The organism is Pelagimonas sp. (assembly GCF_058892305.1).
The window spans coordinates 1-56,595 of record NZ_JBZXVN010000045.1; the positions used below are offsets into that span (position 1 = coordinate 1).

Annotated in this window: 51 protein-coding genes and 2 pseudogenes; 28 read left to right on the plus strand and 25 right to left on the minus strand. The window is 55.9% G+C overall.

Annotated elements, in window-relative coordinates:
* Positions 1–44 precede the first annotated feature (44 nt).
* A complete protein-coding gene (gene bmt, locus AC5EFR_RS18250) occupies positions 45–1,058 on the plus strand; it encodes a betaine--homocysteine S-methyltransferase (RefSeq protein WP_493577181.1) in 1,014 nt (337 codons plus the stop codon).
* A gap of 369 nt (positions 1,059–1,427) precedes the next feature.
* Here bmt and AC5EFR_RS18255 read toward each other — a convergent pair whose 3' ends face one another.
* The gene (locus AC5EFR_RS18255; RefSeq protein ID WP_493577224.1) at positions 1,428–2,513 is read right to left on the minus strand and encodes a PA0069 family radical SAM protein; all 1,086 of its coding nucleotides are present in this window, start codon (positions 2,511–2,513) and stop codon (positions 1,428–1,430) included.
* Positions 2,514–2,696: 183 nt separating this feature from the next.
* Between AC5EFR_RS18255 and AC5EFR_RS18260 the strand changes: the two genes are divergently transcribed.
* The 5 genes from AC5EFR_RS18260 to AC5EFR_RS18280 all read left to right on the plus strand — a co-directional run bounded on the left by AC5EFR_RS18260 (position 2,697) and on the right by AC5EFR_RS18280 (position 4,930).
* Entirely contained in the window at positions 2,697–3,401 is a 705-nt protein-coding gene (locus AC5EFR_RS18260; protein WP_299924728.1) for a corrinoid protein, read from the plus strand.
* Positions 3,402–3,504: 103 nt separating this feature from the next.
* Positions 3,505–3,720 (plus strand): hypothetical protein, encoded by a 216-nt coding sequence (locus AC5EFR_RS18265; protein WP_299924731.1) that lies wholly within the window; start codon positions 3,505–3,507, stop codon positions 3,718–3,720.
* Positions 3,721–3,722: 2 nt separating this feature from the next.
* Positions 3,723–4,055, plus strand: a complete 333-nt coding sequence (locus AC5EFR_RS18270; RefSeq protein ID WP_299924735.1) for a YbjQ family protein — start codon at positions 3,723–3,725, stop codon at positions 4,053–4,055.
* Positions 4,056–4,128: 73 nt separating this feature from the next.
* On the plus strand, positions 4,129–4,305 hold the full coding sequence (locus tag AC5EFR_RS18275; RefSeq protein WP_299924737.1) for a hypothetical protein: 177 nt from the start codon (positions 4,129–4,131) through the stop codon (positions 4,303–4,305).
* Positions 4,283–4,930, plus strand: a complete 648-nt coding sequence (locus AC5EFR_RS18280) for a DUF1638 domain-containing protein (protein WP_493577182.1) — start codon at positions 4,283–4,285, stop codon at positions 4,928–4,930. Before AC5EFR_RS18275 ends, AC5EFR_RS18280 begins: the two co-directional genes overlap by 23 nt.
* Positions 4,931–5,254: 324 nt before the next feature.
* Here AC5EFR_RS18280 and AC5EFR_RS18285 read toward each other — a convergent pair whose 3' ends face one another.
* A complete protein-coding gene (locus AC5EFR_RS18285) occupies positions 5,255–6,889 on the minus strand; it encodes a methyl-accepting chemotaxis protein (protein WP_493577183.1) in 1,635 nt (544 codons plus the stop codon).
* 3 nt (positions 6,890–6,892) lie between these two features.
* Here AC5EFR_RS18285 and AC5EFR_RS18290 point away from each other — a divergent pair, with 3 nt between their 5' ends.
* The gene (locus tag AC5EFR_RS18290; RefSeq protein ID WP_493577184.1) at positions 6,893–7,411 is read left to right on the plus strand and encodes a hypothetical protein; all 519 of its coding nucleotides are present in this window, start codon (positions 6,893–6,895) and stop codon (positions 7,409–7,411) included.
* On the opposite strand, the gene AC5EFR_RS18295 is transcribed toward AC5EFR_RS18290, so the two are convergent.
* Positions 7,388–9,088, minus strand: coding sequence for a divergent polysaccharide deacetylase family protein (locus tag AC5EFR_RS18295; protein WP_493577185.1), 1,701 nt, complete (start codon positions 9,086–9,088; stop codon positions 7,388–7,390). The genes AC5EFR_RS18290 and AC5EFR_RS18295 overlap by 24 nt on opposite strands.
* Before the next feature lie 144 nt (positions 9,089–9,232).
* On the opposite strand from AC5EFR_RS18295, the gene AC5EFR_RS18300 reads away from it, so the two are divergent.
* The 8 genes from AC5EFR_RS18300 to lexA all read left to right on the plus strand — a co-directional run bounded on the left by AC5EFR_RS18300 (position 9,233) and on the right by lexA (position 15,679).
* Positions 9,233–9,814, plus strand: coding sequence for an anthranilate synthase component II (locus AC5EFR_RS18300; protein WP_493577186.1), 582 nt, complete (start codon positions 9,233–9,235; stop codon positions 9,812–9,814).
* Positions 9,811–10,830: an anthranilate phosphoribosyltransferase gene (trpD, locus tag AC5EFR_RS18305; protein ID WP_493577187.1), complete on the plus strand. Its 1,020-nt coding sequence runs from the start codon at positions 9,811–9,813 to the stop codon at positions 10,828–10,830. Before AC5EFR_RS18300 ends, trpD begins: the two co-directional genes overlap by 4 nt.
* 66 nt (positions 10,831–10,896) lie before the next feature.
* Complete coding sequence (locus AC5EFR_RS18310; protein ID WP_493577188.1) at positions 10,897–11,544, plus strand: uracil-DNA glycosylase; 648 nt, start codon at positions 10,897–10,899, stop codon at positions 11,542–11,544.
* Positions 11,541–12,344 (plus strand): indole-3-glycerol phosphate synthase TrpC, encoded by an 804-nt coding sequence (trpC, locus tag AC5EFR_RS18315; RefSeq protein WP_493577189.1) that lies wholly within the window; start codon positions 11,541–11,543, stop codon positions 12,342–12,344. Before AC5EFR_RS18310 ends, trpC begins: the two co-directional genes overlap by 4 nt.
* 13 nt (positions 12,345–12,357) lie before the next feature.
* Positions 12,358–12,834, plus strand: coding sequence for a cyclic pyranopterin monophosphate synthase MoaC (moaC, locus tag AC5EFR_RS18320; RefSeq protein WP_299924761.1), 477 nt, complete (start codon positions 12,358–12,360; stop codon positions 12,832–12,834).
* Positions 12,831–13,733: a GIY-YIG nuclease family protein gene (locus AC5EFR_RS18325; protein WP_493577190.1), complete on the plus strand. Its 903-nt coding sequence runs from the start codon at positions 12,831–12,833 to the stop codon at positions 13,731–13,733. Before moaC ends, AC5EFR_RS18325 begins: the two co-directional genes overlap by 4 nt.
* Positions 13,730–14,893 (plus strand): molybdopterin molybdotransferase MoeA, encoded by a 1,164-nt coding sequence (locus tag AC5EFR_RS18330; protein WP_493577191.1) that lies wholly within the window; start codon positions 13,730–13,732, stop codon positions 14,891–14,893. Before AC5EFR_RS18325 ends, AC5EFR_RS18330 begins: the two co-directional genes overlap by 4 nt.
* A gap of 90 nt (positions 14,894–14,983) precedes the next feature.
* Entirely contained in the window at positions 14,984–15,679 is a 696-nt protein-coding gene (lexA, locus tag AC5EFR_RS18335) for a transcriptional repressor LexA (RefSeq protein ID WP_493577192.1), read from the plus strand.
* On the opposite strand, the gene AC5EFR_RS18340 is transcribed toward lexA, so the two are convergent.
* Complete coding sequence (locus AC5EFR_RS18340; protein WP_493577193.1) at positions 15,673–17,745, minus strand: ComEC/Rec2 family competence protein; 2,073 nt, start codon at positions 17,743–17,745, stop codon at positions 15,673–15,675. The genes lexA and AC5EFR_RS18340 overlap by 7 nt on opposite strands.
* 121 nt (positions 17,746–17,866) lie before the next feature.
* On the opposite strand from AC5EFR_RS18340, the gene gltX reads away from it, so the two are divergent.
* The 3 genes from gltX (at position 17,867) to AC5EFR_RS18355 (ending at position 23,095) form a co-directional block, all read left to right on the plus strand.
* A complete protein-coding gene (gene gltX / locus AC5EFR_RS18345; protein ID WP_493577194.1) occupies positions 17,867–19,276 on the plus strand; it encodes a glutamate--tRNA ligase in 1,410 nt (469 codons plus the stop codon).
* Positions 19,277–19,366: 90 nt separating this feature from the next.
* On the plus strand, positions 19,367–20,662 hold the full coding sequence (gltA, locus tag AC5EFR_RS18350) for a citrate synthase (RefSeq protein ID WP_493577195.1): 1,296 nt from the start codon (positions 19,367–19,369) through the stop codon (positions 20,660–20,662).
* A gap of 255 nt (positions 20,663–20,917) precedes the next feature.
* The gene (locus tag AC5EFR_RS18355; RefSeq protein ID WP_493577196.1) at positions 20,918–23,095 is read left to right on the plus strand and encodes a hypothetical protein; all 2,178 of its coding nucleotides are present in this window, start codon (positions 20,918–20,920) and stop codon (positions 23,093–23,095) included.
* Between the two features lie 76 nt (positions 23,096–23,171).
* On the opposite strand, the gene AC5EFR_RS18360 is transcribed toward AC5EFR_RS18355, so the two are convergent.
* The 6 genes from AC5EFR_RS18360 to AC5EFR_RS18385 form a co-directional block, all read right to left on the minus strand.
* Positions 23,172–23,948, minus strand: coding sequence for an enoyl-CoA hydratase-related protein (locus AC5EFR_RS18360; RefSeq protein ID WP_299924781.1), 777 nt, complete (start codon positions 23,946–23,948; stop codon positions 23,172–23,174).
* A 69-nt stretch (positions 23,949–24,017) separates the two neighbouring features.
* Positions 24,018–24,512, minus strand: a complete 495-nt coding sequence (locus tag AC5EFR_RS18365; RefSeq protein ID WP_493577197.1) for a DUF2087 domain-containing protein — start codon at positions 24,510–24,512, stop codon at positions 24,018–24,020.
* 250 nt (positions 24,513–24,762) lie between these two features.
* Positions 24,763–25,230 carry a cytochrome c-type biogenesis protein gene (locus AC5EFR_RS18370; RefSeq protein WP_493577198.1) on the minus strand — a complete coding sequence of 156 codons (468 nt, stop codon included), beginning with the start codon at positions 25,228–25,230 and terminating at the stop codon, positions 24,763–24,765.
* A complete protein-coding gene (locus AC5EFR_RS18375; RefSeq protein ID WP_493577199.1) occupies positions 25,227–27,197 on the minus strand; it encodes a heme lyase CcmF/NrfE family subunit in 1,971 nt (656 codons plus the stop codon). The genes AC5EFR_RS18370 and AC5EFR_RS18375 overlap by 4 nt, the downstream gene beginning before the upstream one ends.
* A 79-nt stretch (positions 27,198–27,276) precedes the next feature.
* Positions 27,277–27,828, minus strand: coding sequence for a holin family protein (locus tag AC5EFR_RS18380; protein WP_493577200.1), 552 nt, complete (start codon positions 27,826–27,828; stop codon positions 27,277–27,279).
* Positions 27,819–28,442: a holin-associated N-acetylmuramidase gene (locus tag AC5EFR_RS18385; protein WP_299924791.1), complete on the minus strand. Its 624-nt coding sequence runs from the start codon at positions 28,440–28,442 to the stop codon at positions 27,819–27,821. The genes AC5EFR_RS18380 and AC5EFR_RS18385 overlap by 10 nt, the downstream gene beginning before the upstream one ends.
* Before the next feature lie 82 nt (positions 28,443–28,524).
* On the opposite strand from AC5EFR_RS18385, the gene AC5EFR_RS18390 reads away from it, so the two are divergent.
* The gene (locus AC5EFR_RS18390; protein ID WP_493577201.1) at positions 28,525–28,947 is read left to right on the plus strand and encodes a cupin domain-containing protein; all 423 of its coding nucleotides are present in this window, start codon (positions 28,525–28,527) and stop codon (positions 28,945–28,947) included.
* Positions 28,948–29,034: 87 nt separating this feature from the next.
* On the opposite strand, the gene pgi is transcribed toward AC5EFR_RS18390, so the two are convergent.
* From pgi to AC5EFR_RS18410, 4 genes and pseudogenes are all read right to left on the minus strand, one after another.
* The gene (gene pgi, locus AC5EFR_RS18395; protein WP_493577202.1) at positions 29,035–30,615 is read right to left on the minus strand and encodes a glucose-6-phosphate isomerase; all 1,581 of its coding nucleotides are present in this window, start codon (positions 30,613–30,615) and stop codon (positions 29,035–29,037) included.
* Between the two features lie 4 nt (positions 30,616–30,619).
* Complete coding sequence (gene pgl, locus AC5EFR_RS18400; RefSeq protein WP_493577203.1) at positions 30,620–31,297, minus strand: 6-phosphogluconolactonase; 678 nt, start codon at positions 31,295–31,297, stop codon at positions 30,620–30,622.
* Positions 31,298–31,388: 91 nt separating this feature from the next.
* Positions 31,389–32,243: glucose-6-phosphate dehydrogenase (NADP(+)) (locus AC5EFR_RS18405; protein WP_493577204.1), on the minus strand; the 855-nt coding region annotated here is incomplete at its 5' end.
* A gap of 2 nt (positions 32,244–32,245) precedes the next feature.
* A pseudogene (locus AC5EFR_RS18410) lies at positions 32,246–32,844 on the minus strand (glucose-6-phosphate dehydrogenase (NADP(+))); the annotation flags it as partial.
* A 181-nt stretch (positions 32,845–33,025) separates the two neighbouring features.
* Between AC5EFR_RS18410 and AC5EFR_RS18415 the strand changes: the two are divergent.
* From AC5EFR_RS18415 to AC5EFR_RS18440, 6 genes are all read left to right on the plus strand, one after another.
* On the plus strand, positions 33,026–33,973 hold the full coding sequence (locus tag AC5EFR_RS18415) for a radical SAM protein (RefSeq protein ID WP_493577205.1): 948 nt from the start codon (positions 33,026–33,028) through the stop codon (positions 33,971–33,973).
* 745 nt (positions 33,974–34,718) lie between these two features.
* Positions 34,719–35,669 carry a nucleoside hydrolase gene (locus AC5EFR_RS18420; protein ID WP_493577206.1) on the plus strand — a complete coding sequence of 317 codons (951 nt, stop codon included), beginning with the start codon at positions 34,719–34,721 and terminating at the stop codon, positions 35,667–35,669.
* Complete coding sequence (locus tag AC5EFR_RS18425; RefSeq protein ID WP_493577207.1) at positions 35,666–36,112, plus strand: GNAT family N-acetyltransferase; 447 nt, start codon at positions 35,666–35,668, stop codon at positions 36,110–36,112. Before AC5EFR_RS18420 ends, AC5EFR_RS18425 begins: the two co-directional genes overlap by 4 nt.
* Before the next feature lie 58 nt (positions 36,113–36,170).
* The gene (locus AC5EFR_RS18430) at positions 36,171–37,601 is read left to right on the plus strand and encodes a protein adenylyltransferase SelO (RefSeq protein ID WP_493577208.1); all 1,431 of its coding nucleotides are present in this window, start codon (positions 36,171–36,173) and stop codon (positions 37,599–37,601) included.
* A 92-nt stretch (positions 37,602–37,693) separates the two neighbouring features.
* Positions 37,694–38,524: a DUF533 domain-containing protein gene (locus tag AC5EFR_RS18435; RefSeq protein ID WP_493577209.1), complete on the plus strand. Its 831-nt coding sequence runs from the start codon at positions 37,694–37,696 to the stop codon at positions 38,522–38,524.
* A 94-nt stretch (positions 38,525–38,618) separates the two neighbouring features.
* Positions 38,619–39,032, plus strand: a complete 414-nt coding sequence (locus tag AC5EFR_RS18440) for a Fur family transcriptional regulator (protein ID WP_493577210.1) — start codon at positions 38,619–38,621, stop codon at positions 39,030–39,032.
* A gap of 594 nt (positions 39,033–39,626) precedes the next feature.
* Here the strand turns inward: AC5EFR_RS18440 and AC5EFR_RS18445 are convergent.
* The 7 genes from AC5EFR_RS18445 to AC5EFR_RS18475 form a co-directional block, all read right to left on the minus strand.
* Positions 39,627–40,343 carry an alanyl-tRNA editing protein gene (locus AC5EFR_RS18445; RefSeq protein ID WP_493577211.1) on the minus strand — a complete coding sequence of 239 codons (717 nt, stop codon included), beginning with the start codon at positions 40,341–40,343 and terminating at the stop codon, positions 39,627–39,629.
* Positions 40,340–42,676, minus strand: coding sequence for a DUF3772 domain-containing protein (locus AC5EFR_RS18450; protein WP_493577212.1), 2,337 nt, complete (start codon positions 42,674–42,676; stop codon positions 40,340–40,342). The genes AC5EFR_RS18445 and AC5EFR_RS18450 overlap by 4 nt, the downstream gene beginning before the upstream one ends.
* Positions 42,673–43,701 (minus strand): cysteine synthase A, encoded by a 1,029-nt coding sequence (locus AC5EFR_RS18455; protein WP_493577213.1) that lies wholly within the window; start codon positions 43,699–43,701, stop codon positions 42,673–42,675. The genes AC5EFR_RS18450 and AC5EFR_RS18455 overlap by 4 nt, the downstream gene beginning before the upstream one ends.
* Before the next feature lie 69 nt (positions 43,702–43,770).
* Entirely contained in the window at positions 43,771–44,889 is a 1,119-nt protein-coding gene (locus AC5EFR_RS18460; RefSeq protein WP_493577214.1) for a gamma-glutamylcyclotransferase, read from the minus strand.
* 11 nt (positions 44,890–44,900) lie between these two features.
* Positions 44,901–45,341, minus strand: a complete 441-nt coding sequence (locus AC5EFR_RS18465; RefSeq protein WP_493577215.1) for a TrgA family protein — start codon at positions 45,339–45,341, stop codon at positions 44,901–44,903.
* A gap of 120 nt (positions 45,342–45,461) precedes the next feature.
* Positions 45,462–46,895, minus strand: coding sequence for a cryptochrome/photolyase family protein (locus AC5EFR_RS18470; RefSeq protein WP_493577216.1), 1,434 nt, complete (start codon positions 46,893–46,895; stop codon positions 45,462–45,464).
* Positions 46,896–46,939: 44 nt separating this feature from the next.
* The gene (locus AC5EFR_RS18475; RefSeq protein WP_493577217.1) at positions 46,940–48,139 is read right to left on the minus strand and encodes an aminotransferase class V-fold PLP-dependent enzyme; all 1,200 of its coding nucleotides are present in this window, start codon (positions 48,137–48,139) and stop codon (positions 46,940–46,942) included.
* Positions 48,140–48,279: 140 nt separating this feature from the next.
* On the opposite strand from AC5EFR_RS18475, the gene AC5EFR_RS18480 reads away from it, so the two are divergent.
* Positions 48,280–48,657, plus strand: coding sequence for a VOC family protein (locus tag AC5EFR_RS18480; RefSeq protein WP_493577218.1), 378 nt, complete (start codon positions 48,280–48,282; stop codon positions 48,655–48,657).
* 31 nt (positions 48,658–48,688) lie between these two features.
* Here AC5EFR_RS18480 and AC5EFR_RS18485 read toward each other — a convergent pair whose 3' ends face one another.
* The 3 genes from AC5EFR_RS18485 to AC5EFR_RS18495 all read right to left on the minus strand — a co-directional run bounded on the left by AC5EFR_RS18485 (position 48,689) and on the right by AC5EFR_RS18495 (position 51,000).
* Positions 48,689–49,345 (minus strand): site-2 protease family protein, encoded by a 657-nt coding sequence (locus tag AC5EFR_RS18485; protein ID WP_493577219.1) that lies wholly within the window; start codon positions 49,343–49,345, stop codon positions 48,689–48,691.
* Between the two features lie 97 nt (positions 49,346–49,442).
* The gene (gene acuI / locus AC5EFR_RS18490; protein WP_493577220.1) at positions 49,443–50,435 is read right to left on the minus strand and encodes an acryloyl-CoA reductase; all 993 of its coding nucleotides are present in this window, start codon (positions 50,433–50,435) and stop codon (positions 49,443–49,445) included.
* 49 nt (positions 50,436–50,484) lie between these two features.
* A complete protein-coding gene (locus tag AC5EFR_RS18495; protein ID WP_493577221.1) occupies positions 50,485–51,000 on the minus strand; it encodes a DinB family protein in 516 nt (171 codons plus the stop codon).
* A 516-nt stretch (positions 51,001–51,516) separates the two neighbouring features.
* On the opposite strand from AC5EFR_RS18495, the gene AC5EFR_RS18500 reads away from it, so the two are divergent.
* Together AC5EFR_RS18500 and AC5EFR_RS18505 are read left to right on the plus strand one after the other, a co-directional pair.
* On the plus strand, positions 51,517–52,677 hold the full coding sequence (locus AC5EFR_RS18500; protein ID WP_493577222.1) for an ABC transporter substrate-binding protein: 1,161 nt from the start codon (positions 51,517–51,519) through the stop codon (positions 52,675–52,677).
* A gap of 82 nt (positions 52,678–52,759) precedes the next feature.
* Positions 52,760–55,393: a methyl-accepting chemotaxis protein gene (locus tag AC5EFR_RS18505; RefSeq protein ID WP_493577223.1), complete on the plus strand. Its 2,634-nt coding sequence runs from the start codon at positions 52,760–52,762 to the stop codon at positions 55,391–55,393.
* Between the two features lie 179 nt (positions 55,394–55,572).
* Here AC5EFR_RS18505 and AC5EFR_RS18510 read toward each other — a convergent pair.
* Positions 55,573–56,356: pseudogene (locus AC5EFR_RS18510) on the minus strand (ATP-binding protein).
* Positions 56,357–56,595: the final 239 nt, after the last annotated feature.

The window sequence follows — 56,595 nt, forward strand, 5'->3', positions numbered from 1 at the left end:
GCAGGATGTGAAAAACCGCGCCCAAACCTATAAAGGCAGACCCCATGACCAATGCATTGACTCGCGCCCTCGAAACCCGTGATTGGCTTTTGGCCGATGGGGCTACGGGCACCAATCTGTTCAATATGGGCCTGCAATCCGGCGACGCGCCTGAGTTTTGGAACGAGATTGAACAGGATAAAATCCGTGCATTGTATCGGGGTGCTGTTGATGCCGGGTCTGATCTGTTTTTGACCAACTCCTTTGGGGCAAATGCGTCGCGTCTCAAGCTGCATGACGCCGGTCATCGCGCTTATGAGCTTTCCAAACTGGCCGCTGAGCTCGGCCGCGAAATCGCCGACGCCTGCCCGCGTGACATCATTGTTGCCGGGTCCGTTGGCCCAACTGGCGAAATCATGGGTGAAGCGGGTTCGCTTAGCCATGAAAGCGCGGTTGAGATGTTCGAAGAAACCGCCAAGGGGTTGATCGATGGCGGGGCCGATGTGCTCTGGGTCGAGACGATCTCGGCCCCCGAAGAGTTCCGCGCCGCCGCCGAAGCCTTTGCCAATATCGACGCGCCTTGGTGTGGTACCATGAGTTTTGACACCGCTGGGCGCACCATGATGGGTGTGACCTCGGCCGATATGGTCAAACTGGTCGACAGCCTGCCCAACAAGCCGATTGCCTTTGGCGCGAACTGTGGGGTTGGGGCCTCTGACCTGTTGCGCACCATCAAAGGGTTTGTTGCCCAAGGCACCGAAACACCAATCATTTCCAAGGGGAATGCCGGTATTCCGAAATACCACGACGGGCATATCCACTATGATGGCACGCCTGAACTGATGGGTGAATACGCTGTGCTCGCGCGCGATACAGGAGCCCGGATCATCGGTGGCTGCTGTGGCACCATGCCAAACCACCTCAAGGCCATGCGCGCCGCGCTTGAAAACACGCCCAAGGGTGAGATGCCAACGCTGGAGTTGATTGCGGAAAAAATGGGTGGGTTCAGCTCTGAAAGCGATGGGACCGGCGAAGGTGGGACTGCTCCGGCACGTCGTAACCGTCGTCGCCGTAGTTAAGAGTTAAGTTAAAGCGTTTTTAACCATGGCATGGGCAGGCTTTGGCCATGACCCATGTGTCGAACAAGCAGATTGTACCGATCAACCAAAGACCTGAGGACTGGATGCGGTCCGTCTTCTCTGCGCGTGCTGCGTCAGAGGGCGGGATCGTGCGCCTCCAGACGAAGGACATCGACAGGATTGTAGGACGTGACAGGTTTTTGGCAGAATTGGACAGACGCGGGTACCGCGCCGTGGAAAATGCCGGGCAAACCGTCATCTTTTGCAATCGTAAACCGGTCACAAGGCTGCGCTAGATCTTGGTACGCGGTATCCAAATTCCATCCATGGAATTTGCAAATTCCGTCGACGGAATTTGGTGCGCGCCGCTCAAAACAGGCTCATCTGATCACCGGCTCGCAAGGGTGGCTGAAACAAGTCACATCGCAAAGCCGGCGTCTTGATCGCCAATCCCAGACGTCGTACCGCCGTGTGAAACCGCTGAGCGATCAACTCTGCGTAAACGCCCTGCCCGCGCATCCTCTTGTTCCATTGCGCCGAATACAGCTCTCCACCGTGCATATCGCGCAGATGGTTGAGTATGCGGTTGGCCCGATCCGGATAGTGTTCGGCCAACCACTCTTGCCAAAGCGGGGCAACCTCAAGCGGCAGGCGCAGCATGATCCAGCTCGCCGCATCCGCCCCCGCATCGCGCCCGGCCGTCAGGATTGCCTCAAGCTCAGGATCGCTCAGCGCAGGCACCAGCGGGGCCGCCATCACCCGCACGGGCACCCCTGCCCCCGTCAGGCGTTCAATCATCTGCAAGCGACGCTTAGGGCTTGGGGCACGCGGTTCCATCTTGCGGCTCAGATCCGCATCCAAACTGGTCACCGACACGCCGACCCGTACCAAACCGCGCTCGGCCATACCCGCCAAGATATCCAAATCCCGTTCAATCAACGCGCCCTTGGTGACAATGGCGACGGGATGGTTAAAGGCCTGCAAAACCTCCAAACAGCGCCGCATAATCCCGCGGTCGCGTTCAATCGGTTGATACGGGTCGGTGTTCGTTCCAATGGCAAGCGGGGCAACACGGTATTTACCCGCGCGCAATTCACGCGCCAAAACCTCGGGCGCGTCGGGGCGCGCTATCAGTTTGGTTTCAAAATCCAGCCCCGGCGACAAGCCCAGATAGGCATGAGTCGGGCGCGCAAAGCAATAGATGCACCCATGTTCACAGCCCCTATACGGATTCAACGTTCGATCAAACGGCAGGTCGGGCGAACACACATAGTTGATCACACTGCGCGGGGTTTCGTCGCGCACCTCGGTCCGAATGGCTGGCACCTCCTCGGGGATGTCCCAACCATCCGGCTCATCCACTTTGGAAAACCGTTCAAATCGTCCGCAATCACGGCTCAGCGCGGCGCGACCTTTGCGGCGATCGGGGTCAACAGGGCGAAGCGAGTCAGTCATCGCCACATAAGAACACAACAGGAACACATCGCGCAACCCAACACACAATTGCGCCAACACCGCCCTCAGGTCGCTGCCAGATTGCCCAATGTCGCAATTTGCCATTTGTCCTTTGGAAAAAATGAAGAATAGTCGCCTAAGATCACGTGCAGCCGCGACCTGCCAGCCTAAAGGAAACGCCCCATGTCCGACGAAGAAGACGACATCATCCTCTCCGAACTGAATGATGAAGAGCTGGTCCAACAGATGTTCGACGACCTCTATGACGGTCTCAAAGAAGAGATCGAAGAGGCCGTAAACATCCTATTGGAACGCAAATGGGAGCCCTACCGCATCCTGACCGAAGCCTTGGTCGGCGGCATGACCATTGTTGGCGCAGACTTCCGTGATGGTATTTTGTTTGTCCCTGAGGTTCTCTTGGCAGCCAATGCAATGAAGGGCGGCATGGCTATCCTGAAACCGCTATTGGCGGAAACAGGCGCGCCACGCATGGGCAAAATGGTGATCGGCACGGTCAAAGGCGACATTCACGACATCGGCAAGAACCTTGTGTCGATGATGATGGAAGGTGCGGGTTTTGAGGTTGTCGATCTAGGCATCAACAACGCCGTCGACGCCTATATCGACGCGATTAAAGCCGAAGAGGCCGACATTTTGGGCATGTCCGCCCTGCTGACAACAACCATGCCCTACATGAAGGTCGTCATCGACACGATGGTCGAAATGGGCATCCGCGACGACTATGTCGTTTTGGTCGGCGGCGCACCGCTGAACGAAGAATTCGGCAAAGCCATTGGGGCAGATTCCTATTGCCGCGATGCGGCCGTCGCCGTGGAAACCGCCAAAGAGTTCATGGCCCGCAAGCACAACCAATTGGCCGCCGGGTAACACCGCGCCCATCCTTGCGATTCTGTTTTGAGACCCCGGCCTTAGCTGGGGTCTTTTAATACCGGGGCACGACATTATATCTTGTAGAGAGTAGGAGATTTTGATGCCCTTAGATAAATTCGTTTTGATTGTATTTTGTTGTTTGGCTGGCACTGCGGCGACCTTCTGGCTGACCTCTCTGATTTTTGCCGCAATTGCTGTGCCTTATGGCTGGCTTGCGCTTATTCCCGCCGGTTTGGTGGGGTATATCATTTACAAAGTGATCCAAGAACGTCTTCGCAATGCGGATGACGATCACTATGACAAAGTGGAGTATTGAGTGTGTTGATCATTACATCGGAAAATGTGGCTGGCCACAAAACGGTGGCGACTTTGGGCATGGTGCGCGGAGCCACCGTGCGCGCCAAACATGTGGGAACGGACATCGTTGCCGGTCTCAAATCCATCGTCGGAGGTGAGCTGGGCGGGTATTCTTCGCTGATGGCCGGTGCCCGTGAACAAGCCTTGGATCGCATGGTCGAAGATGCGGAGCGTTTGGGCGCAAACGCCATTGTGTCTATGCGGTTGCAAACCTCGGCGATCGCCAAAGGGGCCTCTGAAATCGTCGCTTATGGCACCGCTGTCAAAACCGTGCCGATGGACGACAACCAATAATAATACCCTCTGAAAAATTGGCCTTTTTCTTTACGGTTTCATGCGACATACTGACAAGGAAGAGGAGAGTCGTATGCCAGTAACATCCTTTGCGCTTTTGTTAGTTACGGTGATTGCCGCTGCTGCTGTAACCGTCATGGCGATGTCGACTTGGGGTGCTCTGAACGTTTTGCCTGTTCTTCTCGTATTCGCGCTATTGGCCCGTTGGGGACTGGCGCATGTATCCCATGACGACACCCACCGCCCCTAACGATACCACCCTAACCGCCGACGGTTTGGCCCCATCCGGCGATGGGCAAGTGTTGCTTTTGGCCTGCGGGGCCTTGGCGCGTGAAATCCTTGATCTCAAAAAACGCAATGGCTGGGATCACCTCGATCTCACCTGCCTTCCGGCGATTTTGCATGTCCACCCCGACCGCATCACCGACGCGGTGCGCGAGGCCGTTGCAAAACATCGCGACAGCTATTCGAGAATTTACGTGGTCTATGCCGATTGCGGCACCGGGGGTGTGTTGCAACATGCCTGCCAAGAGCTTGGCGTCGAGATGGTGCAAGGCCCACATTGCTATGCGTTTTTTGACGGGGTTCAAGCCTTTGAGGATCGTGGTGAAGTCACCTCGTTCTTTCTAACCGATTTTCTAGTGCGCCAGTTTGATAGTTTTGTGTGGAAACCATTGGGTCTTGATCGCCACCCCGAGCTCTTGCCAATGTATTTTGGCAATTACGAAAAACTGGTTTATCTGGCACAAACCGACGACTTAGCCCTTTACGATCTGGCTCAGAAACACGCCGAACGTATGGGGTTACAATTCGAGTGCCGCCAAACCGGATATGGCGACCTTGAAACGACCCTCAAGAATTGGGCAAAGACGTAGCAACGTAACACCGGTTCAAAGGGCCTGTGGCGCGCATACGAACAAATGTCATGAGAATGATGCCGGTTCCGAACCAAAAGGGTAGAACCGTATGTGCAGCCCGCTTTTGCAGCGTCTTGGTTGCGGGATGATCGATCATCCCGTTTCACAAGACGACGCAACTCTGATCACGTCATCCGGCCTATCGAACACGTCGTTGCAGCCGCGTTTCCCAAAACACCACCACGTCGGATTCGCCTTGGTATTCCACGTTAAGCGTTTTCAAGCTCCGCGCGGCCCAAGACCTTGAATCGGATCCAGCAATTTGCAGGGAATATCGTCGCCCTACCCCGCCATTGCCCTGTCTTCAGCCATGCCGTCGGTTTGTTCCAGCATGAATTGCCCCATCAGAATGTTCATTTCTTCAGATTCCCGGCTCAACGATTTTGTGACGATCGTTGCTTGTTGGGCCATTGCTGCGTTTTGTTGAGTTACGCTATCCAGCTGAGACATTCCAACATTGATCTCCTGCACCCCCGATGATTGTTCTGCGGCACCCTTGGAGATTTCCGAAACATGAGTTGAGACACTGGCAATTCGAGTGCCGATGTTTTGCAAGGCTTCTCCGGTATTGTTGACCAAGCCAACGCCACGTTCAATGTGTTGCGAGCTTTCTTCAATCAGCTGTCGGATTTGAGTTGCAGCGCCAGCGGAATGTTGTGCAAGGCTTTGTACTTCGGTGGCCACCACAGCGAACCCTTTGCCGGCATGACCGGCCCGTGCGGCTTCTACCCCTGCGTTAAGCGCCAACAAATTGGTCTGGAACGCAATATCATCAATGACCTTGATGATTTGAACAATATCCGTCGACGACTTCTTGATTTGATCCATCGCCTTCACCGCGTCGGCAACGATTTCCACGTTGTCCTCGGCGACCTGTTTGGTTTCCGCCGTCAAGGTTTCGACATTGCGCACACTGTTTGCTCCTGCAGACACTGATGAAGCAAGTTGTTCCATCGCGGCCACGGTCTCTTCCAATGTAGCGGCCTGATTTTCTGTGCGCTGTGACAATTCGGCTGTGGATTGGTCAATTTCTTCGGACTGAGAACGCACCCGCAAGGTTGCAGCAACGACAGCGCCAATTGCGTCATTCATCCGCGCAATGGTCGCGTTGAAGTCAGTGCGAAGCTGTTCGTATTCCGTTGGAAAAGCCTGATCAATGCCGGATGAAAAATCACCTTTAGACATTTGAGCAAGTCCGTCACTTAACTGCTGAACGACCTCTGTCTGTTCCTGCGCCTGTTCAGCCGCTTTTTCACGTTCTTGTTGTTTAACGGTAACAATCGAATTCCTGAACACGTCAAGCGCGCGTGCCATTTCGCCGATTTCATCCTTGCGGTTAAGCCCCTTTATCTTGATCTGGGTGTCACCGCCTGCCAACCGGCCCATGGCCTGATTGATTTGCTGAACGCCTCTGGCAATGTCGCCTCCTATCAAGATGGCACAGACTGCACCAATCAAAATGGCAATACCCGTTACGGCAATCACGATTGTTCTTGTGAAATCTGATGTGGCTTCTTTTGCGGCGGATCGCTCCATCATCAACGCCGCCTCAATGCTTGTGAACTCAGCCATAATTGCCCGAAACGAGTCAAAATAAACTTTGCCTTCGCCTTTTCGAACCTGATTTGCCACGTCATCCATCGACAACGACGCCCCGACTTTTTTACGCATCTCGAGGGAAGGTTGAACAATGTGCTTTTGCCAATCGCGCAACGTTTTTTCCGCTTCTGCCAAGCGCTCGACCTGCGGAGGATTGTCGCTCACCGTCTCTTGCAATCCTGATAGTGTTTCAAACGCAGTTTGTTCACCGGACACATATGGTTCAAGAAAGGCCTCCTCTCCTGCAAGGAGATAGCCCCGAAGCCCCGTTTCCATGTCAACAGCGGAAGCAACGATACTGTTCGCCTCGGCAATCACATTATGGGTATGTTCGACCCAATGCGTGCTTTCGGACATGCGATCAAGGTTAACAACTGTCACGATCCCGGCGCAAACAGTCAGAACCAATGGAACCCCGGCAATCGCAAGAGCTTTGGCGCGGGTTTTTATTCTCAAACTAGGACGGCGAAAAAAGCTGCGGTTCTTTGTCATTTATGCCCCAAGGTATTGCCTAAACATGGTCTTGGGTCTTGGGTACCACGCGATGCCTCAATGTTCGGTGCCACGACGCAAGGCTCAGACCAGATTTCGCATAGAATTTTATTTGTAGCTGAGGGATCGCTGGCGGCACCTCGGCTTTCAGTTCAGCAGTCCCCCACAAGAGCACATTTGCTTCCCTTCACGGCTGACACAATGAAGCATTTGGTGGGGCAATTTCGCAGCGATCAAACAAAACTTGGTGACTTCGCGCCAAGACAGAAACCTAGGGTTGGACCATCACCGTTCATTTTGGACAAATTCTTTTATTTCAGCGCCTTATGGCTCCACGCTCTCTTTTAAAACTGTCGAGACCGGTACGATTGAAATGGCCGCGTTTTTGTCTTGGAGGCCCCATTGGATCAGCCCCGAAATGGTATTGGCGTGCAAACGGCCCAGCATGATGACCGAGCCTTCTTGTTTGGCGCGGAACACCGCCTGGTCCAAGGCGCGGCGCACGGCGGCGGCGTCTTGTTTGTCGCGATCCATGTCGCGGAATAGGCTGGCCGAGGGCACACCGGCTTTGGCCGCCAATTGCTGGGCGGTGTTCAATCCTTTGGGCATCATGACCAAGCCATGACCGCTTTCAGCGAGAAAAGCAGTGGTTTGATCCGACACGGCGCGGCTGGATTGAACGCCACCGTTCGGGTCTTCGAGAACGGCAATTGCCTCAGGAATGGCCTGCAAAGTGCCGCTCAGCGTCACTTCGACATCAGAGGGTTGCGCGCCCACGGGAATATCGGCCATCGCCAGAACTTCAAAGCCCAGCTTGCGGTAATCTGCGGCGGTTTTTGCGGCCTCTGGGTGAGAGGGCGGGATTGCGATGCTCACCTGAAGCGGCAACGTTTTTAGTGCCTCTGGCCCCCAAGTATCGACCTTATCGTCAATCAAAATCACCGAAATCCGCGGTTGGCCTTCGGCTGGGGCGGTTTTGGGTGTCGCTGCAAATTGGATCAAAGGAGAGGTTTGCGCCAACGGCGTATCGGCCTCAGGTGCCTCATCCCCCCCCAAACGAGGCAACCGTGACGTTGTTATACCGCTATCACGGTTCAACAAAGACCCGGCAGGTTTGCCAATCGACGGACGGCTGGCGGCCGCTTCGGGCTCAGGTTCAACCACCGCAACCTGTGCCGGTTCTGGCGCGGGTTCGGGCTCAGGGTCTGGCGTGTCCGCCACAGGTTCAGGGATCGGCTCTGGCTCTGGCTCCGGTTCCACCTCTGCAACGGTTTCGGGGGCCTCTTGGGGGTCGTCCACAACCGCGTCCTCTGCAACCTCTGCTTCAATCGCAGGGACAAGATCGCCCTCTCCCCCCTCTGGCAACAAAGCGGTTTCTTCGGTTGGAACGGCGGGGACCGGTGGCTGGGCTGGGTCAGTAGAAATATCCAACGAGGTTTCTGGCTTGGGTGCACCGGGAATATCGGCCTGCGCAATGGCCTGAACCGGGCCATCCGTCGCGACGCTCACTTGGGCGGCCTCTGAACTTGGTTCGGCCCCGGATAGCGCGGCGGGGGCATCGCCAATTACCGGCTGTTCAGGCGAGGCCGTGTCGGCCCCAACCGAAAACGGGGCTTCGGGGGCATCCAAGGCTCCACCCGGTGCCTGAGGCGTCTCAAACGCGGTTTCCGGAGTTGGGCGGCGCCCCGGTTTTGCGGGGTCAACGGTTTCGGGTGCTGCGGCGGCCTCTGTTGGCTCTGCCTTCTCGGCATCTAAGGCTGATGGCTCTGGCGCATCTGTTGCAACGTCGGCTGTATCAGGTGTTTGCGCGGGCTCTGGCTTGGCTGGCATAGCTTCTGGCGCCTGTGGCACAGGATCAGCAGGCGCAGCTTCGCTCATCTCTGGGGCCGAAACCGGGGCAACAGGCGCATCATTGGCCGGTTTTAAACCGTCCTTGAGCGGCCCGGTCGCCACCGAAAGCGCCCCAACAGCCGCACCACAAATCACCACACCCCAGATTGATCCGCTCAAAAAGCCCCGTGCCATGTGCCGTTCCTCACCCGTTCTTTGCCCATTGCGTGCCATATCGCACTTGTCCTGAGAGACCCGCGCCCCTTGACGCCGGTCTGACTGCCTGTGCATGTATACCGCGACCAAGCGGCCCGCCGCCACCCATAACAGCGTAGACCCATGCTTCTTCTGATAGATAACTATGACAGCTTTACCTACAACCTTGTTCACTACTTGGGCGAATTGGGCGCTGATGTCGTTGTTCACCGCAATGACGCGCTAAACGTGCAAGAGGCGATGGCGCTGAAACCGTCGTCCATTCTTCTGTCGCCCGGCCCCTGTGATCCCGATCAGGCGGGCATTTGTCTTGCCCTGACCGAGGCCGCCGCCGAAACCCGGACCCCGTTGATGGGCGTGTGTTTGGGGCATCAAACCATTGGTCAGGCCTTTGGCGGCACGGTTGTGCGCCACGACGAAATCGTTCACGGCAAAATGGGTGAGATCAAGCACGAAGGCAAAGGCGTCTTCCAAGGCCTGCCCTCGCCGCTTCTTGGCACACGCTATCATTCCTTAGTGGTGCGCCGCGATGATTTGCCCGCCTGCCTTCAGGTCACAGCCGAGCTGGAAGATGGCACCATCATGGGGCTGCAACACGAAAGCCTGCCGATCCAAGGTGTGCAATTCCACCCGGAATCGATCCGCTCGGAACATGGGCACGCGATGCTGCAAAACTTTCTTGATCTGACAAAGGAACCAGCATGAGCGATCTGCTGAAACCGCTGATTGGCGCCGCCGCTGATCGCCCGTTGACCCGTGATGAAGCCGAACAAGCCTTTACCGTTTTGTTCGAAGGTGACGCCACCCCGGCCCAGATTGCCGGCCTGTTGATGGCGTTGCGCACCCGTGGCGAAACCGTTGATGAATATTCCGCCGCCGCCGCCGTCATGCGCGCAAAATGCAACGCGGTTAAGGCCCCCAGTGGCGCGATGGACATTGTCGGCACCGGCGGGGACGGCAAAGGCACGTTGAACATTTCCACCGCCACCGCCTTTGTTGTGGCGGGTGCCGGTCAGGTTGTCGCCAAACACGGAAATCGCAACCTGTCATCGAAATCCGGGGCCGCCGATGCGCTTGGTCAGATGGGCATCAACGTCATGATCGGCGCGGATGTTGTTGAAAAGGCGCTGGCCGATGTCGGCATCTGTTTCATGATGGCCCCGATGCACCACCCGGCGATGAAGCATGTCATGCCGGTGCGTATGGAGCTTGGCACCCGCACGATTTTCAACATCCTCGGGCCGTTGACCAACCCGGCGGGCGCGAAACGTCAATTGACCGGGGCCTTTACCCGCGATTTGATCCGCCCGATGGCCCAAACTCTGGGTCAGCTTGGCTCGGAACGCGCGTGGTTGGTGCACGGCTCCGATGGTACGGATGAGCTGGCGATCTCCGGGATCAGCTGGGTCGCCGCCCTCGAAGAGGATGGCAGTATTCACGAAGCTGAACTGCACCCCGAAGACGCGGGCCTGCCGCTCCATCCGTTCGAAGACATCCTTGGCGGCACACCAGAAGACAACGCCGTTGCCTTCCGTGCCTTGTTGGACGGGGAACATTCGGCTTACCGCGATGCGGTTTTGCTCAATTCGGCGGCGGCACTGACCGTGGCAGGCAAGGCGGCTGACTTGCGGGTTGGCGTCGAAATGGCGCGCGAAAGCATCGACAGCGGCGCGGCCAAAGCCAAGATCGAAGCCCTGGCCAAAGCGACCCAAGCCGCCTAAACCCTTCATGTCTTGTCACCCGCCCCGATCACCTGCCGGGGCGGTTTTGAGCAACAGGAATTTGACATGGCTTTAACACCTCCTGCGGCTTGGGCGCATCTGCCCTTCTTTTCCGATGACTTGCCCGGCATTGCCGAAAAGCTGGCGCAAGACGGGCGTGACATCCTCCCACCCAGCCATCAAATTTTTGCCGCCTTTGACGCCTGCCCCCCTGAGCAGGTCAAAGTGGTGATCCTTGGCCAAGACCCCTACCCGACACCCGGCCATGCCCATGGGTTGGCTTTTTCGGTCGAACCCGGTGTGAAACTGCCGCGGTCCTTGAGCAACATCTACAAAGAGATGGTCGAGGATTTGGGCAGCGCGCCCCTCACCGGTGACCTACGGGGATGGGCCAGCCAAGGGGTTTTGTTGCTTAACACCGCGCTGACGGTTCCTGCGGGCGAGGCCAACGGCCACAAGAAACTCGGCTGGTCGCCCCTCACGCAGCAGGTGTTGAGCGACCTGTCTAAATCGCCGCGCGCCTTTGTGCTTTGGGGCGGCCACGCCCAAGGCTTTGCGCCGCATATCACCGGCGATCAACACCTGATATTGAAAACCGCGCACCCCTCGCCGCTTTCGGCCCGGCGCGGCTTTTTCGGCTCCCGCCCCTTTTCCAAGGTGAATGACTGGCTTAAAGCCAATGGTAACACTGAGATTAACTGGACATCCTCATGAGCACGACCATTCTTGACAAGATCAAAGCCTACAAGCTTGAAGAAGTGGCCGCCGACAAAGCGTCCCGCCCCTTGGCCGAGGTTGAGGCCGCCGCGCGTGAGGCATCGCCCGTGCGTGGCTTTGCCGACCGTCTATTTGCCGCCGAAAAAACCGGCTATGGGTTGATCTCCGAGGTCAAGAAAGCCTCCCCCTCCAAAGGGTTGATCCGCGCCGATTTCGAACCGGCCAAACTTGCCAAAGCCTATGAGGACGGCGGCGCGACCTGTCTCTCGGTGCTGACCGACACGCCGAGCTTTCAAGGCGCCAAAGAGTTTTTGGTCGCTGCACGCGAGGCCACCAACATGCCCGCCCTGCGCAAAGATTTCATGTATGACACCTATCAAGTCGCCGAGGCGCGCGCGCTTGGGGCCGATTGCATTCTCATCATCATGGCAAGCGTGTCGGACGCCCAGGCCCAAGAGCTTGAGGACGCTGCCTTTTCATGGGGCATGGATGCCTTGATCGAAACCCATGATGCACCGGAAATGGACCGTGCTCTGCGGTTGAAATCCAAGTTGATCGGGGTGAACAACCGCAACCTCAAAACCTTTGAGACCACCTTGGACACCACCCGCGATTTGGCCAAAATGGTGCCATCGGATCGCATGTTGATTTCGGAATCCGGGCTAAACACCCCCAAGGACCTTGCCGATATGGCCGCCCATGGCGCGCGGACCTTCCTCATCGGTGAAAGCCTGATGCGCAAGGACGACGTGCGCGCCGCCACCCAATCCCTGCTGGCCAATCCGGTTCCTGCGTAACTAAGGACAAGACATGAGCGACCTGACCCATTTCAACGAAGACGGCCATGCCCATATGGTCGACGTGTCCGACAAAGCCGTCACATCTCGTGTTGCGACGGCTGAGGGCTGGGTCAAGATGGCCCCAGAGACCTTTGCGCTCATCACAGAAGGGCGCGCCAAAAAGGGCGACGTGATCGGCGTGGCGCGTTTGGCGGGCATCATGGGGGCCAAAAAAACCCCCGACTTGATCCCGCTTTGCCACCCTCTGCCGGTCACCAAAGTCTCGGTCGATCTGACCCAAGACCCCGACCTTCCCGGATTGCGGATTGAGGCGACGGTCAAGACCACCGGCCAAACCGGCGTCGAAATGGAAGCGTTGACGGCCGTCTCGGTCGCCGCGCTAACGGTCTATGACATGGTCAAAGCGGTGGACAAAGCCATGGAGATCGGCGGCACCCGCGTTATCTTGAAAGATGGCGGAAAATCAGGCCGTTACGAGGCATCATGAACAAAGGTCGGTCCCTTGAGTTGTATTTCGTAGACGGTCGTCCCGATGGGATGTTGACCGCCGAAGTCTTCAACTGGACCGGCCATGTTCTGCGCATTCCGAAAATCCGTTTGCCGGATGGATTGCGTCGCCCAGAAGCCAAGCAGACCGGCGTTTATGTGTTGCTTGGACAAGATGAGACAGGCGCGCTTGCCTATATCGGCGAGGCTGAGAATATGGCCGACCGTCTACGCCAGCATGCCAGCCAAAAAGAGTGGTGGGACGAGGCCGTTTTGGTGACAACGGCCGGTGATGGGCTTCACAAGGCGCATGTCAAATACCTCGAAAGCCGCTTGGTCGAGATCGCCAAAAATGCAGGTGTGATGCGGTTGGAAAACGGCAACATCCCCCCCAAGGCAAGCCTGAACGAAGCGGCGACGGCCAACATGGAAAGCTTTCTGGATACGCTCCACATGGTGCTTCCGGCCATTAGGGTGGATATGTTTCAGACGAGAACCCGTCAGAACCTGATACTCGACGCCTCCAAGGCCATCGGACAAAATGACAATCCCACAACGTTCTATTTCACTGTAAAAAGAAACGATCTTTCAGCAAGCGCTGTGGTAGCCGATGACGAGTTCATACTCCAAAAAGGGTCTAGAGTTCGTTCACAGTGGGCTGGTGATCGCAAACAGAATACGCACTACTGGAAACTTCACGATGAATTGTTAGCCAAAGGCACAATTCGATTGACCAACGGACAAGCGATACTGGCTGAGAATGTCGCTTTCTCCAGCCCTTCCGCTGCTGCGGCTATTGTAGCGGGCCGTTCCTCCAACGGTCGGACATCTTGGAAAACCCAAGGCGGCAAAACCTACGCCGAATGGGAAGAAGAACAACTTGAAAAGGTCGATGAATGATCTCCGTATCCCAAGCACTTGACCATCTTTTTGCCCTCGCCACCCCCTTGGCTTCTGAAGAGGTGCCATTGATAGACGCCGCCGGGCGGGTGATGATCAAACCGGTTCAGGCGCGGCGTGATCAGCCGCCTTTTGCCGCTTCGGCCATGGACGGATACGGCACGATAAATCCTGAGGTGGGTCAAAAGCTCAAGGTCGTAGGGGAGGCCGCGGCCGGACACCGGTTTGACGGCGATATCCCCGCTGGGTCCTGCATTCGTATCTTTACCGGCGCGCCGGTGCCCGACGCCGTCACGCATGTCACCATTCAAGAAAACGTCACCCGCGAAGGCGATCACATCGTTGTTAACGAATTGGGCTCGGGTGACAACATCCGCCCCGCCGGCGGCGACTTTCGCGATGGTCAAACCGTGAGCGCGCCGCGGCGTTTGACCGCCAATGACGTCGCACTTTTGGCGGCGATGAACGTTCCGACCATCACCGTAGCCAAGCAACCCAAGGTCGCGCTGATTTCCACCGGTGACGAACTTGTCATGCCCGGTGAAAACCCCGGCCCGGATCAGATCATTGCCTCCAACACTTTTGGCCTTCATGCCATGTTGCGCGAACTTGGGGCCCTGCCCCGTTTGTTGCCCATTGCCCGCGATACCGAAGCCTCCCTGCGCACCGTATTTGATCTTGTGGATGATGCCGATCTGGTGATCACCATTGGCGGCGCGTCGGTTGGTGATCATGATCTTGTCGCCAAAGTCGCCGGTGATCTTGGCATGGAGCGTGCGTTCTACAAAGTTGCCATGCGCCCCGGAAAACCGTTGATGTCCGGACGCTTAGGCGATGCAATGATGATGGGGCTTCCGGGCAATCCGGTTTCGGCGATGGTCTGTGGGCACATATTTGTCGCCCCGGTCATTCGCGCCATGATGGGTCTTGCCCGCTCCGCCGCGCCGCGTTTTCAAACCACCCTCGCCGCCCCTATCGCCGAAAATGGCCCGCGTGAACACTATATGCGCGCCGAGGTGACACCGGATGGTTTGACCGCCTTTGAGAAACAGGATTCGAGCCTGCTCAGTGTTTTGGGGGCCTCCAACGCATTGCTTGTGCGCGCGCCCAATGACCCCGCTCGCGCACCAGGTGAAAAAGTGGACTACATCCCGCTCTAAATGAACCTCTGGTTGATTTACCCACAGATCCGTTGACACAAAACGAGAACAGGGGTAGAACAAAACCTGACACGAGGTTGGGAGCAAACCATGCTGACAAAAAAGCAATTGGACCTTTTGGACTTTATTAACAAGCGCATGACCCGAGATGGTGTGCCGCCTAGTTTTGATGAAATGAAAGACGCGCTGGACCTGCGGTCCAAGTCCGGGATTCACCGTTTGATCACCGCCTTGGAAGAACGCGGATTCATTCGCCGGTTGGCCCATCGCGCCCGCGCAATTGAAATTGTCAAACTCCCCGAAAGCCTTGGGGGTGCCCCCGCCGGGTTCCGCCCGCAGGTGATTGATGGTGATCGCCCTGATAGCACGCCAAGCGCCGCGCAAAACATCGCCAACGGTTCGATTGCGGAGCTTCCTTTGATGGGCCGCATTGCGGCGGGTCAACCGATTGAGGCGATCAATGACGTTCCACCCGGTGTGATGGTGCCGGGACAGATGGTGCAGGGCGCCGGAAAACACTACGCCCTTGAAGTCAAAGGCGATTCCATGATCGACGCCGGTATCAACGATGGTGATGTTGTTGTGATCCGCGAAAGCAATGATGCCGCCGAAGGGGATATCGTTGTCGCTCAGGTCGAAGGCTATGAGGCGACTTTGAAACGCTTTCGCCGCCGCGGTGGTATGATCGTGCTAGAGGCTGCGAACCCAGCGTATGAATCGCGCGTTCTCCCTGAAGGTGCGGTAAGCGTGCAGGGCCGTTTGGTGGGTTTGATCCGCACCTACTGAGCCTTTTTGGCAAGGCGAAGGGGTTCCTGCTTGGCCCCATGCCACAGCCGAATGCCCGAGGTTTGACGGTCCGTCACCATGCGCAATTCGTCATCCTCGGCCCAAAAGGCCACCGAACCGGTATAGCGCAAGCGCGCCGGATCGAAGACGTCGCAGGCCCCATTTGGTTGCGCATTGGCGCTTGCCACCACAATTTGGCCCGCGGAACAAAGCTCTAGCGTTGCAACGGCACGCTTGCCCTGCAAATGAATGACCTCCTTGGCGCCGATTTGCGCCCGTGCCACTCGGGCTTCTATAGACCCCGGCCATCGACCTGCTGCGTCCCGTTGAGACCCGGCAAACCCATCATTTTCCAACCAATTCTCGGCGACGAAGCCCGACCCTTTGGGCCGGGAAAGTGCCCGCCCGTGATCGGTCATGACGCCGACCAAGGTGCCGGTGTCCGAAATCAACAAGGCGGGACGTTCCGTTCCCATCCAAAGGACAACGGCCAAGGCGGCGGGCGCAAGCCCAACCAACCGCCCCGTGCCGCGCCACAAACACAAGATCAAGCCGCCAATCGCCAGCAACGGCAAGACCCGACCATCCGGGGCAATGACGGCGCGTGTCACTCCGTCCCAGCTGGCCACCCAGTGAGCGACGCCCAAAATCCAATCCAAGCCCAAGGCCATCAGGTTCAGCGCGATCCAATCAAGCCCGAAAGGCATCAACAAAGCGGCCAGAACGGCCATCGGCACAACAACCAAGCCCATCACCGGAACAGACAACAAATTTGCGACCAAACCGTATTGCGACAGCATATTGAAATGCGCCATGCCCACGGGCGCGGTTGCCGCCCCCGCCACCCCAGAAGACACAACCAACCCCATGACGGGGGCAAACCATCGCGGCATTTGGCGCCCCTGTTGCCAGAGCGTTATTTGTTCAAACACGGTGATCAAAGCCGTGGTTGCAGCAAAGGACATTTGAAATCCGGGTGACACCAAGGCTTCGGGGCGCAGCATCAGGACGACGAGCGCCGCCATAGCCACGCTACGAAGTGACAAAGCGCGCCGATCAAGCATAGTCGCGGTGAGGGCCGCCGCCGCCATGATAAAGGCGCGTTGGGTTGCGACGCTCCCCCCCGACAATGACAAATAGCCAAGTGCCGCCAGCAAGGCCCCCGCCGCCGCCAGCTTTTTCACCGGCCAGTTGTGGCGCGCAGCCGGAATGAGCAAAAGCCCAACGCGCAGCGCCGCAAAGACGAACCCGGCCAACAACCCCATGTGTAGACCTGAAATCGCCAGCAAATGCGCAAGGTTGGTTTCACGCAGAGTGCGCAGCGTGTCCTGCCCCATGCCCGAACGATCCCCGGTCATCAGCGCCGCCGCAAAGGCCCCGGTTTCGCCCGGCAATAGGTTTTGCACCCGTTTCGATAGCCACATTCGCGCTTTGAACAGAACCTGCCCTTGCCCCGGTGGATCTAACAAGAGCACCGGGCTGCGGGTGTATCCAACGCCGCCAAGTTTGAGAAACCAAGCGTGGCGACGAAAATCAAATCCGCCGGGTTCAACAGCCCCTCCGGGGGGCGACAAGTGACCGGTTAAAATGATCGTGGCACCGGGTTCGGGATCAATAAACCCCTGTTTTCCATGCAAAGACACGCGAACGCGTTTGGGGATTTCGTCGGGGTCCATGCGCTGAAGAACCACGCGATCCAGTGTCAGACGCACTGCGTCAGAGCCAGAGCGATCAATGCCAACAATGCGCCCTTCAATCGGGCCATAGTACCGAAAATCCAACACCGGCCCAGAGACCATATGCGCGCGCGCACCGGCCAGCGAAAACCCCAAAGCCACCAAGCCAACCGCCGCCATAAGGGGCCCGAAAACCGGGCCTGCGCGGCCCTGAAGCGTGATGATCGCAGTACCACTTAGCCCAAGCGCTATCAAAATCCACACATCCGGTTCGGCGCGCAGGGTAAAATACGCCCCAATCCCCACGGCCAACAGGACCGGGGACCACGGGAACAAATACCCGCGTTGCCGCAATAAAATCGCAGCAACAATGTGATAGGCCTGTGCCATGCTTGCCTTGTAACGGCTCTGGGTAACGGCTCTGGCCTGCGCTTTGCTTGCCCTAGGCCGGGCCTGAGTTTAAGGAACAGCCCAAGCTACTCCATTCCCTGTTAGCAAAAGGTTAACCAAGATGACTGCTGTCGTAACCCGTTTTGCCCCCTCGCCCACTGGCTATCTGCATATCGGCGGCGCGCGCACAGCGCTGTTCAACTGGCTCTATGCCCGCGGCCGTGGCGGCAAATTCCTGCTGCGGATCGAAGACACTGACCGCGCGCGCTCGACCCCAGAAGCCACCGATGCCATTCTGAAAGGCATGCAGTGGCTTGGCCTCGACTTTGATGGCGAGGTGATCAGCCAGTTTGAGCGCGCCGATCGTCACGCAGAAGTTGCCAATGAGCTTTTGGCCAAAGGCGCGGCTTACAAGTGTTTTGCGACCCAAGAGGAAATCGAAGCCTTTCGCGAAGAGGCCCGTGCCGCGGGCAAATCGACGCATTTCCAAAGCCCCTGGCGCAACGCCGATGCCGCCACGCACCCAGACGCGCCATATGTTGTGCGCCTGAAATCCGCGCAAGATGGCGAAACCGTCATCAACGACGAGGTTCAGGGCACCGTTCGGATCAAAAACGAAAACCTCGATGACATGGTTTTGTTACGTTCCGATGGCACGCCGGTCTATATGTTGGCTGTGGTTGTAGATGATTACGATATGGGCGTGACCCATGTTATTCGCGGGGATGATCACCTGAACAATGCCGCACGTCAGATGGGCATCTACACCGCTATGGGTTGGGATCTGCCCACCTATGCCCATATTCCATTGATCCACGGCCCCGATGGCAAAAAGCTTTCCAAGCGCCACGGTGCCCTTGGTGTCGAGGAATATCAGGCCATGGGCTATCCCTCAGCAGGCATGCGCAACTACCTTGCGCGCTTGGGCTGGAGCCACGGTGATGACGAATTCTTTACGGATGATCAGGCAAAGGAGTGGTTCGGGACCGATGGAATCGGCAAATCGCCCGCTCGGTTTGATTTTAAGAAGTTGGAGAATATCTGTGGTCAACACATTGCCATCACTGACGATGCTGCGTTGCTGCATGAAATCGTGATGTATCGTGAGGCGGCGAACCTGCCTGCCTTAACGGACGTTCAGTCACAGCGGCTGAACGCCGCGCTGTATTGTCTCAAGGACCGGGCCAAGACACTACCGGAACTCCTTGAAAAGGCTCACTTTGCATTGATCGAAGGCGAGATTGAGGTCGAGCCCAAAGCGGCCAAGAACCTTGATACGGTATCCCGTGGTATACTGGGCGCGTTGACGCCGCAGCTGCAAAATGTTAGCTGGACCCGGGATGATCTTGAGGCGGTCTTAAACCGCTTTGCAGAAGATAATGGCATGAAATTCGGCAAGCTGGCTGGTCCGCTTCGGGCGGCTTTGGCGGGCCGAGCTGCCACACCGAGCGTCTTTGACATGATGCTCGTGCTTGGTCAGGAGATCAGCCTTGAGAGGTTGACCCAGGCCGCCAATGGGGGAGACAGCTGACCGTATAACGTGTCGGCCTTTCCCAATGACAACAAAGACTGCGGGCCGCAGAAGTGGCCCGCCTACGTTCGAGAACAAGGGAAAACACGCATGGCTGATACGACCAAAACCGCGACGCTGACAATTGATGGGCAGTCCTACGAATTGCCAATCCACTCGCCGACGGCTGGCCCGGATGTGCTTGATATCCGTAAACTGTATGCCCAAGCGGGCGTTTTCACCTACGATCCCGGCTTCACCTCGACCGCAAGCTGTGACAGCACCATCACCTTTATTGATGGCGGCAAAGGCGAATTGCTGCATCGTGGCTACCCTATCGACCAGCTGGCCGGTAAATCGCATTATCTAGAAGTGTGCTTCCTGCTGCTTTACGGTGAATTGCCTACGGCAGCCGAACTGGAAAAGTTCGAAACCACCATCACCAACCACACCATGATCCACGAGCAGATGCACAATTTCTTCCGTGGTTTCCGCCGCGATGCGCATCCGATGGCAACCATGGTGGGTGTGGTCGGCGCGATGTCGGCCTTCTACCACGACAGCACCGATATTGCCGACCCGCGCCAGCGTGAGATCGCGTCGCATCGTTTGATCGCCAAAATGCCGACAATCGCGGCCATGGCGTACAAATACTCGATCGGTCAGCCATTTGTGTATCCACGCAATGACCTCGATTACGCGGCCAACTTCTTGCACATGTGTTTCGCGGTTCCCGCCGAAGAGTATAACGTTAATCCGATCCTGGCCCGTGCCATGGACCGTATCTTTACTCTGCACGCCGATCACGAACAAAACGCCTCGACCTCAACCGTACGTTTGGCTTCGTCTTCTGGTGCCAACCCATTTGCATGTATTGCCGCTGGTATTGCCTGTCTCTGGGGCCCTTCTCATGGTGGCGCAAACCAAGCTTGCCTTGAAATGCTCAAGGAAATCGGGTCACCCGAGAATATTCCGGAATACATCGCCCGCGCCAAAGACAAGAACGATCCGTTCCGTCTGATGGGCTTTGGACACCGCGTTTACAAAAACTTTGACCCGCGCGCGACCGTGATGAAACAGTCCGCCGACGAAGTTCTTGATCTGCTCGGCGTCGAAAACAACCCAATCTTGGCGACCGCCAAAGCATTGGAAGAAGCGGCTCTGGCTGATCCTTACTTTGCTGACAAAAAGCTGTTCCCGAACGTCGACTTCTATTCGGGCATCATCCTCGAAGCGATGGGCTTCCCAACCTCGATGTTCACACCGATCTTTGCGCTGTCGCGCACCGTTGGTTGGATTTCGCAGTGGAAAGAGCAGCTGTCTGATCCAGGGCACAAAATTGGTCGCCCACGTCAGCTGTACCTCGGTGACACAGAGCGCGATTATTCGGATATCGAAACCCGCTAATCAGCACCCGAATCAAAAATTTGAGAAACCCGGCCTTTCACAAGCCGGGTTTTTTCGTGCCTTGTTTCTGTCAAATTTTATCGAAACAATTTTTAGACAGGCTGGTCATTGTTCACAGTCTTCGACCCACCTCGACCCAAATGTGGCGGCGGTGAGGCCGAAACGCACTGTTTCCGTCAAAACCCGCGCAATTTCGAACAGATTTCGGCATGAGTTGGTCAAATTTTAAAGTTGCCAATTGTGCAGGAGCTTACCATGGCCACATCCACTCCAACCGAAGTTCTTTTGGGTTGCGACCCTCAGGTCCGGGTCACGATTATCGAAGACGATGGCAACCTCTTCATGCGCGTGGTCGCTGAAAACCCGGACACCACCGACCTTGATGCCTTGTTCTTTAACCTGTCCGATGACGTCGATGCCTCAGCCCTCACGATTTACCCTGACTTCGACGAAAACGTCGGCTCCAACGGTGAAAACGTCACCGGTTATACCGTTGCCAGCGGCACTATGAACCAGTTGGACAATGGTGCGCAGATCCAAGAGCCCTATGACGTGCGTCTGGAATTTGGCACCGTGCCGTGGACCTCGGGTGGTGATGTCGACGAAGCAACTCTGACCTTCTATATTGATGGCGGCGACTCCAACCTGACCGCCGATAGTATCGACCTGAGCAACCTGACGGCTGTGGTCAACAGCGACAATGGCGCAGGCATCGCTCTTACTGGTGGAACAGGCAACAGCGGAGACGATTCCGCCACCGTTTATGAAACCGTCACCGCCATCGACGAAAACATGGATGATCTGTCTTGGGGGCACCATTCAGGCCAAACCAATAACAACATCGTCGAAAATGACTTTAGAAGTGCCCATGGCGAGCTGATGACCAACGGCTATTGGGATGGTGATCTGCAATTGGCCGCCGTCGAGAGCGACGGACCAGTGACGTTCAGCTTTGACGCCCGTGCTCAAAATGTTCATGAATTCGAAAACTCCGGTCGTTATGCAGATAGCCTCGAAGTTCAGGTTCGGCTCGACAATGGCGAGTGGCAGACACTCGATACCTTTATGGTCAACGACTCTGGCACCGCCTTGGTCGGTGACCAATCGGGCCAGACCTTTAGCAGTGACAGCAGCACCCTGACGTATTCCGGCGGCGTGCTCGACACTGTGGATGGTACGGCTGAATTCCGCATCGTCTCCGACATTTCGGCCTGTAACGAACGTATCTATCTGGATGATATCCAGGTCACCACCACAGAGGCGGTCGATGTCCCTGCGACTGGTGAAACCTCAACCATGGTCAGCGCGCTCAGCGAAGATTTCGCTGATGAGCACACCCCCTCGGCCTCGGACGCCATTGTGTCCAGCGGTCGCTGGGATGTGGAGCAAGAGGCACTGTTCACCAATGGTTGCAACGACGGCCGTGTCGAGCTTGCCGAAGTTGCCACCGACGGCCCGGTCGAATTCAGCCTTGACGCTCAGGCCGTGAATATCGGCAATTTTGAGAACAGCGGTTGCTATTCCGACAGCCTCCGCGTCGAAGTTCAGATCGACGGCGGCGATTGGGTTCTGCTCGATGAATATCGCGTCAACGATGCCCGAACCGCCATGGTTGGCGATCAAACAGGTCAGACCTTTGACGGCGATATGACCACGCTGACCTATTCAGGCGGTGTTTTGGATGGCGCTAGCGAAAATGTCCAATTCCGTTTGGTGTCTGACATTTCCGCCAATGACGAGATCCTGCGCATCGACAATCTTGAGGTGCGCGTCACGGAAACCACCGAGGGCGAACCCGCAGACGAGACCTGTGAAGGCTTTGACGGGGCTGCATCGGGGGACACCGCTGCGCTGCAATTTGATGGCTTTAGCGTCACGGCACAACGCGCCGGGGATGATGCCACAAGTGAAAACGATGCGATGATCTTTGACACGGCCAACCCAACCGGTGGTGACAGCGATCTGGCCTATGACGATCAAGGCAATGCGATCATCATTTCCGAAGACAACGATGCTTCGGACGCCGATGACAATGCTGGTGGCGGCACCATCACCTTTGACTTTGACGTGCCAAGCGACGTCGTGAGCCTCAACGTTCTGGATGTCGAAGAAGACGGCGGGTCGATTGATCTCTTTGATGCCGATGGTGAGCTGCTCGATTCGGTAGCCATTCCCGGTGTTGGCGACAACTCCTTGCAAACCATCGACATTGCCGTTGATGGCGTGTCGTCGATGCAGGTTAATCTTGCCGGGTCCGGCGCGGTGGATGACCTTTGCTATGCCACACCCGATGATATGGGCGCGGATTGCGGTCAGTATCTGGTTACCTACGATGATCTGATGAAAGACCCAGACCCGCTTGATCCAAATGATGACGACGACGATGCCGATCCTGCCGGTGATGCGACATCCATGGCGGACGATTTCGTCTGATCGAACGACAACCGTCCTCACGAACAAAAAGGGCGCGGAAAACTCCGCGCCCTTTGCTATGTCATAATCCCGAGGCTTAGCGCCCCTCGTAGTCGGGCTTGCGTTTGTCCAGAAACGCCATGACCCCTTCCATAAAGTCGCGGGACTTGCCGCATTGCCCTTGCAAGCTCGCTTCAAGCGCCAGCTGATCCTCAAGCGTGTTGTCATAAGACGCCCGCATCGCTTGTTTGATCCGCGCATAGGCCAGCGTCGGACCATGGGCCAGATGCGCGGCGCGGGCTTTCCAGATGATCTCAAACTCCCCATCGGGAACCGCTTCCCAGATCATGCCCCACTCATCCGCCTGCCGCGCGCTGATCTTTTCGGCGAAGAGCGCCTTGCCCATCGCTTTGGCCAGCCCGATCTGACGTGGCAAAAACCATGTGCCACCCGCATCCGGGATCAGCCCAATCTTGCTAAAGGCCTGAAGGAAATAGGCGCTTTCGGTGGCGATCACCACATCCGCCGCGAGCGCAAGATTGGCGCCGGCCCCAGCCGCCGCACCGTTGACTGCGGCAATTGTCGGCACCGGGCATTCATAGATCGCGCGCAACATCGGCACGTATTCGTCATTCAAGGTGCGCTGCAAATCAAGCTGGGCGATGTTCTTGCCATCCCCCAAATCCTGACCGGAACAAAACGCCTTGCCGTTGCCGGTCAAAACCACCACACGCGCCTCTTTGCCGCCACGGGTAAAGGCGTCGGCCAATTCCGCGCGCATCTGCGTGTTCAGCGCGTTCATCACATCGGGGCGATTGATCGCGATCGTGGCGATGTCGTCTTCTACCACATAGGTGATCGTGTCGTATTTCATGGGAACTCCGTTAACCTGTTGCACGCATCAAATACCGATGACACCGGAATGGCAAAGCGAAACCCCGCGTCACGGGGCCAGCTTGGCAATGAGGGCCAAGGCTTCGGGCGGTGGCAATTGCTCCACGCGCTCATAGGCTGACCCATCAAGGTTGCGGGTCAGCATGGCGTGTTCAATCATCCCGCGCCTGATCTGGGCGGCATCCCGAAAGAGGGTCATCGCATCAATCAAACCGCTTATGTCGCGTTCCGTCAGCGTCTGACGCGCTGGCAAACGGGCCCACAAGACCCAAAGGCACAGCCCTTGAATGCGGGTTTTCCCCGGCCATCGTTTAAGCTGACCTGCGTCGTCAAAATGCTCAAGCGCCCGCGCCACAAGCTTGTCATCGGCGACCGGCTTGGGGGTGTTTTGCGCCCTAAGATGTTGAAAATTCCGATACCCGGCCGCACGCGCAACAAGGCCCAATGTCTCAACATGGCTCGGGGTGTTAGGAAGTTCGGCGCGCAGCGCCTTGGCAAATTGCTTAAGATCTTTGATCTCAAGTGAAATCGTCTCACGGGTCATCTGTCCCTCCGTTCTGACGATACCGCACCACCAAAGGTGGTTAGGAGGTCCGCCCTTGTCCAGAGGTATCGCCCGAAAAAAGGCAGAACACTGAAAGTCGACAACAGGTTTAGCGCATGGCGGAGCCTGGGGATCCTGTCACCCCTACCGACTGGCTACCGCGCTGACACCTTTGCGTCAACGCCCATGCTTCTTCTTTCCCAAAAAATCCCGAGGAGGCTCGAGCAAAGCTCGAGGCGGGGCAGCGCCCCTACCCCTTCATGATCTCGTCAAGACGGGCCTGTTCCTCGGTGCTTAACCCTTCACTGGCTTTCGCCGGGGCCTGTGAACGGCCCCGCAGGTAAAACGCCGCCACAACCAAGGCGAAGAGCAACCCCAAAGGCCCCGTGGCCCACAAAAGCCAGTTCCAGCCGCCGGTGGTGGGTTGCAGCAACACAAACTCGCCATAACGGGCCACAACATAGTCAACAACTTCGTCGTTATTGTCGCCCGCCATGATCCGTTCGCGCACCAAAAGCCGCAAATCACGCGCCAATGAGGCGTTTGATTCATCAATGCTTTCGTTCTGACACACAAGGCATCGCAGCCCTGCCGAAATGTCGCGTGCCCGTTGCTCTAACGCCGGGTCGGCAAGCATCTCATCCGGTTGCACAGCCGCAGCCGGAAGAGACACAAACGCCAACATCAGCGCCGCAATCAAAGTCTTGAGCAGTTTCATTCCGCCGGAACCCCCTTGATCACCGCCGCCTTTTTGCGCGCACCTGCGGCAACACGATAGCGACGATCAGACAGGCTTAGCAGCCCACCAAGTGACATCAGAATACAACCCGCCCAAATCCAGTTGGCCAGCGGTTTGATATAGATCCGCATGACATAACCGCCGTCGGCCTGTGCATCGCCGATCACAACATAGACGTCGCGCAGGAACCGGTAATCAATCGCCGCCTCGGTGGTTGGCATCTGCTGAACCGGATAGCTGCGCTTTTCTGGATAGACGCGCACAATCTCTTGCCCGCCTTTCAGAACGCTGACTTCGGCCATATCCGACATGTAGTTTGGCCCTTGAACGGTATCGACACCGCGCAAGATGAACTCAAACTGACCAACGGTGAAAGGTTCGTCGATCTGAGCGACCAGAACGCGCTCCTCTTCCCAGGCCATCAAGCCAGCGATGCCCAGCATGGTGATCCCAAGACCACCATGCGCAACCGCTTTGCCCCAATCGGCACGCGGCAGGCGCAACAAGCGTGAAAAGTCGCGGGTTTTGCCGGTCTTGCTCAGCAGGTCAACAATTGCGCCCGACACCAGCCAAGCCCCAAGGAAGACACCAACAGGACCGAACATGGATTTCCCGGTTTGCATCGCCCAAACCAAGCCGCCAAGCGCCAGTGCAAGCACAAAGGCCGGGACAAGTTGCTTGATCACGCGATCCGCACGCCCCCGCTTCCAGCTCAGCATCGCGCCAATCGGCAAAATCAAACCAAGGATGACCATGAACGGTGTGAAGGCCATGTTAAAGAACGGCGCACCAACCGAAAGCTTTCGGTCAAAGGCCATTTCCGCCACCAGCGGCCACATCGTCCCGACAAAGACAACAAGACTTGCCACAGCAAGCAGGATGTTATTGGCGACAAGCGCACTTTCGCGGCTCACCACGCCAAAGATCCCCTTGGCCTGCATCGCATTGGCCCGGCCGGCAAACAGGGTTAGCGCCCCGCCGGTAAAGAACACCAGAATGGCCAAAATGAACACGCCGCGTTCCGGATCGGTGGCAAAAGCGTGGACCGAGGTCAAAACGCCCGACCGCACGATAAACGTCCCGATGAGGGAAAAGCTAAACGCCATGATGGCCAAAAGGATCGTCCAGCTTTTCAGCGCCTCACGCTTTTCGACCACAATGGCCGAGTGCAAGAGAGCCGCCGCAAAGAGCCAAGGCATAAACGAGGCGTTTTCAACCGGATCCCAGAACCAGAAGCCGCCCCAGCCAAGCTCGTAATAAGCCCACCAAGACCCAAGCGCGATACCGATGGTTAGGAAAACCCATGAGATCAACGTCCAAGGCCGCACCCAGCGCCCCCAAGCCGCATCAACACGCCCTTCGATCAGAGCCGCCACAGCAAAGCTGAAACAGATGCTAAGGCCAACATAGCCAAGATACAAAAACGGCGGGTGAAAGGCGAGACCGGGGTCCTGCAACAGCGGGTTCAAATCCTGCCCGTTCATCGGCACCACATTCAGCCGCAAGAACGGGTTCGATGTAAAGAGGATGAAGGCGTAGAACGCCACGCCAACCGCCGCCTGAACACCCAACACGCGAGCGCGCAAGGTCGGTGGCAGGTTGTCGCCAAACCAGGCCGCCATCGCGCCAAACAATGCGAGGATGAAGACCCATAGCAACATGGACCCTTCGTGATTCCCCCAAACGCCGCTGATTTTATACAACATCGGTTTGCTGGAATGGCTGTTGAGATAGACCAATTGCACCGAGAAATCGGAAACAACAAAGGCATATGTCAGGGCTGCAAAGGACGCTGCTACCAACACAAACTGTGTAGTAGCAGCAGGTTCCGCGACGGCCATCCAGCCGGGCAGACGTTTATGAGCGCCGATCAATGGCACCACCGCTTGCACGATGGCGACCATAAAGGCGAGGATCAGGGTGAAGTGGCCAAGCTCTGTAATCATAAGCGTGGTTATACGCGCATCGATTCTGTCGTCCAATGACTTATGTCAGGACCCCCTGTTCACTTTGTCGCGTGTTGGGTCACCGACGCTCGGCATCCCAAGCGGCCAAAGCCGGGTTGTCAGCAAAGTTTTCCCCCTGCTCTTCGGCCTCGTCTGGCGTCACATCGCGCAGCGCATGAACATCACGCACCGTTTTCACAACCTGCGGCACCGCAGCCATGGTTGCGGCCAAATCGCGCTGAAACTCTTGGCCTTTGGCCTGATGGCGGGCACCAAAATAGAAACTGACAATTGCCCCCAAGAGCCACCAAAGCGGCTCGGGCACCAAGGCGATCCCGGCCATACGGGCGGCAAACCACACCGGATCAACCATCGCCGCAACGAACAACCCCATCGTTCCCAAGGCCATCGCCGGACGCGGAACCCGGTTCATCGCGTCCATAAAACGATCAAACCACCCGCGCCGCACAACGGCAAACTCATGCCCAAACTGCGTAAGCGCAGCGCTGCGCAAATCATGATCCCGCGCCGCATCCGCCTCGGCATTGACGCGAAACACTTCTGCGGTTTCGGCAACGACATTGCGCCCGCCGCCAAACACCACACCCAAAATGCGTTCGATCAACCCCATGACGCCACCCGCTGCGCAAATTGCGCATCCGTCAAATGGTAGCGCGCCGAAATGAATTCTTCGGCCCGTTTGATCCACCCCCCTTTGCCACCGGCCCGCGTACGGGCGTATTTGCGGCTGGCGGGGCGTCGATCCGCGATATTGAAATAGTAATTGCGCCGCTCAATGCCATAAGCGTCGGCAAGGTGATCGGGGGCCTTGGCATAGGCGCGTGCGCAGGCCGCAATGGTTTGAGGACCAATCGCGCCATCAACGCTGACCTCCTCGCCCATCTGCCGCAACAAACGCTGCAAAATCTTCACCGCATTGCCGCCCGCATTCACATACATGTCGAACACGGTTTCATGCAAAGCCTGCGGAAGCTCAGCAATGCGTGGACGCAAGAAATAATGCTGCAAAAAGATTTCAACCGCTTTGTTGCGGCTCAACCGTTTCACATCTTCGGCTGTGATTTGACCGTCCTTGTCCATATCAAGACCAAGGCGGCGCATTGTATGGATGGTCACCCCATATTTTGTCGCGCCACCCGGGTCATCGGGATCGTTCACATAGCCACCTTCGCGGGCCACGATTTGTTCGGCCATATGCCGAATGCCGTTCTGAATTGCCGCCATTTGTGCCTCCTGCTCGAAGCGGTTATTGACGACGTCAGGGTGCGCCCGGTTTGTTAACCAACCTTGAGAGGACCGTACGGTCATGACGGCAGACGAAATAATCGCCCAGTTGCAATTGGCCCCCCATCCCGAGGGCGGGCACTACCGCCAGACATGGATTGCCAATGCGGCCGACGGGGAACGCCCCGCCGGAACCTGTATCTATTTCTTGCTGAAATCAGGGGAAAGCAGCCATTGGCACCGCGTTGATGCGGTGGAAATCTGGCACTACTATGCCGGGGCCCCTTTGATCCTATCCATGGCCGACACCGATACCGGCCCCCGCAAGGATCACGTCTTGGGCCCCGATCTATTGACCGGTCAAAACCCACAACTCATTGTTCCCAAAGACCATTGGCAAGCCGCCCGCACAACAGGCGATTGGACTTTGGTGGGCTGCACAGTCAGCCCGGCGTTTCAATTCGCTGGTTTTGACCTTGCCCCACCGGATTTTGACATAAAATAACCCAAGGCCAAAAACCGGCCTCGGGTCTTCTTCTTTCCAAAAATTTCCCGGGGAGGCTCGAGCCTGCCTCGAGACTCCCCCGATGCTTTACGCGCTATGGCGATGAACAAAACTCAACAGCTGTGCCGTTGATCCATCTTTGTCCTCAACCGGCGCGTCACCAGCAACCAAAGGCCCCAAGGCCGTGGCCAGCTCTTTGCCAAGCTCGACGCCCCATTGGTCATAAGAGTTGATGCCCAAAATCACCCCTTCGACAAACACCCGGTGTTCGTATAGCGCGATGATTTTGCCCAAGGTTTCCGGGTCCAGCTTTTCGTAAACCAAAGTGGTCGACGGGCGATTGCCGGGGAACACACGATGGCGCGCTTGGCGCTCAAGCTCATCCCCTTCGAATTTATCCGCGACTTTGGAACGGGCCTCTTCCAAGGACCGGCCGCGCATCAAAGCTTCGGATTGGGCCAAACAATTGGCAACCAACAGTTGATGATGATGTTTTAGATCATCCTCATGCCCTTCGGCAGCCACCAAAAACTCGCAGGGCACAACAGCCGTCCCTTGGTGGATCAATTGATAAAACGCGTGTTGGCCGTTGGTGCCGGGTTCCCCCCACACCACTGGCCCGGATTGCACCGGCAGGTCCGTGCCATCCATGGCGACGCCCTTGCCGTTGCTCTCCATTTCCAACTGTTGAAGATAGGCCGGAAGACGCATCAAACGGTTGTCATACGGAAGGACCGCACGGCTGGCATAGCCCAAGCCTTGATTGTGCCAAATCCCGACCAAAGCCAACAAAACCGGCAGGTTTTCGGACAGATTGGCCTGTTGGAAATGTCGATCCATGGCCTGACCGCCACGCAAAAACGCCCGGAACGCATCCCCGCCGATGGCGATCATCAGCGACAGGCCAATCGGCCCCCACATCGAGTAGCGACCACCAACCCAATCCTCAAATCCAAAGACCCGATCCGCCGGAATGCCAAAGGCCCCGGCCGCCGGAACATTGGTGCTAAGCGCCACAAAGCGCCCGTCGGACGACACACCTTTGTCGGCAAGCCACGCCTTGGCAGTGCGTGCGTTTGTCATGGTCTCGATGGTGGTAAAGGTCTTGGACGCAACGATAAACAGAGTCGTTTGCGGGTCGCACCCACGCAACGTATCGGCAATATCCGCCCCATCAACGTTGGAGACAAAATGACAACGCGGGCCATCGTGATATGGAGCCAGCGCCAGCACACCCATCACCGGACCAAGGTCAGAGCCGCCAATACCGATATTGACGACATCGGTGATCTCGCCTTTGCGAATGTCCTCCGCCAAGACCTCCATCCGGTCCAAGGTTGCCAAAACCTCGGGCATCACATCCGCCCCGTCCACCGTAACGGCACCACCATCAAGGTTGCGCAACGCAGTGTGCAACACGGCCCGGCCTTCGGTTTCGTTGATCTTTTCGCCTGCAAACATCGCGTCGCGCCGGGTTTCCACCTCTGACGCCTTGGCCAAGGCGATCAGCGTGTCCATCACCTCGTTGTCGATCTGGGTTTTGGAGAAATCAAACAGCATGCCCAAGGCCGTCGCGCTAAAGTTTGTCGCCCGGCTTTGGTCTTGGAACAGGTCTTCGATGCGCCGGTCTGCAACGCGTCCGGCGTGGTTTTTCAAATCAATCCACATTCGCTTACTCCGCCCAATGAACCTTGGCACCGTTGAGAACGGCGTTAATCGGGGCCTCAAAAATTGATTTGCCCTTCGCATTCTCAAGAGCGGCACGTTTGGCCGCCCCAAAGATCAACACATGTTTGCGCAGCGCGCCATCAAGAACCCGCGCCGAAAGTGTGATGCGCGGTTCGGGCGCACCGGGGGCACGCATCGGCACAAGAATTGGCGAACCAGGAAGCAGCGCTTCTTCGAGCCGGTCCGCTTCTGGAAACAGCGACGCGGTGTGCATGTCCTCGCCCATGCCCAACAAAACCACCGCCAAGGGCAGTTCGGGCGCGATGATGCTTTCGAGTTCGGGAAGCACCTCTTCGGGGGTCGGTTTGGGGGCATACATCGGTAGAAGCCGGGCTTTTTCAGCGCGGTTCACCAACAAACGTTGCCGCAAAAGCCGGGTATTGGACCGTTCGTGATCTTCGGGCACCCAACGCTCGTCACTTAGCAGAACGTCAACGCGGCTCCAATCAAGGTTCGATCCGCACAGATCATCAAACACCGGCCCCGGTGATGTTCCCCCCGGAACGGCCATAGCGACGCGATCTTCGTGATGCAGCGCCTCTTCCAAATCGTCAGACAACTGGTTGGCCAAATCAATAGCCAGCATATCGCGATCCGGATATTCGATGAATTCGTAGTTCATGCTTTGATCTCCCGCCACTTGCGCCCGTCTCTCGCGGGTTCCCCCGCGTGCGGCAACATAGTCTTCTTTGCAAAACGCAAAATGCCCTGCATCACGCTTTGATCTCCCGCCACTTGCGCCCGTCACGATGCATCAGCATCAGCGCATCTTCCGGCCCCGAGGACCCGGCATCATAGGGTTTAGGCACTTCGCCGCGACGGTTCCAGCCTTCAATGATCGGATCGGTCCACGCCCAAGCCGCCTCGACCTCATCACCACGCATAAACAGGGTTTGGTTGCCACGGATCACATCCATGATCAGGCGCTCATAGGCGTCTGGTACGTCTTCCGCGTCATCGCCCAAGGCTTCTGCGAAACTCATATCCAACGGCACATCCAAAAGCCGCATCCCGCCGGGTCCCGGCTCTTTGATGGTTACGTCTAGGGTCATGCCTTCATCCGGTTGCAGGCGAATGGCCAAAACATTGCTATGACGCCCGGCCTCTTCGCCAAAAATCGAATGCGGCGCGTCTTTGAACACCACGGCGATCTCAGACCCACGACCGCGCAGCTTTTTACCGGTACGCAGATAAAATGGCGTGCCCGCCCATCGCCAGTTGGAGATATGGCATTTCAGCGCCACAAAGCTTTCGGTTTTGGAGCGCGGATCGCCGACATGGGCACGATAGCCCGGCTGATGTTCATCCGCCGAATATTGCCCACGGGCAATGTGGTGATAATCAACCGGGTCTAGCGCACGGATAACTTTGAGCTTTTCGTCACGCACCGAATCCGGTTCAAACCTGGCGGGTGGTTCCATCGCGATCAGGCACAACAGCTGCATCAGGTGGTTTTGCACCATGTCCCGCATCGCGCCAGATTTGTCATAGTAGCCACCACGGCCACCCACATCGACGGTTTCGGCCACGGTGATTTGAATATGATCGACGTATTGCGCGTTCCAGAGNNGGCTCAAACAGCATATTGCCAAAGCGCACCGCCATCAGGTTTTGGACCGTTTCTTTACCAAGATAATGGTCGATCCGGTAAATCTGTTGTTCGTCAAAATGCTGGGCCAGCGTTTTGTTCAACGCCCGCGCGGTTTCCAAATCGTGACCAAAGGGTTTTTCAACCACAACCCGGCTGTCATCATCCGCAAGACCAAACCCACGCAACCGTTCCGCCAAGGCCCCAAACAAGCTTGGCCCAACCGAGAAATAGAACGCCTTGATCACCCCGTCGCGCAAACGCTCTTTGAGTTCAAGCCAACCCTCATCCCCCATGGCGTCGACGCGCACATAGAAGATTCGGTCTAGGAATTTCTCGAGCGTGCCATCCTGGCAATGGCGCCCTCCACCAAATTCGCGGATCGCATCACCGACGATTTGACGAAACCCTTCGTCGCCTTCGTCCGAGCGAGCAGCCCCAATAATTTGTGCATCTTCAGGGATTTGGCCGGAACAATACCGCCGGAATAGCCCCGGAAGGATTTTGCGGCGAGCCAGATCACCGGTGCCTCCAAATATGACTAGGTCAAAATTATCGACCGGAATGACGCGTGATACCATGGCTTGGCCTCTCTTTGGGTCGTTAGCGCTAACGGGTTCATTCACCGGGGCGTGTAACTGATCTTTTCGCCGGAGTCTAACACCCAATTGATCTATCACAATGGCGTCAGTGAAATCTTCATGCTCTGGTCACAGGTTAGCAGAGGCAATAAGTGTGTTTCAAACCGCGCATAGGACGATCATGAAAGACAATGTCGAAGCCAAACTAGGCAAGTTCGAACACCCCGGCGTCACCGCCAAGGGGGACAAACGTGCACGCGTTGCCCTAAGCGACCCGCAAACGCTCTGGTTCAATACCGGCACATTGTGCAACATCACCTGCGCCAATTGCTACATCGAAAGTTCACCCGAAAATGACCGGCTTGTTTATATCACCGCCGATGAGGTCACCGACTATTTAAACCAGTTGGAAGAGCGCAATTGGCAGGTGCGTGAAATCGCTTTTACCGGTGGCGAACCCTTTATGAATCCGCAAATGATCGACATGGCGCGCGTGTCTTTGGAACGCGGATATGAGGTTTTGATCCTCACCAATGCGATGTTGCCGATGATGCGGCGGCGCGTCAAAGACGGGCTAGAGGCATTGAATGCTGACTTCCCCGGCAAATTGACCCTGCGTATTTCGGTTGATCATCACAGCGCCGAATTTCATGACGAAGAACGCGGCAAAGGCACCTTTGAGAAAACCTTGACGGGGATGCGGTGGCTTCGCGATGCTGGCATTCCTATGGCGGTTGCCGGGCGGACCATGTGGAATGAAAGTGATGCGGCTTCGCGCGCGGGTTACTCCGCCCTATTTGCCCAAGAAGGGTTTGACATTGACGCAATGAATCCAGGGGTCACCGTGTTGTTCCCCGAAATGGATGAAACGGTCGATGTCCCTGAAATCACAACAGATTGCTGGGAAATACTCAACAAATCGCCCAATAGCGTCATGTGTGCGTCATCGCGGATGGTGGTCAAACGCAAAGGGGCCCAAAAGCCAACAGTTTTGGCCTGTACGCTTCTCCCCTACGATCCACAGTTTGAAATGGGGAATACTCTAAAAGACGCAGAACGCGCCGTCCCTTTGAATCACCCGCACTGCGCCAAATTTTGCGTTTTGGGTGGGGCCAGCTGTTCGGCCTGACGCAATACGGTCAGCCCGACTTAATACCCCGAATAATTACATGGCTTGACGTTATTCTGAGTCTAACCTTGTTCTTTGGCAGACCTTACAAACGGGGGGATCACTTTTAGGATGTGAGCATCATGTAAATGAGCCATCCGATTCCGAACAGCATTGGAACAAACCAAATTCGGTTCCAAAGGCTGGTTGCTTTGAAACAATAACTACACGTTCCAGCACCAAACCGATTCTTGTGATTGCAGCTTCTGCAAGTGATGAGCCTGATATTCATCGTTTCAGAATAGGTTATTTCTCGATTTGGAAAAAGCATTTAAACGCTGATGGGTTAAGGGGCTGGTGCCATTCATTGTTCAACCTCATTGGCGTAGCACCGTTGTCACCCAAGGAATGTCGCCGCAGGAATAGGTTTTCGATTTCAAGGTGATCTAACGTAGTGAGGTGCCAATTCCACGCCCCCCACAGGCAAAGGGAGTTGCACGACCTCAGCGGCAAGCGTCCCTCACTCTGACACAAGTCGTGACGTTGGAAAGCAAACCGCTGGTCTCGCACAGTTTCCTTTACTGAAGCCGAAAAAGACAGGGCCAAAGAAGTGTGTCCGATTTTTCCCTTTACGCGCCTAGATCAAAGCCGCAAGCGTTGGAAAACAAACATTCGGATTTGCCTCCTGTTGCCAAGATCGCTCGCCATGTGCTTGATCCTAATCGTTTCGCATGTCACCACTTGCGCGCAAACAAGGAGACGCCGAATGGCCACGACAACAGCGAAAAACATCATCATTGATACAGATCCCGGACAGGATGATGCTGTGGCTATTCTGCTGGCTCTGGGCTCCCCTCAGGAGTTGACAGTTATCGGCATCACCACGGTGGCCGGAAATGTGCCGCTTGAGCTTACAACGCGCAATGCCCGCATGGTTTGCGAACTGGCCGGGCGGCCTGATGTCGCGATCTATGCGGGCTGTGATCGCCCCTTGGCTCATACTTTGGTGACGGCCGAACATGTGCACGGCAAGACAGGCCTTGATGGCCCCACCCTGCCCGAGCCAACCATGCCGGTTCAGGACAAACACGCCGTTGACTTCATCATTGAAACGCTGCGTGCGGAACCGGCTGGAACTGTCACGCTTTGCCCGCTTGGCCCTTTGACCAATATCGCCACGGCGCTGCAACGTGCGCCCGATATTGCGGATCGGATTGGGGAAATAGTATTGATGGGTGGGGCCTATTTCGAGGTCGGCAACATCACCCCAGCGGCTGAATTTAACATCTATGTTGATCCCGAAGCCGCCGAGATCGTGTTTAAATGCGGCGCACCCATCACGGTGATGCCGTTGGATGTGACGCACAAAGCCCTTGTAACCAAACCGCGCAACGATGCCTTCCGCGCCCTTGGCACCCCGGTTGGGATCGCAACGGCGCAGATGACCGATTTCTTTGAGCGGTTTGACAAGGAAAAATACGGCTCGGCCGGGGCTCCGTTGCATGACCCTTGCGTCACGGCCTACCTGATCAACCCTGATCTATTTTCGGGCCGTCATATTAACGTCGAGATCGAAACCCAGTCAAAATTGACCCGCGGCATGACAGTTGCCGATTGGTGGAACGTTACGGACCGCGCGCCCAATGCCACGTTTATTGGCGATGTCGATTCTGACGGTTTCTTTGCGCTGATCACCGAAAGGCTGGCCCGCCTATGAAATCCCTTCAGCTCGCGACCGAAGACGACGCGCCCAAACTTTTGCCATTGGTTGCCGCCTTTCATGCCGAAATGGAGTTTGCCACCACGCAAGAACAACAAACCGCGGCGGTGGCCCCTTTGTTATCAGGCTCGCCCCACGGCGCGATCTGGATGATTGGCCCCCGCAAAGCCCCGGTTGGCTATATCGCCATCACCTTTGGCTGGTCGCTGGAATTTGGCGGTATGGATGCCTTTGTTGATGAGCTGTACATCCGCCCGGCTGTGCGCAAACGCGGCATGGGTAGCGAGGCGCTCAGTGGTCTCGCCAAGGCATTGGGAGACGGTGGCGTTCGGGCATTGCATTTGGAAGTGGACCGCGACGACGAGAACACACAGCGGTTTTACACCCGCGCCCGATTTTCAAGACGAGACAAATATGTGTTGATGAGCAAAGAGCTTTGATTGGTCGTTCTGTTGGTTGGCCCCTGACAAAGGCACATCCTTGCCCTATCTATTGGCCATGACCTTACCCAAGACCTTGCACATCCCCTTTGACAATTCCTATGCGCGGCTACCGGACCCGTTCCACAGCCATCAGGCCCCCACCCCGGTCCAAACGCCAAGTCTGATTGCCTTTAATCACGACTTAGCGGCGGAATTGGGGATCACAGGCACCGATGATACCCAACTGGCATCCTATTTTGCTGGGAATATGCTTCCCCAAGGGGCCGAGCCGATTGCCAAGCTTTATGCAGGGCACCAGTTCGGACAATACAATCCGCAGCTTGGCGATGGGCGCGCAATCTTGTTGGGTGAAGTTGTCGATCAAAACGGTACACGTCGCGACATTCAACTCAAAGGGTCGGGCCAAACCCCCTATAGTCGCCGTGGTGATGGGCGGGCTTGGCTTGGTCCGGTTTTGCGCGAATACGTCGTGTCCGAGGCCATGTTTGCGCTTGGCGTGCCCACGACACGTGCGCTTGCCGCCACGCGCACCGGGCAGGACGTCATTCGTGACCGCCCGCTTCCCGGCGCCGTGCTAACCCGCGTCGCCCAAAGCCATATCCGCGTCGGCACCTTTCAGGTGTTCGCCGCCCGTGGCGAGACGGACGCGCTCAAAACCCTTTTTGAATACACCATCGATCGTCATTTTCCACAGGCCCAAGACCCCAGTGACCTCTTGCAAATGGTCATGGATCGACAGGCCGCTTTGATCCCGCATTGGATGTCCTATGGCTTTATCCATGGGGTCATGAACACCGATAATTGCACCCTGTCAGGTGAAACCATTGACTATGGTCCTTGCGCCTTTCTTGACGGGTTTGACGCACATGGGGTGTTTTCCTCGATCGATCGACGCGGGCGCTATGCCTATAGCGCGCAAGCCGATATTATCGCGTGGAACATGGCGCAACTGGCAACGTCGCTTATTCCGCTTATGCCTGACCAAGATCGGGCGGTTGATCAGTTCACCAAGCAAATCAATGCGATGCCTGAGGTGATCCGGGCCAATTGGCTCTCCCGATTTGCTGCCAAGATCGGCATTGCCTCCCCTGCTCCCGACGACGAAACACTGATCACCGACCTGTTGATCTTGATGCACAACGACGAGGCCGATTTCACCAATACCTTCCGCGCCTTGGTCAATGACACAGGACGCGACCATTTCGTAGATCGCGCTACATTCGATAGCTGGCGCGCCCGCTGGCAATCGCGGATCGAGACGGAAACAGCCCCTGACACAATCATGAAACAGGCCAACCCGGCCTTCATTCCGCGCAATCACCGGATCGAACAAATGATCGACGCGGCCGTGGCTGGCGATGATGATCTGTTCCACCGCTTAAACCGCGTGCTGGCGAATCCGTTTGACGATCAACCGGATGAAAGTGACCTCGCTCACCCCCCTCAGCCATCCGAGGTGGTCAAAGCAACGTTTTGCGGAACCTAAGTCATATCCGCGCATTGGCGGTTTTTCCCCCTACCCATTTGCGCCCAAGCTGTCACTCTGGTTTCAAATTCTGAAACCAAGAGGATTGAACAATGGGTCTTATGGGAACGCTGGCCAAGGTCGCCATCGGATATGCCGCTGCGCGCGGAGTTGACAAACTAGCCGGTGGTGGTGGCCTTGGTGGACTGTTGGGCGGTGGTGCCCAAGTCAAAGGTCAAGAACCCGCCTCTGAAATGCAGGCCCAGATGGGTCAGATGCTTTCGGGTCAGATGCCAGAGGGTGCCGGAAACCCAATGCAAGACATGATGGCCAAATTTCAAGAAGGCGGCCTTGGCGCGATGATGGGTGGCCAGGGCAACCCAATGGCCGAGATGATGGAAAAAATGCAGGGCGGTTTTGACATGTCTTCGCTCATGGGTGGCGGCGATGGCGCTCAGGGTGGCTTGTTGTCTGGCTTGGGCGGTGGTGCCGGTTTGGCCGGGATGCTTGCGGCGGCCGGGGCGGCCCAAGGTCAAGGTCTCGGCGGTCTTCTTGACAGCTTTAACACCAAGGAAAGCGCCCCACAGGCCGAAGAAGCCGCTGGATTGATGCTGCGCGCTATGATCCAAGCGGCGAAAAGTGACGGCGATATTGATGAGGCCGAAAAAGCCAAATTGCTCGAAACCATCGGTGATGACGCCGACAAAGACGATATCGCGTTTATTCAAGCGCAATTCTCCGCCGCCGTCGATCCAGATGCCCTAGCCAAGGACACCCCCGAAGCGCAGCGTATGCAGGTCTATTCTGCCTCGCTGATGACAATCCGCGTCGATACCGCCGCCGAAGCGCAGTATTTAGACCGCCTAGCGAAAGCTATGGGACTTGACGAAGGCACAGTAAACACACTGCACATGCAAATGGGCATACAACCGCTCTACAACTGATCCGGTTATCCACAGCCTGCGTCTTTGGTCTTGGCCTGAGACGCAGGTTTGCCTATCAGGGGCGAAAGTTTCGACAAGCCAGGGCCATTCGCCAATGAGTGACACCATAATAGATCGTTGCGCCGCCAAAGGCCTGCGTATGACCGGCCAACGCCGCACCATTGCCGACGTGCTTGAAGAGTCCAAAGACCACCCGGATGTCGAAGAGCTATATGCACGCGCATCGGCCCGTGATTCCGGAATTTCAATCGCCACGGTCTATCGCACGGTGAAGTTGTTTGAAGAGGCCGGAATTCTGGAACGCGTCGATTTTGGCGACGGTCGCGCCCGCTATGAAGACGCGGAACGCGAGCACCACGACCACCTAATCGACATGAATTCCGGCGAAGTCATCGAGTTCGTTGACCCAGAAATCGAAGCCCTTCAGGAAAAGATCGCCCAAAAGCTGGGCTATCAGCTCAAAGGCCACAAGCTGGAACTCTACGGCGTCCCGCTTAAAAAGACCTAAGCGAAAGGCCGTCCTGCCGATCGCGAGTCACGCTATGTGTGGCATCTATCATCGCGTTTCATTGGCGTTGGGCCACCGCGACACTCAACATCCATCTCTTCCCTGTTACACTGATAGTCTGGATGAGCTTGCCAATCGGCATTTTGTCGGCCGCGTCCTACGATCCATCTACCATCACAGGCTCAGGCCACCAGGGGTACACTCTCCTGTTTTGGCTCCTGGCACGCCTGCCAAGCTTCGTCTAAGGGTTCCTTCCAACCCCCAGCTGAGAAACCTAACCCAAGCCTTTGTTTCGGAGCCACCTCTTGCCTGAGCCCGAAAAGGCCTGTCCACGCGGCTAAGGCAAGGAAAATCGCCGAGGGCCCCCTTTAGGGGATACGGCTACTTTTCTTGCCTTAGAAGTGGGGAGAGGTCAGGGCGAAATCAGGCAAGCGGTGGTTCTAAGACAAAGGCCCTTTGTTTTGGTGAACCAAGAAGCCCCAGCAACACCTCCCCGACTCCGTTGCCAAATTCAAATCGACACCTCTCAACGCACCTAAAAAGCATGCGGAAGCATCCCTTTTAACACCCTCACCGTACGCGGAGCATCCGCTTTCACTCCAAAGAGATATTGATCCGCCGGTTCTGTTTGCCCTTGTTCTGTACCTTGGTGATCCGCACAGTTCCGATCTCCCCCGTACGTGCCACATGGGTGCCGCCACAGGGCTGCAGATCGACTTGTTCGGTGCCGGTTCCAATCCGCACAAGACGAATGCGCCCGGCTCCGCGTGGCGGTTGCACCGACATGGTTTTCACCAGCCCAGGATTGGCGCTCAACTCCTCGTCGGAAATCCAACCTTCGGTGACTTCCAAATCCCGATCAATAAGCTTGTTCAAACTATCTTCTAACAACTGCACGTCTTGGGGCGGTTCGGGCATTTTGAAATCGAGCCGCCCGGTCCCGGCCCCAATCGCGCCGCCGGTGACGGGCAAAGGCACAATCACGCTGAGCAAATGCAGCGCCGTATGCACCCGCATATGCTTGTGACGCCTCTCCCAATCCAACACCTGTACTACATGCGCGCCTTTGGGTGGCAGAGCTTCGGGTTCAGCCGGAACCAAAACGCTCTCGCCATTTTCGCCCTTGACCGTGGTCGCAATGGACAAGCGCTTGCCATCCCATTCCAACCAGCCACTATCGCCGGGCTGGCCACCGCCTGTTGGATAAAACAGCTCCGGCTCGACTAGAATCCCGCCTTCATCCGTGTGCCCAATCACAACACCAGAGACATCCCGCGCATAGGCGTCTTGACGGTAAAGGGGGTCACTCATGTCTCATCCTCTTGTGTTGGTGGGGTGTCTCCCCGCAAGACCTCGGGGTTGCGCAACCAAATATCGCGCTGTGCAAAGGGAATTTCGATCCCCTCTTCGGTGAAACGCTCAACAATCTGGTGATTGATCTCGGTGCGAACGCCCAGACCTTTGTTCACGTCCCGCAAGATCACCCGAATTTCAAAATCCATCGAATCCGCCCCAAAGCCGCGGAACACCACATAAGGGGCCGGATTCATAAGAACCATGTCATGGTCACGGGCAATCGTTAGCAAAATCTTCTCAACCCGACGGGTATCGGTGCCATAGGCAACCCCGACCGGCACGATAAGGCGCCCCAACACATTGCCGCGGGTATAGTTTGACACGGTTCCCGACACCAAGTCAGCATTTGGAACAATCATATCGTAGCGGTCAAAGGTCTCGATCCGGGTGGAGCGCACGGAAATGTCACGCACCGTGCCATGCACCCCGTTGACCTCAATCCAATCCCCTTCGGAAATGGGCCGTTCGATCAAGAGTATGATCCCAGACACAAAGTTTGACACGATATTTTGCAGGCCAAAACCGATACCGACCGACAAAGCACCAGCCACAATCGCCAGCGAAGAAAGATCAAGGCCACCCAGCGTAATGGCAATCAAGGCCGATGCGAAAATGCCGATATAACCGATACCCGAAACAATGGCATTTTGACCGCCTTGGTCGATCTTGGTCCGAGGAAGAACCGAGCTCCGCATCGCCCCTTGGATCAAGCGCGTGACCATGTAACCGATCACAAACAGAACGATTACGATCATGAAATCACTGGGTGAAATCCGGGTTTCTCCGATTTGGAACCCTTCTTGGAATCGCGCCCAAAGTTCGGTGAGATCCGACCTGCGTGCGCCCCAGATCAGAGCCAGTGCCGGCAAAGACAACAGGAACAGGGCCAATCCGGCAAGGACAGGAAATAACCCTTCGGTCTCTTCTTCCTCTTTGCCACTGATCAAGGCCGACAAATCGCCGATAAACGACTGCAAGACAAAGATGACGCCGACAAGAGCCAATGTCGCAACGGCCGGGTAGACCAAGCCAACACCCACGTTGATATAACCAATGGCGGCGAGGAGCGGCCCCACAATACCGATGAAAATAGAGGCCCGACCAAACAACCGCGCAAGGCGTAACCGGTAAATGCCCGAATCCGCATTGCGTGCAGCCAAGGTTCCAGCGACGGCGGCTTCGTTGCGCACGCGGCCTAGCTTGAAAAGAAAATACCCTGTCAAAACGATAAGAGGGAACTCAATAACCGACAGGGTTTCGGCTGAATAGTTGTCAAATTCAGTCAGAGTTTTGACAAAGCCGCGCGCGACAAACAAGATCGCTAGAACGTCCGAAATCCAGCGGGCGCGTTGACGGTCTTCTTGGTCAAGCGGCATGACGGCGACATCGACATCGTCATGAAAGGCTTGATCGGCCAACCAATGAATGCCGAGCATCCCCGCCGCCCAAATCGGCACGTTTTCCCAAAACAGCGTCCAACGTGGCCCCGCGAGCCCAAGCGCCAAAAGTGCCTGTGTCAGAATGTAAACACCGATCATCGGAAGAAGGATTTGCCCCAGAGAGACGACAAACCGAACAACTTTTTGGCTGTGTGAACCACGCTCGGTAACCCAGCCAGCCCACCGGCGTGCCCATCCGCGTCCGCGCAACAACAACATACCACCAACAAACGCCAAACTCAGAACCAGAGGAAGGTTGGCCTGAGCACGTTTGCGCAAAATGGGGGATGCCCATTTTCTTTGGGCTTCTTGAATCGATGCCACAACCGAATTGTGCAAATCGGCAATCGCCTGGCCCCAATGGCTTGGGTTCAGAGGCGATGGCCCCAGAGCCAAAAAGGCATCGGCCTGCCGGTTGCGAATTGTCCGATCAATTTCGCTGATGACACCGTTGGACCGCGTATAGGCCTCTTCGGCTTGTTTGATTGGAGCCAAAATCCGGGCCAACTGCTCTTTGAGCTCGGCGCGTCTCTCGCTGATTTCCGGCGCTTCTTCTTCACCTTCGGCGGGAGGGTCCCCCAAGGAATCCAATTGCGATTGGACGGTTTTTATCCGCGTGTCATTGCCGCTTTGTGCCTCAAGAAACTGGTCGCGCCACTGCGCAACCTGAACGCGGATTTGTTCAAGCCGCTCATCCGAGGACTGATCGGCCTCTAGGGCTGTTTCAGCTTGGGATGCGATCCGTTCCCATGTCGCATAGTCCGGTCCACTGGACTGGGCCAAGGCCGGTGACACAATGACAAAAAGGGCGACTAGCCCGGCAATGCAGCCACGCAGCAATCGGGTCATGAATCCTCAAATACACCTGGAATGCTCGCCGGAGCCTTGGTCATCCAAGGCGGTGTCGGCAAGCCTTTTTCCTTTAAAAACTCGGGGTTAAACAATTTCGATTGATAGCGCGTGCCATAATCACACAGCACGGTCACAATGGTGTGGCCGGGCCCCATTTCCTTGGCCATGCGTCGCGCACCGGCCACGTTGACACCAGACGAGCCACCAAGGCAAAGACCTTCGTTCGCCAAAAGGTCAAAGACCACAGGCAGGGATTCCGCATCTGGAATGCGATAGGAAAAGTCCGGTGTAAACCCTTCGAGGTTGGCCGTGACGCGGCCCTGCCCAATGCCTTCGGTGATCGAATTTCCGGGGTTATCGTCGCCGGTATAAATCTTGAACATGCCCGCGCCTTCGGGATCGGCGAGAGCGATTTTGACGCCCTTTGGTTGCAGCGCTTCGGCCACACCTGCCAATGTGCCGCCTGATCCAACCGCACAGACAAAGCCATCAACCTTGCCGGCGAGCTGTTCCCAGATTTCGGGACCGGTTGTTTCAACATGGGCCTGTCGGTTGGCAGTATTATCAAACTGATTGGCCCAAATCGCACCGTTTGGTTCCGTCTTGGCCAATTGCGCTGCCAACCGGCCAGAATAGCGCACATAGTTGTTGGGGTTGGCATAGGGCGCGGCGGGAACCTGAACCAACTCGGCCCCGGCAAGGCGCAACATGTCTTTCTTTTCCTGACTTTGCGTTTCAGGAATAACAATCACGGTTTTGAACCCCATCGACGCCCCAACAAGCGCCAGACCGATGCCGGTATTGCCCGCTGTGCCTTCGACAATGGTTCCGCCGGGTTTCAAAAGACCTTTTTCAACCGCATCCTGAATAATAAACAAAGCGGCGCGATCTTTGACCGATTGACCGGGGTTCATGAACTCGGCCTTGCCCAAGATTTCACAACCCGTCTCTTCGGACGCCTTGTTCAGACGGATAAGAGGGGTGTTTCCGATGGCCTGAGCCAAGTCAGAGGCAATGCGCATTCCGAGTCCTTTCGTCGCGTTTACCAAACAGGTTTAGGACTGCGCGGCGCTGAACTCAAGCCACTGCAATCACAGTTGCGCGCGCAAAGTCCCTCGTTTTCTGCACAGCCACAGCAACATCATCGACAATGGGGCAACATTGACCTCGCCACTGTCGACAAGATCCATGGCGTGATCGAAGGAAATCACATGGTTGCGAATGTCTTCGTTTTCCGACGCAAGGCCGCCCTGCCCTTGCCCGCGCCCGCCAAGGTCACAGATGCCAAGGTAGCAATGAAAGAACTCGGTCGAATACCCCGGCGAGGCATAAACCTTTGGCATGTCGATCAGCTGGCTCAGCTCCAAATTCGCCTCTTCGGCGCTTTCACGGATCGCAGCGTCTCGGGGGGCTTCGCCGGCATCGACCAAACCAGCAATCGGCTCCAACACCCATGGGGCCGGATCGCCCCGGTTCAAGGCGCCAAACCGGACCTGTTCGATCAACAAAACCTGATCGGTGACGGGGTCGTAGGGCAATAACAACGCCACATCAAAAGACATGAAGGTTTCGCGCGACAAAGCCGGGCTATGAGTGCCATCAAATTTCTTATGGCTGACTTTGAACGCCTTGACCCGAAAGAAACCGTCAAAACCGGGGCGATCTTTGACAATTTCCACATCCTGCGAGGACATCGGGTTTCTAAGGGTCTGTGGTGCCGGTGTCTCCGCCAATTCCTGAGCCCAAGCGCGGGCGCGGAAAAACGGCAGGAGATGCACGATCTCTTGTGCCGATACAGCCCCCCGCCGCGCCATGACTTCTTGGGCGGCCCCTAATGTCATCCGCGACCAAGTGTCGACCCAATCCTCAAGTGACCACCGCGCCCCTTTTTCCCATAGGGTTTCATCCGGGAAATAGACTTGCGCCGCAAAGACCTGCCCATCTACAGCCACCTCTACGGGTCGCAATTCATAGGCAAACCCACCTTCGTAAAAGTTCAATCGGTCCAGATCATCTTGACTAAGATCGCAAACCAAGAGCCCCTCGGCCACAGCGTTCTCTTTGGCGTAAATCATTGGGAAAGCTTGGTCTTTGGCCCAATATACCGCATGATTTTTAAGAGTCGCGGGACGCGTGTTGATATGATCGAACCCACGTCCAAGAACGAGTTCAAGCAACGGTACATGGCACAGAGTGCCATAGAAGAACAAATTAGACAGAGTTACCTCCAGTGGCGGGATGCAACTTCACTAACCCAGCCGACCACAATCGCGCCGATCAATAGGCTAAGAAGCACTGGCCCATTCACCAGATGCTCCCCGAGTTTGATGCAGAGTTCAAAAATCGCGGCAAAGGCTTCGACAACGCCATCGTAGCGATGTTTCATCGACTCCTGCACCATCTCATAGACGGCTTGCACGAACAGGCACCAAAACACCATCGCGACCGTTCCGGTAAACCCGTTGGACACCGCCGCCGACATGCCGCGCCCGGCACGATTGCCGACAATGGCCCAGCCACAAACGAACCCGATCACCGCATTCACCTGCGAAAACACGCCAAAGGCCGTGCTGGCGGGCATCTGTGTTTTGATCAACTCCGAAACACCATAGGCAAGTGCGGCAAGAAAGACGGCGGCAACAAGTTTTGCGGCTGTGGGCATGGGTGAACTACTCTTGCAAATAAAGATACCCCAACACATAGCGCCGCTTTTTGTCTAAACGCAAGATGTTGCGGTTACGCATTTTCAACCCTAAGGCGCAATTCGCCCCAAAATTCAGCATTATTCGTCGGTTTGGGTTTTCCATCGCTCATAGGCGTCAAGCGCATCGCGGCGCCCTTGGGCCAGAGCAACAATAGGTTGCGGATAAGGCGCGTTGGGTGACAGCCCCCAGTTTCGAGGCACGGCATCAAAATAGGACAAGGCCAATGCATCGGGTGACGGGGATGTTTCCGCCAACCAGCGGTGAACATATCGTCCACCTTTGTCGAATTTGTCCCGCTGGGTATCCGGGTTGAACACGCGAAAATACGGCGAGGCATCCGGCCCACAACCGGCCACCCACTGCCAGCCCATCGCGTTCGAGGCCGCATCCCAATCAGTCAGACAATCGGCGAACCATGCCTGCCCCAAACGCCAATCCATCCGCAAATGCTTGGTCAGATATGACGCAACAATCATCCGAACCCGGTTGTGCATGGTGCCGGTGACATAAAGCTCGCGCATTCCGGCATCAACAAGCGGCACACCGGTGCGGGCCTGAGACCAAGCGATAAAATGCGGGTGATCCGGGTCAGTGTTCCATTGAAACCCGCGCCATTCCGGGCGCCAGGCTTTGGTTTGCATGTCCGGGGAATGCCACAGCAGATAGCCGGCAAATTCACGCCATAGCAGTTCTTTGAGAAAGGTCTCGGCCCCGGGATTGCCCAATTGCAAAGCGTGCTGGCCGGCCTGCCAACAGCGCGCGACACTGATTTCGCCCAGTGCCAGATGGCCACTCAGACGTGAGGTGCCGCGCACTGCAAGTTGATCGCGGTCCGTTGCATAGCGGCTTAGGTCATCCGTGATGAAGGTTTCCAACCGTTCAAGCGCCGCCTCTTCGCCAACCGGGTTATGGTTCGCCAAAATCGCCCCACCGCGGTTCATTGGTCGGGTCAGATGCCAGTCCGACAAAACCTCGCTTGTTGGCCATGTTGCCGGCGATGTCGGTTTGGGAACGGGCGCAAGGGACGGGACGATGTTGCGCCCCCAAACCGCCCGTCGAAAGGCGGAATAGACTTTGTAATCTGAGCCTTGTCCGGTTTTGACCGTCCAAGGTTCATGCAAAACAGCCCCGTCAAAACTTTGCGCCTCGAGGCCTTGCGCCTTGAGCGCGGCTTTGACTTGGGTGTCGCGGGCAACGCTTTGCGGATCATAGGCCCGCTGCCAGACAACTCCGCTGGCTCCAGTTTCGGCGCAGAGCTGTAGCAGGCATTGCTCTGCATCCCCGGATCGCAGGATCAAACGCGAGCCAAGCCCCAAAAGCGCCGCTCCAAAGACTTCGAGCCCCTTGTGCAGCCGCCATTTCGGTGCCGCGCCCAAGTCGGAAACGGACGTGTCATTCAAAAAGACCGGAATGACGGGCCGCCCTGAATTGACCGCATGGGTAAGCGCCGCGTGATCACGCAAGCGCAAGTCTCGGCGAAACCAAAGGATGATGGGGGCAAGGTCAGTCATGCGAGGCAACTTAGCCCGCTGTGTTTAATGACAAGGGCGCGGCGTCACAAAACGACATCCAAAGCGCTGATAAGCTGCTGCAGTTCTTGTTCTGAGGTGTAGTGCGTGAAGGACAGCCGCAATACGCCATGCTCTGGCTTGATCCCCATCGCCTCAAGCGCGCGAACGGCATAAAAATCGCCGCCCCCCGCCATGATACCGTGGGCAACCAAATCCTTGGCCAGATCGGCACCGGGTTTGGGACATTCAATCGCCACGGTTGGCGCGCGATTTTGCGCAGACTTCGGCCCAAGCAACCGCACATCATTGCGATCAGAGAGGTAATCCAAAAGCGGCTGCAACAGCTTGGTCTCGTGATCGCGCTCAAGGTCATGCACTTGCGAAGCGGTAACATTGTGATGCGCCGCAAGGCGATCGACATAGTCCACCATCCCGGCGCAGGCGGCGATTTGGGCGTGATCGGGGCCCGCCGGGGTGAAACGTTTGTATAGGCTATCGGCATTGAAATAATGCGCCTGATTGGGCAAGGCCATGCCAAGTGCGCGGCGCATCACCATGATCCCCTGATGCGGGCCAAAGGTTTTATAGGCCGAAAACAGATAGATATCCGCCCCAAGCGCCCCCACATCCGGAAAACCATGCGGTGCATAGCTCACACCATCGACACAGACAAAGGCCCCCGCCGCATGGGCCAAAGCGGTGATTTCAGTCACCGGATTGATTTCACCAACCACGTTAGAACAATGGGGAAAACACACCAGCCGGACGTTTTCATCCAGCAAGGGTTCCAGATCTTCGGGGTTCAGAGACCCGGTGGCGGGATCAATCTTCCATTCCCGAATTTCGATCCCCTCGTCGACCAACCGCCGCCACGGGCCGGTATTGGCCTCGTGATCCTGATTGGTGACGACAATCGCTTCGCCTGGTTGCATGAATTGGCGAAAGGCTTGGGCCAACACATAGGTGTTTTGGGTTGTCGACGGCCCAAAGGAAAGTTCATCCCCCTCAACGCCCAAAAGCGCCGACAAGCGGCTTCGGGCTTCGTCCATCTCTTCGCCACCTAGGCGGCTCGCCTCATAGGCCGAGTAGGGTTGCACTTTGCGCTGGGTGTAAAACCGGGTGAGCCGATCAATGACGGGCTGACAGGTATACGATCCGCCAGCATTCTCAAAAAACGCCTGCCCTTGCAAAGACGGTTCCTGAAACGCAGGAAATTGCGATCTGACGAAATTGATATCCAGCATAATGCCCCCTGATGTCCTGCCTCGCAGCAAAGCGAGGTTTCGCGGTGCCGTCAAGCACTTGGCCCGCATCCGAAGGCAGCTGTCATAAACTGACAAGGTGGCATGTCACCCTTTACCTAGTGCAACAAAAGGATAGCAACATGACCTATCAACCAGAGCATTTTCTTGTTTGGGGCGAATTGCCCGTCACAGACCTTGATCGTTCGATCGCGTTTTACAAGGCCGTCACTTTGGGGGAGGTCACGCGAGATGACAGTGGCCCAAACCCGATGGCGGTTTTTCAGCCCAAAGATATGAAAACCGGCATCGCGCTAAGCATGTATCCCGGAAAACCGGCGGTGCGGGGCACCGGATCGACCCTGCACTTGTCTGCACAAGGAGCGTTAGAAGACACGATGCAACGGGTGCGTGATGCGGGCGGCGAAGTTGTATCCGAGCCAATCCCCCTCCCGGCGGGGCGCTTCTTTTATGCGCTTGACCTAGATGGCAATTCGGTTGGGTTCTTCGAAACCAAATGATCCGTCACAAGGTGACTGGTTGGGGCGCGGATCAGAGCGCCCTGCCTTGCAACATTTGCCAATGCAACGGCAGGGATGGCAGAAAAAACAGCACCAGACCGAAGGCCCACCAGCTATAAAACAACACCGGCAAAAGAGCGGCACAGGCCAAAAGACCAACGCCACCGGCGACGCGCTGTGCTAGGTGATAGGGCATGAAACGCCCCAAAAGCAGGTAGAACAGCTTGCCGCCATCCAATGGCTGAACCGGGAGTAGGTTGAAAAGCGCCAGCCATAGATTGATCCACGCAAGCATTGCAAACACCCAAAGTATGTCATTGTTCGGCGCGAGGGGCGTTATTAGCGAAAAGATCGCCCAGAGAGCCAAATTCACGATGGGGCCCATCGCAACGATCAACTCATCCTCGGTATGGGTGGTCGCCGGGCTGTGTTCACAATAACCGCCGCCGCCGTGCAAAACCACACGGCCAACCGCAACCCTTTGAATCAAACATCCCCAGGCATGGCCAAGCTCATGCAGAAAAATCGACAAAACCAATAGGAAGACAAACATTAGGTCGAACGCCAAAAACTCGGGATTGGCGACATCGACATAGACGAAAATCAGCAACAAAAGGCTGGGGCACACACGGACCGGAACCGACATCGGCCCGCGGAATTCAAAAAGCGTATAATCAGAAGAGAACATAGGGCACCTATCACACGAATAGGTGCCAGATTACTCATATAGTTCGGCAGGAATTGGGCAGAGCCAAGGCCACTTGGCGTCAACTCTGCCCCTTGTTTTAGGCGTTCACGTCAACAACAACGCGGCCTTTAACCTGTCCGGCGAGAATATCCGCGCCCAGTTGTGGCAAATCTGACAAGGTTGCCGGTTGGATCATCGCCTCAAGCTTGTCCATCGGCAAATCAGTTGCCACACGTTGCCAGGCGCGCAGGCGGTTTTCATAGGGCTGCATCACAGAATCGATACCAAGTAGGTTCACACCGCGCAGCAGGAACGGAATAACCGTCGCGGGAAGCCCCGCGCCACCGGCAAGCCCAACTGCTGCAACTGAGGCACCGTAGTTCATCTGGCCCAAAACGCGCGCCAACATGGCACCGCCAACCGCGTCAACACAGCCGGACCACGTTTCGCCCTCAAGCGGGCGTTTGGTGGTTTCGTTGAGCGCCTCGCGCGCCACGATCTGACTCGCCCCAAGTGATTTCAGGTAATCACCGGTTTCCGGGCGCCCGGTCACACCAGCAACCTCATACCCAAGATGGGCGAGAATAGCCGTGGCAACAGAGCCAACACCACCGGCGGCCCCGGTGACCAAAACCGGCCCCTGCCCCGGCTTAAGCCCGTGATCCTCAAGCGCCATCACCGCCAACATCGCCGTGAAGCCAGCGGTCCCAACCGCCATCGCGCGGCGCGTATCCAAACCATCGGGAAGCGGAACAAGCCAGTCCCCTTTGACACGCGCCTTTTGCGAATAGCCGCCCCAATAGGCCTCGCCAACGCGCCACCCGGTTAAAACAACCTTGTCGCCGGGCGCATAGCGCGGATCATCCGACGCCTCGACGGTTCCGGCAAAATCAATACCTGGCACATGGGGGTAATTGCGCACCAAGCCACCGCCGGGTCCAATGCAAAGGCCATCTTTATAATTCACAGTAGAGTATTCCACCGCAACGGTCACATCCCCGGCGGGCAGATCATCAAGCCCAATCGATTGCACATCTGCGGCTGTTTTGCCGCTCTCTGTATCCTTTGTCACAACGAGCGCGTTGAACATCTTGGGCCTCCCAATTCAAAAGTTTAAACATTGCTAAGCAGGGTATAGCTCAGGCGCAACACTCCGTGACGGGCATAAACGTTAGGTCACTTGTCGCACCGACACAGCCCACCGCCGTCAACATCACATGCAGCTGCCCCCGATGATGCGTTTGATGGTTGAACATATGAACGACACACAACCCCTTGGTTTTTGTATATTCACGTTGATTGATGACAGAAAACCAACTTAGCTCACCTGCAAGATCCACAGCTTTAATATGTTGACCCCAATCACATATGGCGCGATCTAGACGGAACCTCTCAATGGCCCAATCTTCGAGAGAGGACGCAATCTCGGTGCCCTTGGCATAATTCCCCATGGGTGCGGGGTAGTTGGTAAATCTCGACATCCACAATTGGTCGGACCACAAAATATGATTGGCGGTTGCAAAAATCGACCCGAAATAGGCCCCTCGATCCTGATATAAAACGTCCTGATTCACGCCTCGCATAGTTCCCAAGAGCTGCGTGTTTTGCCATTCATTGTATTGTGCCAATGTCCTTACATATTCAGGATCAATCATATTTGACCTCACCCAAAAAGCGAGGGGCGCCTAGACAACGAGCGCTTTGGCCCCATTGGTCGGTGCGTCTCAAATTACGGGACTGACTTTTCAGCCATTGGCTCCTTGGGTCGTGTTTCGTCATAGGCCCACACCTGCTCAAATAAATTTATTGCTCTGCCAGAACCAAACCTATTCAAGGGGTCGCAGCCCCAAAGTCACCCTAAAATCCCCTTCCACCAAGGTCTGGCATCGGCATGTCAAACAGCCTGTCTTTCGGCTGTGGACACTTAAAGTAAAACAAGTTTTTCAAGTTTGGGCAAGCGTCTGCGACGCTTAGTCCGCCCCATCTCGACACCGCTCCCACGCCCATACTGATCATATGGTTCCGACCAAAACCGACAGCAATGTGTCTGATCATTTTCCTGAGCTGGCCAGTATCAGATCAAATTTGCTGTATTTATTTGAGTTTGTCAGACCTTTCATTAAGCCTTGTGGATCACTGTTTGACGAAAGCCCGGCAAATGGAGAACTTGAATGAATCGGACGAGAACAACACTATTAGCAGCTTCTTTAGCCCTGCTACCTGGTATTTTGGCCGCAGGACAAGGCATTACGGACACCGAAGTCACCTTTGCTCAGGTTGCTGCATTGGACGGTCCTGCTGCCGCTTTGGGACAAGGCATGCGCATGGGAATGACTGCAGCCTTTGAAGAAGCGAACACCGCTGGCGGAATTCACGGGCGTCAGATCACCTTGGAAAGCTTGGACGACGGATACGAACCAGACCGATCAGTCGAACATGTCCAAAATGTGATTGATGGTGGCAACCACATTGGCTTTGTCGGTGCGGTTGGCACCCCAACCTCCGCCGCCACTCAGCCCGTCGCTACCGCTGCGGGACTGCCTTTCATCGGCCCATTTACAGGTGCTGGATTTTTGCGCAAAGCCGAACATGGAAATGTTTTCAACGTACGCGCAACCTATTTCGCCGAAACCGAAGCTTGGATCAAACATTTGGTTGACGAGCAAGGCATGCAGAACATCGCGCTTTTGTATCAAGACGACGGTTTTGGTCGTGTCGGTCTGGCGGGTGTTACCGCCGCCCTGGAAAGCCGAGGGATGACTTTGGCAGCCGAAGGGACCTACACACGTAACACAGTCGCTGTAAAAAAGGCCCTGTTGTCCATTCGCAAAGCCAAACCAGATGCGGTGGTTATGGTTGGGGCATATAAACCCGTCGCAGAATTCATTCGTTTGTCACGCAAAATGAAGTTCAACCCGACCTTCGTGAACATCTCCTTTGTCGGATCTGACGCTCTTGCCCGTGAATTGGGGCCAGATGGAGAAGGTGTCATCATCAGTCAGGTCGTCCCTTTTCCTTGGGATACCGCAATTCCCGTCGTCGCCCAATACCATAAGGCATTGACGGCACTTGACCCTGATGCCAGCCCCGACTTTGTGACGCTGGAGGGCTATCTCACAGGCCGCCTTGCAATAGAGGCGCTTGAGGCCGCTGGTCGAGACTTGTCGCGCGAAAGCTATCTCGCGGCATTGGGGAACCTGCGACACATTGATTTTGGCGGTGTGGTTATGGAGTTCGGTCCAGGTGACAACCAGGGCATGGACGACGTGTTTTTGACACGCATTACCAAAGAAGGTGGTTTTGCACCAATTGTTGCCCAAGGCGGCTCCTAAACAAACGTGGCCCCTCCCTGTCTTTGGGTCGGGCCACATCTTTTACCTTCTCTTTCGTCCGACAACCTTTGGATTTTTTCACATGGCTGACAGCTCCAATAATCCTTTTAAACGTCGATTTAGATTGTTTTCGAGCATCGGAAGCAAGATAACAGTCATCTTATTGGCCATGGGAGCGGCCTCCGCGACCGTGGGTGTCTTGGTGTCATTGGTATTTGGGCGCGTGTCCCAAGACATGGGCCAACTTACACAAGAACGCCTCCCTGCTTTGGAACTTAGCAGCCAGTTGGTATCAGTCAGTAGTGACGCAAAGAATGCGATGACGACTGTTTTACTTGTCGACAACGCAAAAGCCATGGAAGACGCGAAAAAGCATTCTCAGGCCACAATGCAGCAATTGGAAACCCTTATAACCTTGCTTCCGGACAGCACCCGGACCGAGATTGAACCAATCCAACAAAAAGCTACGAAGGCCCTGCAAGCTCTGATTGAGGCGCGTAACAATAGCTTTATGAACACAACTTGGATTGAATCTCAAACTGCTGAAATGCAAACACGCAGCCTGGAATTGCAAAAAATCTTAACGGCTATGGCGGCTGAAGCCTCCGAAAATCTCAAGAAAGGAGGAGAGCTCACTATTTCTTCAATCGACGCTACCTTCTCAGATATGGTGGACAATAAGTTTGCAGCCCTTCAAGCCTTGCTAGAAGCGCGGGCGGAGATTAACCTTTTGGCCGGAACAACATTTGCACTTTCAAGCAATCAAGCCTCCGGCACACAGTCAATTCTATCTGATATTGCGAAAGCATCAAACGAACGTTTGTCCAATATTCTTGAAATTCTGTCAGAGAATGAAGAAGTTACACTTGATGTTTCGAGCCTGACGACTGCCGCCCAAACGTTTTCCACAGCTTTGGCCCAGGGGGAGTCTCGCTTATCGACTAACCGCAAGGCAGTTTTGGCCGCACGGCGTGAGACAGACGTTTTGTTGTCTTCCGCGGTCGACGATATGTTGTTCAATTTGATTATTGCTGCCGAAGAGGCCAGCATGGAAAACCACGAAGTTATCCAAAATTTATTGACCAACGAAGTGGGGTATCTCAACACACTATTGGAGATAAATTCTTGGATCAGCACGTTCCAAATGGCAGCCTTGGACGTTGTTGTAGCACCGGGCGTATTTGAAACACACTCAGCAGCTGGTCGCCTCTCAAAGGCAGCTCAAGAGCTAAAAAAATACATGGATTTCAAGGACGGAATTCTGACGCGAGATCTCTCTGGATTGATCGCCTTAGCTGATCCGTCAATGGGTTTACCCGCATTTAAAACCGCGTCTCTTCAATCAAATGCATCTGCAGCTCGCGAATCTGATACAACTGCAAAATCCGTATTGGAAATATCAAAGATCGCACGTTCTCTGGGCCAACAAAACCTGTCTGAAATTGGCGAAATGGCGAACGGAATTTCGTCGGATGTAAAGAAGAACGAACAATGGATGCAATTACTATTGGCTGGATCCGCAACGGTCTTAGTTTTGTCACTAATCCTTTCACGTTTCTTGATTTTGCGCCCACTTCGTTCGATCAGCAAAATGACTGAGCGACTTGCAGAGGGCGATTTATCTGAAGTTTCCGGCTTTGAAAAGTCGTCTGATGAAATTTTTCGGATTGCGCGTGCGCTTGCAATTTTTCGCGATGGGTTGGTGGAACGTCAGGAAATGGCCGCATCAACAGAAGCCGAAAGAGAAGCACGAGCAGCTGAGCAAAAAGCAGCAGTTGATGCAATTGGTGCAGGTCTAGAACGCCTTTCTCAAGGGGACTTGAGTACTCCTATCGAAACAGAAATGAGCGGCGGATACATTAAATTGCGCGAAGATTTCAACATTGCACAATCTACTCTTAGCAACACACTATCCGAAGTTATAAATTCGGTTTCGAGTATTCGAAACGGTGCATCCGGCATCACTGAAGCCACCAATCACTTGTCTCAACGCACTGAGAGCCAGGCTGCAACGCTTGAGGAAACCGCAGCTGCCTTGGACGAAATGACAGCAAGCGTTCGGTCTTCTGCTAACGGTGCACGAAATGTTGAAGACACAATGCAAAAAGCAAAAACGGACGCGGAAGAGAGTGGTGCAATTGTCGCCACCGCTGTTTCGGCCATGACCGAAATCGACAGTAGCTCGAGCCAGATTTCGCAAATAGTTAATGTTATTGACGACATAGCCTTTCAAACCAATCTTCTTGCATTGAATGCTGGAGTGGAAGCCGCCAGAGCTGGCGAGTCAGGGAAAGGGTTTGCAGTAGTTGCCTCAGAAGTGCGCGCTCTTGCCCAAAGGTCCGCTGAATCCGCCAGTGAAATCAAAATCCTTATCAATAAAAGCTCTGAACATGTTGATAGAGGCGTTGAGCTGGTTGGCAAAACTGGCGAGGCATTGACCTCAATCCTGGAACGTTTCAGTGAGATTTCACAACTCATTTCTGGAATTGCCAAAGTCACATCAGAGCAATCGTCAGGGTTGACTGAAATCAACTTGGGAATAACGCAATTGGACCGTGTCACTCAGCAAAACGCATCTATGGTCGAAGAAACGACAGAAGCCAGCAAGATGCTCAGTTCGGATGCGGACCGCATGGCTGAGCTGGCTGAGAAGTTCGAAATCCCCATAACCGTTACAGAGAAAGATGACCCCGCGGAACTTAGGCAAGCTTCATAAAAATGGCCCAACGATCTGAGCTACGCCCTGATTTTCCGACACTGACATAAGCTACAATTTGTTGTTTGCTGATCGTCAACGAAGAGGAGATCAGCGATGTCGAAACGGAACAACCATCCGCCAGAATGTTGATTGCCCTGGGACCTGACCTGGAATTATCACTATGATTTGTCCCAGCCTTAGTTATACGTCGTTGTTAATGACGGGGTCAATGTAGCGGTCTCCTTTCCCGTTTTCTTTGCGGCTTTGGAACTGGTTTTGAAGCGATAGCTATTGTTGCCGGTTTCCATGATGTGACAGCGATGCGTAAACTGATCGAGGGGCGAGGTGGTCATTTTCGCTTCGCAAAAGACCTGTACCCATTCTGAGAAGCTGAGGTTGGTGATGATGATCACGCCGGTGCGTTCCTGGAGTTTGTTCAGCAGGTGGAAGAGAAGCGCTCCGCCAGACGCGTTGACCGGCAGTTAGTCGAGATCGTCCAGGATGACCAAGTCGACTTTCGTCAGCATTTCGGCAAACTTCCCTGCCTTGCCGAGTGCTTTCTCCTGCTCCAGCACATTGACCAATTCCACGGTCAAGAAGAAGCAGACTTTGCGTCTGTGTTGCGCGATGACCTAAACGCCGATTGCGGTAGTCGTGTGGCTTTTACCCGTTCCTCGCCCGCCGATCAGCACGACATTCTTAGCGGCTTCGATGAACTCATAGTGATGCGACTGCCGCACCGTTGCTTCGTTAATCTCGTTGGAGGCAAAACAGAAGCCGGTGAGGTCATTGTATGCAGGGACGCGCGCCACCTTGGTGCGGTAGGCGATGGACCGTACCTCGCGATCTGCGATCTCCGCCGTGAGCAATTGTGGCGTCGCAGCTTCGAACGCCGGCGTGCCTTGGCTGACCAAGTCCTCAACCGCATTTGCCATGCCAAAAGGGCTTGAGGTTGCGCAGCACAATGGCGATGGGTGACATGACGCATGGCGTTCTCCCCTGCCTGTCTCAGGCAATCATAGCGATCTACGTTGGCCTCTGGACGTCTTAAACTTGCGCTCCCCCACCTTCGCGTAGACACTTCTTGATCGTATTTCTAGACAAACCCATCTGTGGCGCAATCTCGCGAATGGGCGTTTTGTCACGCAATATCCGACGGTGAATGACACTCAAGAATACTAGGTCGCCCACCGAAAATCGCCCCACCAAGAAATGTCGGG

Bases quoted from the DNA above. Each gene is read 5' to 3' on its own strand.
- bmt (WP_493577181.1), top strand. From the start codon at position 45: ATGACCAATGCATTGACTCGCGCCCTCGAAACCCGTGATTGGCTTTTG.
- AC5EFR_RS18255 (WP_493577224.1), bottom strand. From the start codon at position 2,513: ATGACTGACTCGCTTCGCCCTGTTGACCCCGATCGCCGCAAAGGTCGC.
- AC5EFR_RS18260 (WP_299924728.1), top strand. From the start codon at position 2,697: ATGTCCGACGAAGAAGACGACATCATCCTCTCCGAACTGAATGATGAA.
- AC5EFR_RS18265 (WP_299924731.1), top strand. From the start codon at position 3,505: ATGCCCTTAGATAAATTCGTTTTGATTGTATTTTGTTGTTTGGCTGGC.
- AC5EFR_RS18275 (WP_299924737.1), top strand. From the start codon at position 4,129: ATGCCAGTAACATCCTTTGCGCTTTTGTTAGTTACGGTGATTGCCGCT.
- AC5EFR_RS18280 (WP_493577182.1), top strand. From the start codon at position 4,283: ATGACGACACCCACCGCCCCTAACGATACCACCCTAACCGCCGACGGT.
- AC5EFR_RS18290 (WP_493577184.1), top strand. From the start codon at position 6,893: ATGGGTATGTTCGACCCAATGCGTGCTTTCGGACATGCGATCAAGGTT.
- AC5EFR_RS18295 (WP_493577185.1), bottom strand. From the start codon at position 9,088: ATGGCACGGGGCTTTTTGAGCGGATCAATCTGGGGTGTGGTGATTTGT.
- AC5EFR_RS18300 (WP_493577186.1), top strand. From the start codon at position 9,233: ATGCTTCTTCTGATAGATAACTATGACAGCTTTACCTACAACCTTGTT.
- trpD (WP_493577187.1), top strand. From the start codon at position 9,811: ATGAGCGATCTGCTGAAACCGCTGATTGGCGCCGCCGCTGATCGCCCG.
- AC5EFR_RS18310 (WP_493577188.1), top strand. From the start codon at position 10,897: ATGGCTTTAACACCTCCTGCGGCTTGGGCGCATCTGCCCTTCTTTTCC.
- trpC (WP_493577189.1), top strand. From the start codon at position 11,541: ATGAGCACGACCATTCTTGACAAGATCAAAGCCTACAAGCTTGAAGAA.
- moaC (WP_299924761.1), top strand. From the start codon at position 12,358: ATGAGCGACCTGACCCATTTCAACGAAGACGGCCATGCCCATATGGTC.
- AC5EFR_RS18325 (WP_493577190.1), top strand. From the start codon at position 12,831: ATGAACAAAGGTCGGTCCCTTGAGTTGTATTTCGTAGACGGTCGTCCC.
- AC5EFR_RS18330 (WP_493577191.1), top strand. From the start codon at position 13,730: ATGATCTCCGTATCCCAAGCACTTGACCATCTTTTTGCCCTCGCCACC.
- lexA (WP_493577192.1), top strand. From the start codon at position 14,984: ATGCTGACAAAAAAGCAATTGGACCTTTTGGACTTTATTAACAAGCGC.
- AC5EFR_RS18340 (WP_493577193.1), bottom strand. From the start codon at position 17,745: ATGGCACAGGCCTATCACATTGTTGCTGCGATTTTATTGCGGCAACGC.
- gltX (WP_493577194.1), top strand. From the start codon at position 17,867: ATGACTGCTGTCGTAACCCGTTTTGCCCCCTCGCCCACTGGCTATCTG.
- gltA (WP_493577195.1), top strand. From the start codon at position 19,367: ATGGCTGATACGACCAAAACCGCGACGCTGACAATTGATGGGCAGTCC.
- AC5EFR_RS18355 (WP_493577196.1), top strand. From the start codon at position 20,918: ATGGCCACATCCACTCCAACCGAAGTTCTTTTGGGTTGCGACCCTCAG.
- AC5EFR_RS18360 (WP_299924781.1), bottom strand. From the start codon at position 23,948: ATGAAATACGACACGATCACCTATGTGGTAGAAGACGACATCGCCACG.
- AC5EFR_RS18365 (WP_493577197.1), bottom strand. From the start codon at position 24,512: ATGACCCGTGAGACGATTTCACTTGAGATCAAAGATCTTAAGCAATTT.
- AC5EFR_RS18370 (WP_493577198.1), bottom strand. From the start codon at position 25,230: ATGAAACTGCTCAAGACTTTGATTGCGGCGCTGATGTTGGCGTTTGTG.
- AC5EFR_RS18375 (WP_493577199.1), bottom strand. From the start codon at position 27,197: ATGATTACAGAGCTTGGCCACTTCACCCTGATCCTCGCCTTTATGGTC.
- AC5EFR_RS18380 (WP_493577200.1), bottom strand. From the start codon at position 27,828: ATGGGGTTGATCGAACGCATTTTGGGTGTGGTGTTTGGCGGCGGGCGC.
- AC5EFR_RS18385 (WP_299924791.1), bottom strand. From the start codon at position 28,442: ATGGCGGCAATTCAGAACGGCATTCGGCATATGGCCGAACAAATCGTG.
- AC5EFR_RS18390 (WP_493577201.1), top strand. From the start codon at position 28,525: ATGACGGCAGACGAAATAATCGCCCAGTTGCAATTGGCCCCCCATCCC.
- pgi (WP_493577202.1), bottom strand. From the start codon at position 30,615: ATGTGGATTGATTTGAAAAACCACGCCGGACGCGTTGCAGACCGGCGC.
- pgl (WP_493577203.1), bottom strand. From the start codon at position 31,297: ATGAACTACGAATTCATCGAATATCCGGATCGCGATATGCTGGCTATT.
- AC5EFR_RS18415 (WP_493577205.1), top strand. From the start codon at position 33,026: ATGAAAGACAATGTCGAAGCCAAACTAGGCAAGTTCGAACACCCCGGC.
- AC5EFR_RS18420 (WP_493577206.1), top strand. From the start codon at position 34,719: ATGGCCACGACAACAGCGAAAAACATCATCATTGATACAGATCCCGGA.
- AC5EFR_RS18425 (WP_493577207.1), top strand. From the start codon at position 35,666: ATGAAATCCCTTCAGCTCGCGACCGAAGACGACGCGCCCAAACTTTTG.
- AC5EFR_RS18430 (WP_493577208.1), top strand. From the start codon at position 36,171: ATGACCTTACCCAAGACCTTGCACATCCCCTTTGACAATTCCTATGCG.
- AC5EFR_RS18435 (WP_493577209.1), top strand. From the start codon at position 37,694: ATGGGTCTTATGGGAACGCTGGCCAAGGTCGCCATCGGATATGCCGCT.
- AC5EFR_RS18440 (WP_493577210.1), top strand. From the start codon at position 38,619: ATGAGTGACACCATAATAGATCGTTGCGCCGCCAAAGGCCTGCGTATG.
- AC5EFR_RS18445 (WP_493577211.1), bottom strand. From the start codon at position 40,343: ATGAGTGACCCCCTTTACCGTCAAGACGCCTATGCGCGGGATGTCTCT.
- AC5EFR_RS18450 (WP_493577212.1), bottom strand. From the start codon at position 42,676: ATGACCCGATTGCTGCGTGGCTGCATTGCCGGGCTAGTCGCCCTTTTT.
- AC5EFR_RS18455 (WP_493577213.1), bottom strand. From the start codon at position 43,701: ATGCGCATTGCCTCTGACTTGGCTCAGGCCATCGGAAACACCCCTCTT.
- AC5EFR_RS18465 (WP_493577215.1), bottom strand. From the start codon at position 45,341: ATGCCCACAGCCGCAAAACTTGTTGCCGCCGTCTTTCTTGCCGCACTT.
- AC5EFR_RS18470 (WP_493577216.1), bottom strand. From the start codon at position 46,895: ATGACTGACCTTGCCCCCATCATCCTTTGGTTTCGCCGAGACTTGCGC.
- AC5EFR_RS18475 (WP_493577217.1), bottom strand. From the start codon at position 48,139: ATGCTGGATATCAATTTCGTCAGATCGCAATTTCCTGCGTTTCAGGAA.
- AC5EFR_RS18480 (WP_493577218.1), top strand. From the start codon at position 48,280: ATGACCTATCAACCAGAGCATTTTCTTGTTTGGGGCGAATTGCCCGTC.
- AC5EFR_RS18485 (WP_493577219.1), bottom strand. From the start codon at position 49,345: ATGTTCTCTTCTGATTATACGCTTTTTGAATTCCGCGGGCCGATGTCG.
- acuI (WP_493577220.1), bottom strand. From the start codon at position 50,435: ATGTTCAACGCGCTCGTTGTGACAAAGGATACAGAGAGCGGCAAAACA.
- AC5EFR_RS18495 (WP_493577221.1), bottom strand. From the start codon at position 51,000: ATGATTGATCCTGAATATGTAAGGACATTGGCACAATACAATGAATGG.
- AC5EFR_RS18500 (WP_493577222.1), top strand. From the start codon at position 51,517: ATGAATCGGACGAGAACAACACTATTAGCAGCTTCTTTAGCCCTGCTA.
- AC5EFR_RS18505 (WP_493577223.1), top strand. From the start codon at position 52,760: ATGGCTGACAGCTCCAATAATCCTTTTAAACGTCGATTTAGATTGTTT.